Below are 55,782 nucleotides of genomic sequence, written 5' to 3'. Positions count from 1 at the left end.
GCCCGGGATTGTGCGCTAAATGACCCCACTGCGCAATCACCCCACGGGACATCTGTTCGACGGCAAAGTTGAAACGTCCCAATTTGCGTTGCGCGACGAGACTTGTCCACACCTCTTTCGATCGATTCACCACAAACGGGGACGATTCCGCCGCATTTGGGGTCGTGAAACGCCCCAGACGGGGACGTATAGGTGGAAATAGCACCCCAACCAGGGTCGGTTAACGCCCCAAACGGGGACGTTTACGTCTGGAAAGCCTTACTGGATAAGGGTCCTAGGTGTGTAAACGAAGTAAACGTTGTTAACCAAACGGTATACAAACCTCAATACACCCCATCCGGGGACAATTTCAGCGGATTTGGTTGCTGTTTTCCATCGAGAAATTCGAATACAACCCAAACATTCGACGCACCGGGAGATCTAAGGAAGCTCGAAGCGTTAACAAAAACCAGAGCTAACTCTCTGACTGCAAAACGCAATTTTCTCAGCCTCGCAAACTTCGGACTTTACGGCCCACGTATTTATCGTAAATAAGTGCCAGCCAGTTCGTCGTCAGTCAGGTTCTTGCGCCCCAGTTGGGGACAATAGGGGACGTGGATCAGGACGACGACGTACGCCACCCGGAATGGGGACATTGACGCCATTTTTGCTTCGACAGCGCCGCAAAAAGGCTTCTGAGCGCCCCTGTCAGCCTTGTGTGCCCCTGCCGACGCCCCGCTGCTAAAAGATCTCTCGTAGTAGTCACCCTAGATGGGGACATTCGCGCCGAATCATCATAGACGCGCGCGCATCGCGGCCACGCTCACCCCAAGCGGGGACATTACGCCGATTAACCTATTATTTACGGTAAATAGTGGCGTGCCGTACGTGTTTATCAACGAAGAGGCGATCAGATTCTCTGGTCGAAAAAGCCAGAAAGACTTATTTCGACCCGCTCGGCGACCGTCGCGTGCACGGCGCCGTTCGATGAACCATCAGGATCACCAGGTAATTCAACGGGAAGAAAGCCGCTGCAGGCAGTCCCCCGAACCATCTGCTGTCCGCGCTACGACATCCCCTCGAAGCGCGAACCCTAGGGCAGAAGCCCGCTAAAACTGATAGTTGATCGACACGTCGCAGACGCCGTTCGTCTTTGTCTGCGTGATAGGGCTGTTGGCCGCGCTGCCCAGCATCCGTTTGAGCGCGCCATCCGCCGTTACGAACCAATGCTTGTTGACGAACCAGATCATCGTGACGCCGAACCCAGCGGATTTCAGCCCTGCGCTGGCATCGTATTGCGAGTAGCGTGAATTCGCCGCCTGCGTCGCATTCACGCCGAACCAGCTATTCATATACTTCGAGTCAGCGAAGGTCACCGACGGTCCGGCGAACCAGAAGAAACTCTCGGAACTGCCCGGCAACGGCATATACGCGCCGAGGTCCGCAACCCACCCGTTGGACCCGCCGAAGCTACGCGTCACCGCCCCACGAAACACCAGCGGAAATTCCTTCGAGATCACGTATTCCCCGGCCAGCTTCACCTCGGGCGCCGGATTGATATTGCCCATGCCATCTAGACGTGAAGGATCGTCGTGCGCGCGCCGGCCCAGATCGTAGACGGCTGCGACGCTCACGCGCCAGTTCGGGCCCTGCAGCACATTGACGCCCAGCCCTTCACCTGTCGAAAGAAAAGCGAGGTCTTTGTAGCGGATGTCGGTGCTTGGCCCGACCAGCGTGTGATAGCGGTCGGACCCGTCATAGCGCGGCTCGAAGGTTGAACCGATGCCGATCCGCACCTCCCAATCAGGCCGGTTGTCCGGCTTGAACAGCTTTTCGAGCGGGATGCCCGCGGAATATTGCCATTCGCCAAGGGGCGACGGCGTTTGCGCCAAGGCGGCTGGCGCGCTGCAAATGAGATAGGCGAGGCTGGCGTAGACCGGTAGCTTTGTCATGTCGACGGACGTCTTGGGTTATGGGTCGCGGACGCGGTCCGTTGCGGCCACACGTAACGTGTTCAGTTGATGTGAGGAAACCCGGCGGGAGCAGCAAACGCCATACCTGACCCTCAATCAATGGCAGGTTCGCGTGTGTATCCATGCAAGGCGTTTGAACGCGCTCGCGTCCGTATCAATCGCTATGACCATCTGAGCGGCTGGCCGCACAGCGAAACGGCCGGATTCCGGCAATCCGCACAGTCCACGGCGCAAGAAAGTTCGCGCTCCCACGAAATCAAATAAAAACAAAGGGTTAGCAGGAGCGCGTGACATGTCCAACCTGGCATCGGAGTTGCGAATACGGGCGCGCCGCGTCGTGCGGCATCCGATAAAACCCAAGGAGACACTATGGACCCGAGCTACACGGAAGCAGCCGCGCCCGCCCGTCAGCCGCAATCCCACTCAAACGCACCCGCCGCATCCAGCGACCGCCTTCGACGCCTCAAGTCGATCTTCTCCGGCTCCGCCGGCAACCTGATCGAGTGGTACGACTGGTATGTGTACTCCGCGTTTGCCTTGTACTTCGCGCGGTCGTTCTTTCCTGCCGGGAACCAGACGGCACAGTTGCTGAACACGGCGGCTGTGTTTGCAGTCGGCTTTCTTGCGCGGCCGATAGGCGGCTGGCTGATGGGGATCTACGCGGATCGCCACGGGCGCCGTTCGGCGCTGCTGGTTTCCGTGGTGCTGATGTGTTTCGGTTCGCTCATCATTGCGCTGTGTCCGAGCTATGAGGTGATCGGCGTGGCCGCGCCCGCGCTGCTGGTCCTCGCGCGCCTGCTGCAGGGCTTGAGCGTGGGCGGTGAGTACGGCACATCCGCGACTTATCTGAGCGAGGTCGCCACCGCGAAAGATCGCGGCTTCTATTCGAGCTTCCAGTATGTGACGCTGATCGCCGGGCAGCTGCTCGCGCTCGGGCTGCTCGTGATCCTGCAACAGTTCCTTCTGACGACGCAGCAACTCGAAAGCTGGGGCTGGCGCATTCCGTTTTTCATCGGCGCGGCTGCCGCGCTTGCCGCCATGCGCCTACGCTCGACGATGGAGGAAACAGGCGAATTCGAGAAGGCGAAACACAAGAAGGACCGGCGCGGCTCGCTTGCGGAACTGCGCAAGCACCCGCGCGCGGTATTGACCGTCGTCGGACTGACGATGGGCGGCACGATCGCGTTCTATACGTACTCGATCTACATGCAGAAATTCCTCGTGAACACGGTCGGCATGAGCAAGCACGACGCGACGCTGGTGTCCGCAGCGTCGCTTTTCCTGTTCGCGATTTTGCAGCCGATCGTCGGATCGATATCCGACCGCATTGGCCGCCGGCCTGTTCTAATCGCTTTCGGTGTACTTGGCACCCTGTTCACCGTGCCGATCATGACGGCCATCAGCCAGACGCATGATGCGTGGGTCGCCTTCTTCCTGATCATGGCCGCGTTGGTGATCGTCTCGGGCTACACGTCGATCAACGCCGTCGTCAAGGCGGAACTGTTCCCGGCGGAAATCCGTGCGTTGGGCGTTGGACTTCCTTATGCTTTGACCGTATCCGTCTTTGGCGGCACCGCTGAATATCTGGCGCTATGGCTCAAACAGGCAGGACATGAACCGCTCTTCTACTGGTATGTCACGGCTGCGATTTTTTGCTCGCTGGTGGTGTACCTCTGCATGCGCGACACCGGCAAGCACTCGCTCATCAAGGACTGACGTCCCGCTGAAGATCGCCAATGGTGTCCGTCTTCACGAGGACACGGCATCGTGAGAACGCATCCTGTGAGACGGATACGGCATGCGGCAACGGCGCTCGCGGTGCTCGCGTGTTGCATCGCGACCGCGGGACTCGCGTACGTCGCCGCGCTGCATTACTACGCGCGCGCTCACGCAGCCGAAGTCGCGCAACGCGCGTCTCTCTACGCATTGACGCTCGAGTCGCAACTGGCCCGCTATGAGTCGCTGCCGCGCGTTGCCGCGCTCGATCCCGTGCTTGCGCGGCTGCTCGCGAAGCCCGGCGATCCCGCGCTGCAGCAGGCGGCGAACGCCTATCTGAAAGCAGTCCAGACGAATGCCGACCTGTCGGCTGCGTACGTGATGGACATGAGCGGCAAAACCCTGGCTGCGAGCAATTGGGACGAAGAGGGTAGCTTCGTGGGCTTCGACTATGCATTTCGCCCCTATTTCATCGATGCGATGAAACGTGGCACGGGACGTTTCTACGGAGTGGGCAACACGACGAAGAAGGCGGGATATTTTCTGGCCGTGCCTGTCAGCGAAGGCTCGGGCGCGGCGCGACGGGTGGTGGGCGTCGTTGCGATCAAGGCGGCGCTGGATGGCTACGAGAGCGCATTGGCGAAGAGCGGCGACATCGTGCTGTTCGTCGATCGGGACAATGTCGCGTTTCTCTCGTCCGTGCCGGCATGGCGTTACCGGGCGCTGGCGCCGCTCTCGGACGCGACGCGGCGCGCGTTCCAGCAGACGCAGCAATACGGCGATGCCGCGCTCGCCGCGCTTTCCGTGCGGTCTGCAACAGCCGGGCGCGCCGATGCCGCGCCAAGCCAGTCCGAACAAGCGCCCGGTCCCGGCAAGCTATTCGTCGCGCCACCGGGGCAAGGCTCAAAGTGGTTTCACGTGCATTACCGCCCCGTTGGGCCGCTCGGATGGAAGGTCGCGATCCTGATCGACGACGCCGACGACGAGCGCAGCGCGATGTTCGCCGCCATCAGCGCCGGCGCGGCAACGGCTCTCGTGTTTGCGCTGATTTGGGCCGCGCGCCTGCGCAACAGCCGGAATGAGGAGCGGCAGCGCGCGCGGGCAGCATTGCAACAGGCGCAGCGAGATCTCGAACAACGGATTGCGGAACGCACCGCCGAATTGACGCGCGCCAACACCGCGCTCGAAGAAAAGGTCGACGCACTCGACGACGCGCGCCGCATTCTGCGCGATACGCGCGACACGGCGATTCAGGCCGGCAAGCTCGCGGCGCTTGGCCAGATGGCGGCGGGCATTACTCACGAGTTGAATCAGCCGCTCGCGGCCGTGATGACACTGGCCAGCAACGCGATCCGCATGACCGAACTCGACCGTCCGGAGGATCTGAAGAAAAACCTGACGCTCATCAACGAACTGGCCGCGCGGATGGGCAAGATCATTTCGCATGTCAAAGCGTTTGCCAGAAACGACGCGACCAGCAGGGAGCCTGTCGCGATCGCCGAATCGTTACAACAGGCTCTCGCGCTGATCGAATCGCATCGCAAGGCTGCCGGCGTGTCGGTGCGCGTGGCGTCGGTGCCGGGTGACGTCGTCGTGCTTGCCAGTCCGATACGGATCGAGCAGGTCTTCGTGAACTTGCTGACCAACGCAATCGACGCAAGCGCGGCCGCCGCAGCGAAGCGCGAAGTGCTCGTCACCACCGAGGTCGTCGATACGCGCGTGCGTATCAGTATTGCCGACAGCGGTCCCGGCATCGCACCGCATACGATGTCGCGGCTGTTCGAGCCGTTCTATACGACCAAGCCGTCGGGCAAAGGATTGGGGCTGGGTCTCGTCATCTCGCAGGCCATCGTCGACGAGTTCGGCGGTCGCCTGGAAGCAAAAAACAGCCGCGATACGGATTCAGGCTCGAGCGGCGCGGTCTTCGTCGTCGAATTGCAGCGCGTCACGGAAAAGGTCACAACCAGGCTATGAACTCGCCCGATAACTTCGCCAGCATGCTGGTCTACGTGGTCGAAGACGATCCTGTCGTGCGGCTCGGCTGCACGCAGGCGTTGTCGCTGGAAGGCATCGCCGTGCGTGAATTCGCCGACGCCGAAAGCGCGCTTGCCGCGCTCAGGCAGGCGCCGCCAGCGGTGATCGTAAGCGACGTCCGCTTGCCGGGCATCGACGGACTTGCATTGCTGGACAGCATCAAGGCGCGTCCCGACGGCGCCGACGTTCCCGTCATCCTGACAACCGGTCACGGCGACGTCGCGATGGCGGTCGGCGCGATGCGCTCAGGTGCCTATGATTTCATCGAAAAGCCGTTTCACTCGGAGCGCCTCCTCGATACCGTGCGCCGGGCGCTGGAGCATCGCAAGCTCGTCGTCGAGAATCGCAGTTTGCGCGCGCAACTGAGCAGCGAACGGACCTTGCTCGGCAGGTCTGCGCCGATGCAGCGTATCCACGGTCTGATCGATGCAATCGGACCGACGGGCGCCGATGTGTTGATCGTCGGCGAGACGGGCACGGGCAAGGAAGTGCTGGCACGAACGCTGCACACGGCGAGCCGCCGCAGCGGTCCGTTCGTGGCGCTGAACTGCGCGGCGTTGCCGGAAGCGGTGTTCGAAAGCGAGATCTTCGGTCACGAGCCGGGCGCGTTCACAGGCGCGCAGCAACGAAGAATCGGCAAGTTCGAATATGCGAATGGCGGGACGCTTTTCCTCGACGAACTCGAAACGATGCCGCTCGCGTTGCAGGCCAAACTGTTGCGCGCGCTTCAGGAGCGCTGTATTGAAAGGCTGGGCAGCAACACGTCCGTGGCGATCGATGTGCGCGTGATCGCGGCCGTCAAGCAGGACCTCAAACAGCTCTCCGATCAGGGCCATTTTCGCGCAGACCTGTACTACCGGCTCAACGTCGTGTCGATCGAACTGCCGCCATTGCGCCAACGCGCCGACGATATCCCCGAACTGTTCGCCCACTTCGTGCGGGCGGCATGCGCACGCTACGGCAAGGCAGAACCCGCATGGACGTCGGAAGACATGATGCGCTGGCAACTGCACGACTGGCCGGGCAATGTCCGCGAACTGAAGAACGTGGCGGAGCGTTTTACGCTCGGCCTCGATGATGGCTTGCCGCAACCGCCTGCAGGCGCCGATTCGCTTGCGTCGCGGATGGTGCGCGCGGAGCGCGGCTATATCGAGGAAGCACTGCGCAGCGCAGGTGGACAGGTGATCAGGGCTGCCGAACAGCTGGGCCTGCCGCGCAAAACGCTATACGACAAGATTACCCGCCATGGCATCGACCCTAACGCGTTCCGCCAGACGTCACATCCGTGAGGTGCGACATCGTCATTCGGAAAGCGGGCATATAGCACGTTCGCTGCTCGCGCCGAACGTGCATCGCCATCAAAACAGCGTGCCTTCATGATCTACATCATGGAAGCCGCGCGTTGATCAGTCGAGTATCGCCACAACGAAAGGAATCCCCGGATAACCGCGAATGTGTCATCGCGCGCGGCGTGCACGCCGTGCCGCGTCGAACCGGCATCCGGAGAACGACACAAGGGAGACAGCGATGGCGACGATGACGGCGGCAGTGATCCGGGCACCGGGCGGACCGGAAGTGTTGAGACTCGAAGAACGCCGGGTCCCCGTGCCTCAGGTCGGCGAGGTTCTCATACGCGTCAAGGCATTCGGGCTGAACCGTTCCGAACTTTTCACGCGCCGTGGGCTTTCACCGGACGTGAGCTTTCCACGCATTCTGGGAATCGAAGCGGTGGGTGTCGTCGAAGCAGCGCCCGGCGGCGAATTTCAACAGGACGATGTCGTGGCCACGGCGATGGGCGGCATGGGGCGTCAGTTCGACGGCGGGTACGCGGAATACACGTGCGTGCCGGCAAGCCAGATCAAGAAGTTCGACGCGAACCTGCCGTGGGAAACACTCGGCGCGTTGCCCGAGATGCTGCAAACGGCTTGGGGATCGCTGTCGAGAGCGCTCGCGCTGCAACACGGAGACCGCTTGCTGATCCGTGGCGGGACGACGTCCATTGGCCTTGCAGCCGCCGCGCTGGCGAAGCATGCGGGCGCGTACGTGATCTCGACCACGCGCAACGTGTCCAAAGTCGCGTTTCTGCTGGAAAACGGCGCCGACGAAGTCGTGATCGATTCCGGAAGCATCGCCGACGAAGTCAGGGCGCTGCCTGGCGGGGGCGTCGACAAGGCAATCGACCTCGTCGGGGCGACGACCCTGAAGGACTCGCTGCGTTGCGTGCGACCGAACGGAACCGTCTGCATGACGGGCATCGTCGGCAATGCCTGGACGTTCGACGATTTCGATCCGCTGGCAGCCATTCCGAGCACGGTGAAGCTGACCGTCTACGGCGGCGGTTCACAGGAATTCGTCACTACGCCTTTTGCACGCCTGATTCGCATGATCGAGCGAGGCCAGTTGCGCATCAATATCGGCAAGGTGTTCCGTCTGCATGAGATTGTCGAGGCGCATCGCTGTATGGAGCGAAACGAAGCGAATGGCAAGATCGTCGTGTTGACCTGACGTGAGCGCCTTGCACGGGCTAAGGCCGCGAAGCAACCGGCAAGACGCTTTCCGCCGGCGCGGCACCCGTGCCGCTCGTCCACACGCTGACGCCGCGCGGATCGATGGCAAAGCGCGCGGGTCCGCGCTGCGGAACGTGCGCCTGTTCGCCGTCGCAAGCGATATCGAAGCGCATGCCGCCGATATCCGCGACCGCGAACAGATCGCCGTGCCGTAGCTCGACGGAATCGATGGTCCCGGCGTACGCGCCGTCTACCGCGATCGCAATCGAAGACGGCGCGACACGCCACATCACCCGCTGGCCGGCAGGAATGGCGCGGTCCGCCGTGCCGATGGCCAGCCCCGACGCGGTTTCGATCGAACCCGGCACGCGTATCGCGCCTTCGCCGACGTTATGCAAGCCAAGCAGCGCCGCGACCTGCAATGACGCGGGCCGGCGGAATACGTGATCGACTGCGCCTGCCTGCAGCACGCGCCCGCGTTCGATGACGAGCACTTCATCCGCCAGCAGCGCGGCTTCGTCGGGATCGTGTGTGACGAGCACGGTGACGGCCGAAATTTCGCGCTGCAACGCACGCAGTGCCTGTTGCAGCCGGCGACGGCGTGGCGTGTCGAGCGCGGAGAACGGCTCATCGAACAACAGAAGCTGGCTGTGCCGCGAAAGCGCGCGCGCCAGCGCGACGCGCTGCCGCTGACCGAACGACAACTGGCGCGGCAAGCGCTCCATCAGCGCCGACAGCCCAAGGTGCCCGGCCCAGTAACGCGCACTCGCGGCGTCCGAATCGACGGGAAACGACAGCTGCCGCGCCAGCGTCATGTGCGGAAACAGCCCATAGTCCTGCGGCACATAACCGACGTGGCGCTGCTCGGGCGGCAGAGCATCCAGTTGCGTTTCGCCAAGGCGCACGAATCCCGCTTGATTGCCTTCGAGTCCCGCGATCAGCTTCAACGCGAGCGATTTACCCGAACCCGAGGGGCCGATGATCGCAAGCCGCCGCGTCGAAGGCGTCCATTCGATGTCGAGATCGAACGCGCCGAGATGGCGCTTGAGCGCGAACGCAAGACGCGGATTCGGCAGAGCAGGGCGCGCGTCATCCTGCGCGGCCTGGTCCGGCGCATCGCCGTTTTCGGCAATCTCGAACAGGCTCGAACGACCGTCGCGCCACGCCACGGAAAGGGCCGCGCACAACACGGCGATGACGAGCGTCGGCAGCAACAACGGCATCATCGCGGGCAAGCCCTGGCCCCCGAACACGACGTATGTGTACACAGGCAGCGAATACGGATGATAGGCAACCATCACCGTCGCGCCGAATTCGCCGAACGCGCGCAGCCACGCGAGCACCAGACCGGCGCGGATCGACGGCCAGGCGAGGGGCAGCATGACGCGGAAGAATCGGCTCCCCGCGCGGTGTCCCAGCGTCGCCGCGACGTCTTCGTAGACGGGATCGATCGCGGCGAACGCCGAGCGCGCCGCGACGATCAGAAAGGGCGCGGCCACGAACGTCTCGGCGAGCACGATGCCCGCGAACGAATCGGTGAGGGCGCCGTTCGTCAGCCGGCCGAGCCAGCTATACGGCCCGAGCAGAAACAGCAGCAAAATGCCGCTCGTGAGCGGCGGCAGCGCGAGCGGCAACTGCACGACAAAGCCGAGCAACGCCATACCGCGCGACGTCGAGCGCGACAGCCAGTAGCCGAGCGGCACCCCGCCGATCAGGATCACGAGCGCCGCGATGCTCGCGCTGCCCGCCGAGACGGCGACAGCCGACCACGTGCCGCGCCAGTCGACGCCCGTCCAGTCCGCGTGGCCCAACTGCGGAATGCTCGCGATGAACGGCGCGCACAGATAGACGGCGAGCAGGCAGGCGAGCCACAGCAGCGGCCGCGCGGTCTTGCGTGTCATTGCGCGGCGTCGAGCACGGCTTGCACGGACGACGGCACGGCCCGCGCGTTGCCCGTTACGACCGGCTTGACGATATCGACGCCATGCTGCTTCAGCAACGCACGGCCCGACGCGCTCAGCAGAAAGTCGACGAAGCGCGCGGCGCCCGCCTGATTCGGCGCGTCATTGAGGATAGTCAGCGTGTAGCTGGCCTTCGCCTGCAACTCGGGCGCGGGGCGCAGCGCGGGAATCTTGAGATCGGAGGTTTCCGTCGAATAGAAGAACCCTGCGTCGAGCTGACCCGATTGCAGCCGCCCAACCAGCGTCTCTTCGGGCAACACCTGCGCCGGGTTCTCCGGATCGCCGAGCGTCTTCTGGACGAGGTCCGGCTGTTGATAGAGCACAGCCGCCTTCGTCATCATCTGAACCGTGAAAGCGCCCTTCGGATCGAGCCTGGGATCGGTGCGCCCGATGCGGATACCCGGCTCCTGCAACACTGCATCCCAGCGCTTTTTCCTGAAGTCGGCGGCGAAGCGGCTTTGCGGGTTGTAGCCGATCATCAGCGGCGACTCGGCAAAATTCACGTACCACGACAGATGATCGCCGTTCTCCGCCCCCATCAGGCCGTTGTTGACCGTCGGGCTCGCGCTGATGAACACGTCGCCGCGTCGCAGCTTGCCCTTGATCTGATTGGCGATCAGGTTCGAGCCTGCCGCATAGCCCTGAAAATGCAGACCGGTTTCCTTTTCGAAAGCGGGACCGACGCTGCGTTCCATCAGATTCACCAGCGAACCCGCGTACAGCACCTCGACCTTGCCTTCATCGGCGCAAGCGCCGCCCGCGAAAAGAAGACCCGTCAAAACGATTCCCGGCAACAACAGCTTGCGCATCACGATTTCCCCGCTGCGTTATGAACGGTCATATATTACGACGACCGTCATCCACGCTGCAGTTGGGGACAACACGCGACAGCGCATTTGCACGGCACGTGTGCGCAAGCGGCTGTCAATCCGTTGCGCGCGCATCCGTCAACGAGGCACGGTCCCAGCCGCCGCCAAGCGCTTTCAGCAACTGAACGCTCGCGTCGATACGCCGCGCGTCGATCTGCTCGGCCGTGCGCTCGTTGGACAACGCGATGGTCTGCGCCGTGACGACATCGAGGTAATTGACCGCGCCTGCCTGAAAGCGGTTGGTCGTCAGCTTCAGCGAGAGGTCCGCCGCTGTCGTGGCGCGCTGCTGGCTGTCGGCTTCGTTCGCGAGCGTATCGAGCGACGACAGGTTGTCTTCGACCTGCTGGAATGCGACCAGCACCGTTTGGCGGTAATCGGCGACAGCGCCGTCATACTGCGCGTTCGCGCCTTTCAGTGCGGCCGTGCGCCGTCCGCCGTCGAACAGCGTGCCCGCGATCTGCGAGCCGAGCGACCAGAACAGACTCGGCGCGGTGAGCCACGGCGCGAAGAACGTGCTTTCGAGTCCCGCCGTCGCCGACAAGGTCAGATTCGGATAAAAGGCCGCATGCGCTTCGCCGATCTGCGCATTCGCCGCGGCCACGCGGCGCTCGGCGGCGGCGATGTCGGGGCGGCGTTCCAGCAACTGCGAAGGCACGCCTGCCGGAATCTGCGGCAGCGCGATGGTCTCGACCCTCGGCGGCAGCGAGAACGACGAAGCGGGCTGGCCGATCAGCGTCGCGATGGCATGCTGAAGCTGCGTGCGCTGCACGTCGATATCGCTGTCCTGGGTGCGCGTGCTTTCAAGCTGCGTTTGCGCCTGCGCGACGGCCGATGCATCGATTGCGCCGTCGTTCAACTGCTGTTGCAGGATGCGCAGCGCGGCCGCGTAGGCGGTGACGGTATCGTCGAGCAGCTTCTTTTGCCGGTCGAGCGAGCGCAGATCTAAATAGTCGGTGGCGAGATCGGCGGCGACGGCAAGGCGCACCGATTGCAGATCCGCTTCGCTGGCCTGCGCGTTGTCGCGCGCATTGACGGTGGCGTCCTTCACGCGGCCGAACAGATCCGGTTCCCAGCTCGCCGCGAGTCCGACGGAAAAGTCGGGCTGCGTCTTGCCCGCCAGCGATTTATGCTGCACGTTCTGTGACGTGCGATAGCGCTGCGCCGATGCGCCCGCCGTCACGACGGGCGCATAACCGGCGCGCTGATAGTCGACCATCGCGCGCGCCGCTTCCAGTTGCGCGACGGCTTTGCGCACGGTCTGGTTCGACACGTCGACCTGCGCTTCGAGATGGTTTAGCTCGTCGTCGCCATAGAGCGTCCACCATGGGCCGCGCGACTGCGCGTCGGCGGGTGCGGCGAGCGTCCATCCCGCCGACGCCTGCGGCACGCTCGCGAAATGATCGGGCACAGCCGTTTGCGGCGGCGAATAGTGCGGCAGCGTCGAACACGCCGTCAACGCGCTTGCGACGGCGATGACGACCGACTTGCGAACCAGCGACGCACGGAATTTGAACATGATGAGCCTCTTATCGTGCTTAACCGCGCTTCGCCGACGTCGCCGACGCCGCTGGCGCGATGCGCACCGTTTCGCCGTTGCTGATCGCGTCGCCGGGATTGTTGATCACGCGGTCGGTCGAATCGAGCCCCGTTGCAACCTCGACATACGTGCCGAAATCGCGACCGATGGTCACCGTCCTCAGTTGCACCTTGTCGTCCTTGCCGATCACGGCGACGGTCACGCCGTCGGGCCGGAACAGCAGGGCGCTGACGGGCACTTCGAGTGCGGGATGCGCCGCGACCAGCGCGAGATGAACCTGCGCATACGCGCCCGGCAGCAACGCGCCGTCGCGGTTATCGACATCGACTTCGACGCGCAGCGTGCGGCTCACGGGGTCGATCGAATCGGCGCTGCGTGCGACGCTCGCGTCGAACTGACGCCCGGGATATTGCTGCGTCGTCAGATAGACCTTCGTGCCGGGCGCGATGCTCTGCGCGTCGTTCTGCGGCACGTCGACATACACGCGCAAGCGGTCGGTCTGTTCGATATGAAACAGCTCGCCGCCGTTGGCCGCGATGCCGGGCGAGCCGCCCGCCGTCACCAGCGCGCCGACGTCGACCTTGCGCGCGGTAATCACGCCGTTGAACGGCGCCGTCACTTTTTCATACGACACCAGTTCGGAGAGCCGCGCCACGTTCGCTTGCGCCGCTTGCCATGCGGCGAGCTTCGCCGCGCTGTCGCTCGTCTTCGCGTTGGCGTCCTGTTGCGACACCGACTGCGTTTGCAGCATCGTTTGCCAGCGCTGCGCGGTGCTGTCCGCGAAGCTGTAGTTGGCCTTCGCGTTTGCCTCGTCGGCGCGCGCCTGACGCAACTGCGCGTCGAGTTCCGGCGTCTGGATATCGGCGAGTGTCTGGCCCGCCTGGACCTTCGTGCCGATATCCGCATACCAGTGCTGGATGTAGCCGCTCGTGCGCGCGTAGATCGATGCGTCGGCGTACGGCATCACGTTGCCCGGCAACAGCAGTTCCTGCGATGCAGGCGCGCGCGTCGGCGTCAACGCGTCGACGCTCAGATAGCGCTGCGCATCGACCTGCTTTGTCAGCTCGCTGCTGGCATGAAGCCGCGGCACGATGCCGATCGCGAGCAGCGCGGCAGCGATGGCTGCGAGCGCGACAGGCAGCACGAAGCGGCGCTTGTGGGGCAAAGGCGCGCCGTTGGACAGCGCGAGGTCGGTGCGGGCCGATGGCTCGTGACCGGTCGGCAGATTGGGCGTGGTCATGAAAAGTCCTTACTGGGCGTGTGTGGTCACTTCGGCGGAACCGGCTGAATCGGCGGCACGCTGGGCGCGGCGCTTCGCGAGCCACGCATGCACCATGCCGAACACGACGGGCACGAACAACAGCGTCGACACCGTGCCGATCGCGAGACCGCCGATCACCGCGCGGCCGAGCGGGGCGTTCTGCTCGCCGCCGTCACCGAGTCCGAGTGCCATCGGCAGCATGCCGATCAGCATCGCGAGGGCCGTCATCAGCACGGGGCGGAAGCGGTTGAAGCCTGCATCGAGCGCGGCGGCCAGCGGCGCCATGCCGTTGGCGAGCGATTCGCGCGCGGTGTTGATGACGAGAATGCTGTTGGCCGTGGCAATGCCGATGCACAGAATCGTGCCCGTCAACGCGGGGACGCTGAGCGTGGTATGTGTGGCGAACAGCATCCACGCGATGCCCGCCAGCGACCCCGGCAAGCCGCTGATGATGATCAGCGGATCGAGCCACGACTGGAAGTTCACGACCATCAGCAGATAGACGAGCGCGATCGCGAATACGAGACCGGCGCCGAGACCCGCGAACGACTCGTTCATCGACTGCACCTGTCCGCGAATCACGATCGACGAGCCGGGCGGCAACTGCGCACGCGCGGCGTCGACGAGTTTCGTCACGTCGGTTGCGACGCCGCCGAGATCGCGCCCCTGCGTCGACGCGAAAATGTCGAGCACGGGCTGCACGTTGTAGTGCGACACGACGGCCTGCTGCATGGTGCGCGACATCGTGCCGAGCGTGCCGAGCTGATTCTGCGGGTTGACGCTCACCTGGTTCGTCGTCAACGGAATGTTGGCCAGCGTTTGCAGCGAGTGAATGTCGTACTGCGGCACTTCCGCCAGCAACGGATAGCTGACGCCGTTCTTCGGATCGAGCCAGAAATTCGGCGTGGTCTGCGAACTGCCCGACAGCGCGATCAGCATGTTCTGCGCGACATCTTTCTGCGTGAGGCCCGCCTGCATCGCCTTGGTGCGATCGACATTGACGTCGATGGTCGGCTCGTCGCCGGGTTGCTGGATGCGTGCATCGACGAGACCGCGCACGCCGCGCATCTGCGCGAGCAGCTTGTCGGCGACGACGCGGTTCTGATCGAGCTTGTTGCCGACGATCTGCACGTCGATAGGCGCGGGCAGGCCGAAGTTGAGAATCTGGCTGACGATATCGGCGGGCAGGAACGCGAACGTCACGCCCGGAAACGATTGTGCGAGCACGTTGCGCAACTGCGCGACGTATTGTGCAGTCGGCTTGTGATCGGGCTTCAGCGTGATCATGATGTCGGCGTCTTCGGGACCGACCGGGTCCGACGAGTCGTACGTCAGATTGATGCCGCTCACGGGCACGCCGATGTTGTCGAGCACGGCTGCCTGTTCGGTCTTCGGAATCACGCTGCGAATTTTTGCTTCGACTTCATCGGTGATACGTGCGGTCTGCTCGATACGCGTTCCCGTTGGCGCGCGCAGATGCAGGCGGATTTCGCCCGTATCGACGGCGGGGAAGAAGTCGCGTCCCGCGAACGGAATCAGCGCGAGCGACCCGAAGCACAGCGCGAGATACACCGGTATGAAACGGCGGCGATTCGCGATCGCGCCTTGCAGCACGTTGTGATAGCCGTGGCGCAGTGCTTCGAAGCGCTGCTCGAAACGGGCCTGAAAGCGCGCAAAGATCGCGAACGGGCCTTTCGCTGCGTGACCGTTCTTCGAAGGCGCGCGCATCAGATACATCGCGAGCGTCGGAATCAGCGTGCGCGAGAAGAAGTACGACGCGCACATCGCGAACACGACGGCTTCCGCCAGCGGCACGAACAGATAGCGCGCGACGCCCGAAAGCAGAAACATCGGCACGAACACGATGCAAATCGACAGCGTCGAGACGAAAGTCGGCACGGCAATCTCGCCCGAGCCGTTCAGGATAGCGTCGTGCAGCGGCTCGCCGTTTTCGAGGTGATGCGTGATGTTTTCGATCGCCACGGTCGCGTCGTCGACGAGTATGCCGACGGCGAGCGCAAGGCCGCCCAGCGTCATGATGTTGATGGTCTGCCCGAGGGCGGCCAGCGCAACGAGCGAGGTGAGCACGGCGAGCGGAATCGACACTGCGATGATCAGCGTCGCGCGCCAGCTGCCGAGAAACAGCAGGATCATCGCGGCCGTCAGACATGCGGCGATCAGCGCTTCGCGCACCACGCCCGAAATCGCGGACTTCACGAACACCGACTGATCGGAAAGCGGCGTGATCTTCAGCGCGCTCGGCAAGCCGGCGGCGATCTTCGGCAACATCGCCTTCACCTGCTGGATGATGGTGAGCGTCGATGCGCTGCCCGTCTTTTCGATTTGCAGGAGCGCCGCGCGCTTGCCGTCGCTGCGCACGATGTTGGTCTGCGGCGCGTAGCCGTCGATCACATGCGCGACGTCGCGCACATAGACCACGCTGCCGTTGACCGTCTTGATGGGCAGATCGTTGAGCGCGGCGACCGAGTTGGTGCTGCCGTTCATCTCGACGTTGTATTCGCGCGCGCCGATCTTCGCGGTGCCGCCGGGCAGAATCAGGTTTTGCGCGTTGACGGCGTTGACCACGTCGATGGGCGCGAGGCCCTTGGCCTGCAGCGCTTTCGGATCGAGCTGGACCATGATCTGGCGGATCTTGCCGCCGTATGGCAGCGGCACGGCCGCGCCTTGAATGGTCGCGAGCTGTGTGCGGATGAAGCTGTTGCCGAGATCGTAGAGCGTCTGTTCAGGCAGCGTGTTGCTCGACAGGCCCAGTTGCAGCACCGGCACCGTCGATGCGTTGTACGAGATGATGTTCGGCGGCAGTGTGCCTGGCGGCAGCACGCGCAGAATCGACGCGGAATTCGACGCGGCCTCGGCGATCGCGCGGTTGATGTCGGCGCCCGGATGAAAGAACACCTTCACCACCGACACACCGTTCAAAGATTGCGATTCGATATGTTCGATATCGTCGACGTCGGTCGTGAGGGCACGCTCGTAGTTCGAGGTGATCCGGTGCGCCATGTCTTCGGCGGAAAAGCCGTTATACGACCAGACGATGCTGACGACAGGAATATTGATGTTCGGAAAGATATCCGTCGGCGTGCGCAGGATCGCGAGCGGCCCGATGATGAAGAGCAGTACAGCCAGCACGATAAATGTGTAAGGCCGCCGCAGGGCCAGTTTGACGATCCACATGACGTTTCCTTGGACGATGATCTGTCGGTACGCCCGCACGCGGATCACGCGCGGGCAATGCACAAGGTCGCAGTGTGGCGGCGGGGCACTTACTGATCAGTGACTGTGACATTACGAATCCGACATCTAACGCAGAGGATAAATGGCGGCGAAGCATCGCGATTTCGTAAATGACCGATTTGTCATCTGAGAGACAGGGTTAGGTCAGCGGCGCGTGCACACAATGGCATTAACCCTTTGCAACCCGCCTTTGCGCATTCCGCAACGGGCAAAGGGCATTGGGGCCATACCCGCGAGGATGTGGCGCTGGTCGAGGACTCTCTTGCAGGTGAACCATCATGAAAGCACTGATTCAGGCCGTAGTCGTTGCGTGTGCGCTAGCTGCGCCGGCACTTTCCTTCGCTCAGGCCGACCAGGGCCAGGTCACGCGTGCCCAGGTGCGTGAAGACCTGCAACGCGTCGAACAGGCGGGCTACCGCCCGGTGGCCGACGACGCCACTTATCCCGCCGACATCCAGGCAGCCGAAGCGAAAGCCTCGACAGGCGATCAGCCGATGGAACACACGGCCGTGGGCGGCGTCGCGCCGAGCGGCACGATGCAGATGGGCTCGCCTAGAGCGGCGACAACGGACGGGAATCCGCAGCCGGTATTTTTCGGAAATTGAAGTGGAGGCAGCGGGCGCATTGCCCGCTGCCTGCCGCGACGGTCAACGCATCGCGTAGCCGCCTGCCGGAGGCGGCTCGCGATCGTTTGCTTCAAGCAAGGTTTTCCGTCGAGAACGGCATCGCATAGACCCGTTTGCCCGTCGCCGCGAAAATGGCGTTCGCGACAGCGGGGCCCACGGGCGCGACACCCGGTTCGCCGATACCCGTCGGCGCCTGCGTCGATGCGACGATGTGAACTTCGACCTTCGGCATCGCGTCGATGCGCAGCACGCGGTAGCCGTCGAAATTATTCTGCTCGACGCGGCCGTCCTTCAACGTGATCGCGCCATACAGCGCTGCGCCCAGCCCGAAGCCGATACCGCCTTCGATCTGCGCCGCGATCACGTCCGGGTTGATCGCCGTGCCGCAGTCGACCGCACACACCACACGGTCGACCTTGACCTTGCCGTCTTTATCCACGGACACCTCGGCGACCTGCGCGACCAAGGTCTTGAACGCTTCCGCGACGGCAATGCCGCGTCCCTTGCCGGGCGGCAGCGGCGCGCTGCTCCAGCCCGCTTTCTGCGCCGCGAGGTCGAGCACGGCCCGCATGCGCGGCTCGTGTTCGAGCAGATCGCGCCGGAACGTGTAAGGGTCTTTGCCCGCCGCGTGCGCCGCTTCGTCGATGAACGCTTCGACCGCGAACGCCGTGTGCGAGCTGCCGACCACCCGCCACCACAGCACGGGCACGCCCGTCTGCATCGTCGACAGTTGGACCGAGATGTTCGGGATGGCGTACGCAATGTTCGCGGCGCCTTCCACCGAGGTCCCGTCGATCCCGTTCTTGATCAGCCCGGCGAACGGCGTGCCCGCGACGATCGACTGCCCGACGATCCGATGCTGCCAGCCGACCAGCTTGCCGTCGCGCGTCAGTCCCGCTTCGAGCTTGTGGAAATACATCGGGCGGTAGAGGCCGCCGTGGATGTCGTCCTCGCGCGTCCATTGCAGCTTGACGGGCGTGCCGTTCGCGCCGAGCGCCTTCGCGATCGACACGGCTTCGACGATATAGTCCGAGCCGGGATTCGCGCGCCGGCCGAAGCTGCCGCCCGCATACAGCGTGTGGATGCTGACCTGCTGCGGCTGCAGGCCCGCGACGCGCGCGGCATTGGCCTGATCGATGGTCTGGAACTGATCGCCCGCCCAGATTTCGCAACTGTTGGCCGTCAGCTTGATGACGGCGTCGAGCGGCTCCATCGGCGCATGTGCGAGGTACGGAAACTCGTAGCTCGCGGACAGCTTGCGCGCCGCGCCCTGGATCGCCTTCGACGCATCGCCTTCGGTGCGCGCGGGCAGGCCGGGCTGCTCGGCGGCCTTGCGGTACTCGGCCATGATGTCCGCCGAGCTGCGCTTTTCCGCGTGCGTCTCGTCCCATTCCACTTTCAGCGCGTCGCGGCCCTGCTTCGCGGCCCAGAAGCTCTTTGCCACGACAGCGACGCCGCGCGGCACCTGCACTACGTTGACGACGCCCGGCACGGCCTTCGCCGCCGATGCGTCGAACGAGCGCACCGTCGCGCCGAACAGCGGCGGACGCTGCATCACGGCGACGAGCATGCCGGGCAGCGTCACGTCGAGCGTGAACTGAGCGGTGCCGTCGGTTTTGGGCGGCACGTCGACACGCGGTGCCTGGCTGCCGATCAGCCTGAAGTTCTTCGGGTCCTTCAGCGCCACGTTTTCCGGCACGGGCAATGCGGCAGCCGCCGATGACAGCGAACCGTACGTCGCATGCTTGCCGCTCGCGTCGTGATAAACGACGCCGCGCTCCGTGCGTAGTTCCGATGCGGGCACTTTCCACTGCTGCGCGGCCGCCGTGACCAGCATCACGCGCGCGGTCGCGCCCGCTTCGCGCAACTGCGTCCACGAGTTGGCCATCGCCGAGCTGCCGCCCGTGCCCTGGATCGTGCCGAACGCGAGATTCGCGTAGCGCTTCGCATCGGCGGGTGCGCTTTCGACGCGCACGCGCGACCAGTCCGCGTCGAGCTCTTCCGCGACGATCGTCGCGATGCCCGTGTACGCGCCCTGGCCCATTTCGACATGCTTCGCGATTACGGTCACGCTGTCGTCGGCGCCGACGCGCAGGAACGCGTTCGGCGCGAAGGCGGCGCCAGGCGGCTGGGCGGCGATGGCGCGCCGCGACGTGCCCGCCCATTCGAAGCCGATGGTGAGCGCGAGGGCCGCCGCCGTCCCCGCGCCTTTCAGGAAGGTGCGCCGCGACGGGCGCTGAACGTCAACGATATCGGTCGTCATCGATTACGCTCCCATCGAATCGGCGGCGTCGTGAATCGCCGCGCGAATGCGCGTGTAGGTCGCACAGCGGCAGATGTTGCCGCTCATCGCCGCGTCGATATCGGCGTCGGACGGCTTGGCGTTTTGCGCGAGCAGCGCGGCGGCCGACATGATCTGCCCGGACTGACAGTAGCCGCACTGCGGCACTTGCAGCTTTACCCAGGCGGCCTGCACGGCCTTGGCCGGCTTGCCCTGCAAGCCTTCGATCGTCGTGATGTGACGGCCTTCGACAGCCGCGAGGGGCGTGATGCAGGAGCGGATGGGCTGGCCTTCGAGATGAACGGTGCACGCGCCGCATTGCGCCATGCCGCAGCCGAACTTCGTTCCATGCAGACCGGCGACCTCGCGGATGGCCCAGAGCAGCGGCATGTTGGGATCGGCATCCAGCGTCGTGGACTTGCCGTTGAGAATCAAAGTGGTGGACATCGATGACTCCGAGTAGGTTCGGGTTCTGGTTTTACACGGTTGCCCGCGTTCGCGCTTGCGGCATGCGCAGCGATGACGAAGTAATGCGAACGTGTCGGAGTGTGGCTCAAAGCGGCCGTTTCTGCTGTTCGAAAACTCCGGAAGTCTTGCCTAATCCTGTGGGCATCGCCGGGTCGTCGAAGCGCCCGTGTCGGCCGCCCGGAGGCGGGCGGCGTATATTCGTCTCTGGCGCAAACAGTTTCCGCACGACGGCCGCGATCAGGAGACAGCGATGAACAATCGATGGTGGAAATGCCCGGCTGCAGCGTTCTGGCCTGGCGTGTTCGCGTCTGCGTTTGCGTTTGCGTTCGTGTTCGCGTTCGCGTCCGTCGCGCTCGCGCAGCAAGGCGGCGCGCCGGGCGCCCCGGCGCCCGTCGTCTACGTGTCGGACTTCGAACTCGATGCCGCCGACATCACACCCGACCAGAGCCGCCTGAGCCGCGCGCGACGCCTCGCGGGCAGCCTGTCGCCGCTGCATCTGTCGGAGCAGGACCCGCAGAAGAAAGCGCAGGAACTGGTCGCGAAGATGTCGGAAACGCTCGTCGCCGATTTGCAGCGCGACGGCATCGACGCACGCCGTCTTCCCGGCGACGCGCCGCTTCCCGCGCAGGGTTGGCTGGTGCGCGGCGTATTCGTGAGCGTGGACGAAGGCAATCGCGTGCGGCGCGCCGTCGTGGGCTTCGGCGCGGGACAGGGCAAGATCGAACTGGCGGTCGCCATCGATCCCTTGCCCAATGAATCGCCCGCGCCGCTCTATCAAACAGTCGAAGGGCAGGCGGACGGGCACGTTCCCGGCGCGATCGTCAAGCTCAATCCGTATGCAGCGGCCGCACGCTACGTGATGGCGGGCCACGACCAGCAGGCCGATATCAAACAGGTTGCCGGGCAGGTAGCGGATGCCGTGCAGGCGCGCATGAAGCCGCGCGCCGCAGCCGCGCCGCAGCAATGAGGCGCGCCCCGGCGGCGCGCCTCAGCTGCTTGCCGGGCTGACTTCGACGCGCGGCCAGACGAGCGCTTCGAACTGATCGGGCGGAACCGGCGGCGAGTACAGGAAGCCTTGCGCGAAATCGCAGCCGACGGTCATCAGGAAATCGCGCTGCTCGACGGTTTCCACGCCTTCGGCAATGACCTTCAGCCCGAGCTTGTGCGCCAGCACGACCATCGCCTCGCAGAGCGCCTGATTGTCCGCGTCGAAGCCGAGGTTCTGCACGAAGGACCGGTCGATCTTCAGAAAGTCGATCTCGAAGCGCTTCAGATACGCCAGCGATGAATAACCCGTGCCGAAGTCGTCGATCGAAATGCGGATGCCTGCATTGCGGAACGTCATCAGCCTTTCGTCGATTTTCAGGTCGGCGTGCATCAGCAGCCCTTCGGTGATCTCGACGGCAACGCTCTGTCCCGGCATGCCTTCGCGATGCAGATACTCGGACCATTGCGAGCACACCAGGTTGTCCTGGCGAATCTGCACCGGCGACACGTTGACGCTGATCTGAAACGGCGAATGGAAGCGGTTGCGCCAATGCTTGGCCTGCTGCACGGCCTGCCTGAACACCCAATCGCCGATCGGCACGATGAGGCCCGTGTCTTCGGCCAATGGAATGAAGTCCAGCGGGCTGATCATGCCGCGCTCGGGATGCAGCCAGCGGACCAGCGCTTCGGCCTTGTAGATGTCGCCTGTGGTCAGATCGACGATCGGCTGGTAGTAGAGCCGGAACTGATCGCCCGGCAATGCGGCGCGCAGATCGCTGGTCAGCCGCAGGCGTCTCTCCGCTGCGATCTGCAAATCCTGCGTGAAATAGCTGAGGCAGTTGCGGCCCGCGTTCTTGGCCGCGTACATCGCCTGATCGGCGTTCTTGAAGAGGACGTCGAGTTCGCTCGCGTCGTCCGGATACAGCGTGACGCCGATGCTCGCCGAAATGAACGCCTCGTCCGGGCCGAGCGTGAACGGTTCGGACAGTGTGTCGATGATGGTCCGCGCGATCCGCTCGATGCTGCCGACGTGATCGAGATTCGGCAGGATCACGGTGAACTCGTCGCCGCCCAGACGCGCGACGGTATCCGCTTCGCGCACGCACGACCTGATTCGACGCGCGGCTTCGATCAGCAGCGTGTCGCCCGTATCGTGTCCCAGAGAATCGTTGACTTCCTTGAACCGGTCCAGATCGATCAGCATCAAGGCCATCCGGTGCCCCGAGCGCTGCGCGATCTTCGCTTCCTGCTCCAGACGGTTCTGGAACATCTGGCGGTTCGGCAGTTGCGTCAGCGTGTCGAAGTTGGCCTGCTTCCAGATGGCGGCTTCGAACGCCATCCGGTCCGACAGGTCGCGGCCCACGGCGAGCACCGAATTGACCTTGCCCGACGGATCGATCTCCGGCGTGAGGCGAATGTGCGAGCACTGTTGCTGTCCGTCCTTGCTGACCCAGCGCAGCTCGAATTGCCCGCTTTTTCCCGTCGAAATCGCTTCGCTGATCTTTCGCTCGTAGATCAGCGCGTTCGATCCGCCGGGTATTTCCGAAGGCCGCTTGCCGAGCGCTTCGTCAAGCGTGCGTCCCGCCGACGTGCAAAAAGCGGGGTTCGCATAGGTGCGGCGCAGATCGCGGTCGTAGCGCGTGATCGTGTCTGGCGAATTCTCGATCAGCGTGCGCGACTCCAGCTCCCGGCTGACCAGCTCCGCCGTGCGTGCGACCACGGTCTGCTCCAGCGACGCGTTGATCTCGTTGATCTTCTGGATCTTCTGCCGGATCGCCCCGCGCATTCGTTCGAAGCGCTGCGCGAGCCGGCCCAGTTCGTCCTGTCCGCCGGCATCGACGTGATCTTCGGCAAGCGCCTGCTCTTCGGCGCCCGCATCGCTGCCCGTGTCGTGCATTTTCCGCACGAGATCCTTCAGCGGCGACGATATGCTGTGCGAGATGAACCAGGCGAAGAAGATCGACAGCAGAAAGCCCGAAATGCCGACCAGCACGATCTGGTTGCGCACGGATTGCGCCTCGGCCGTCAGCTTCTTCTCCGGAATCGTGCTGACGACGAACCATGTCGTGCCGGGAATGCGCGTGTAGGCCGCGAAATAGCCCGCGTGATTCTTGCCTTCGAAACTGACGAAGCCGTTCGGCTGGCCGAGCATCTCGGTGTTATGCGCGATTCCGTCGATCAGGCCGGGTTCGGCCGTCGCGTCCGCGCTGGCGGGCATGTCGTCGGCGCGCACGATCAGCTTGTTGTTGCTGCTGTCGAGCACGTAGATTTGCGTTCCCGTGCCTAACGCGACATCGTTGAAGATCGTCGAGAAATGCTCGGGGCGAATCACCAGCACCAGATAGCCGAGACGCCGGTTGTTGCTCTTGCCGATAACGGCGCGCACCATCCCGAGGTTCAGCTGTCCGACGCCGTTGTCGTAACTGCCCCAGTACGGGCGTCCGTTGCGATCGGGTGCCTGCTTGACGAAACGCATCACGCCGCGCGTCAGCTGGGCGAATGCCTGCGTGTCCATCACCCGGTGGTGCGTGTCGAGCAGATACTTCTCGTTGATGAAATCGACGGAGCCGTAGTGATCGAGCAATAGACGCGTCATGTCGAGGCGCGCCTCGTTCTGTTCCTTCGCGTTGCCGTTCGCGACCTTCATCAGCGCGGACTGAACCTGATCGGAAAGCACGAGGAGGCTGCTTTCCGTTTCGATCTGCTCCATGCGCAGCACGACGTTCCGCGAGACCTGCTTGACGACCTCTTTCGAGAATATCTCGGCCTTCTCCTTGATGGCCGCCGTCGACTCCGCATACGATATGTAGCCCGAAATGAGCACGGGCAACAGCGATAGCAGGATAAACGCGGTGATCAGCCGGTAACGTATTTCGACACGGCGCAGCAGATCCTGCGACAGGTATTCAAGCACGCGCTGCAGTGACCCGATGATCGTGCTCATTTGTAATGCATCTTGGCTTCATTCTTGACGGACGCGTCCAGCAGCTGGGCTGCCTGCCTGGGCGTGATTCTGTTCAGCAGGACATCCTGCATCAAGCGGTGCAAGCGCTCGATGGAGTTGGACGGAAGCACCGAGTAGTACGGACTTGCGGTGACGGGATAGCGGCTGACTTCGTTCGTGTACTCGACTATCGTCGGATCTCCCGCCATCGCGCCCGCGCTCTGTTTGAACGGCGAGATGTTCTGGCGCTTCGCCTGGACAATGGCGAAACCCTTTGCGGCGATGAACTCGAGAAAGCGCATGGCGGCAACCTTGTTCGGCGTTTCGCACACGGCAAAGCCTGTTTCGCTGCCGACAATCGGCACGACCCGCTTGCCGGGCGCATTCCATGGCGGAATGAAGACGCCTGTCGGGAAGGGATTGCCGTGCAGCAACAGGCCGGCTGCCCAGCTGCCGTGAATCGCCATCGCGACCTTGCCTTCCTTGAACAGGCGGATGCCGCCGTCGTAGTCCGTCGCCATGAATCCGTCCTGCACGTAGCCGCGTTCCGGCAGCAGCGCCATTTTGGCAAAGATATCGGCGACGGCAGGCGTGTTCAGATTCAGCGTGCCATCGTCGATTTTCTTCTTCCACGCGGGGTCGCGCGCCACCACGTTGTTCGCGAAGCCGGAGCTGAAGGGACCATTGCCCAGCATGTTGGGAAAGCCGCCGTTCCACATGACAGGCGTGAAACCCGCGCGCTTGAGCTGCTCGCAAACCGCGAGGAACTCGCGAAAGTTGGTCGGCAGTGTCCTGATTCCCGCCTTCGCGAACATCTCTTCGTTGTAGTACATCAGCACCGTTGCGACACCGCCGGAAATGCCGAATGCTTTCGACTGGCGGCTCGTCCAGTCGCCCTTCAACGGGGCCATCATGTTGCTCCACGCTGCCGTCTGGCTGACGTCGGCGAGGATGTGCTGGTCTGCCAGTTCAGCCGAGTACGCATTCGGGTTCACACTGACGAGATCCGGCAGATTGCCCGACGCGATTCGCGGCTTGATGTTCGCCTCGACCGAATTGCCGACCATGAACTGCACGTTCACGCCGATGTCCGGATTTTCCTTGCTGAACTCGGCGGCGATCTGGAGCATCTGTTCCGGCCAGTCAGGCGCCCAGATCAGCGCGGTAATGATCGTCTTCGCCGGCGCGGACGCGCCCGGCGAAGCAGAATCCTTCTGGTGACAACCGTACAACGACAAAAAAATCAGAGTCACCAGGCCAGATAGCAGGGAGGCAAGCGCAAGTCGTCGCACGTGAGAATCGCTTTCAGTTTCGGAGTGGATCGGCGGCACCTAGTCGCGAGCGGTCGCTTGTCGGAGGCAACGCCGTCGCAACCTGCTTCGCGAGAAAACCGGCCGCGTCGCCATGAACGCTTGCGCGTGCGCTTCGCAGCGAACGCCAGCGCGAGCGCGAGCGGCCCTTCGGATCGAAGAGCAGGGCTGTTTGAGCGAGGGAATGAACGAGGCGGCGAACGGCAAACGATTGCCGTGAATCAAGGGCCCGTTTTCATGACGTGACGTTGCGGTCGAAACCTGTAAAGAGACGCTTGCGGCGAGTGCGACACGCATATCGGGCCCTGACGGCGGCTAGGAAATCGGGCGAGGCGGTACCTCAATTGCATATCGGCAAGTCAGGTCATTACTTGAGCCGACCGCGCGCCGGTGCCGCATGCGCGTGCCGCGTCTAGCCTCGGGCGTGGCGGGATGAGATTTCCTGCAGGTCGAGATCGTGTTCGATCGCGTGCAGCAGATCGTCGTGAATCAGACCGCTCCGATGCAGGCGCAACAGTTCAGCGCGGCCTGCGGCGATCGCGGCGAGGATGACGTCGTAGTGCGCTCTGCGCGCCTCCAGCGGAAAGCTCGGCGCGTGCTGGAACTCCTCGGTCAAACGCGCGCGATAGCTGTACTGTTCGAGCAGTCGCGGATGCAGCACGCTGCCGTCCGGCGCGTAGACGAGCGGCTTGATCGCATCCAGTTGCGCCGCCTCCAGCCGCGCCCAGGCCTGCATCTCGTTCAGATGGGCCGATGTGTGTGCATCGCTGGCGGGATTGACGAGCCGGATCAGGAGTCCGATCGTCGTGCCTTGCAGCAGCACCGTAAACAGGATGACGACGAACGCGGAGAACAGAATCAGATCGCGGCCCGGCATTGTTTCAGGCAGCGAAAGAGCGATCGCCAGCGTTACGACGCCGCGCATGCCCGCCCAGCTCACCACGGCAGCGGAGCGCCAGTCGGCAGGCGGTGCCGCGCGGCGCGACAGGCGGTGCAGTATTGCGTTGACCAATTCGAGCGCGAAGGTCCACACGCAGCGCGAAACGACGACCGTGATCACGGCTGCCATCGCGGCGGGGCCGAGCGCCGCGAGCGCATTGTCGATGCCGCCGAGCCGCTGCATCACCCCGCGCAGCGACAGTCCGATCAGCACGAACACGAGCGCCTCGAACACGAACACGACGACTTGCCAGAACGCCGTGCCGCGCGTTCGCACGGTGGCGGAAAAGACTTCGTGCTGATGCCAGCCGAGCAGCATGCCGCAGGTCACAGTCGAAATGACGCTCGATACACCGAGTAATTCGCCCGCGATGTAGCTGATCCACGCGGAGATCACCGAGGTCGTGATGACCAGATAGTCGTCGTCGAGCAGACGCAGCAGACACACGACGCCATAGCCGACCACGCATCCGACCACCACGCCGCCCACCGCCAGCCCCGCGAAGCTCAGCACGGCATGCGACGCGCTGAATGCGCCCGTCAGCGCGGCGGCGACGGCGAAGCGGAACAGCACGAGGCCGGCGGCGTCGTTGAGCAGGCTCTCGCCTTCGAGCAGCACCATCAGGCGGCGCGGCAGCGAGAGCCGTTCGAGCACCGCTTTCGCCGCGACCGCGTCGGGCGGCGAGACGACGGCGCCGAGCGCGAAACAGGCCGCCCACGGTAGCGTTGGCACGACGATGTGCACGACGACGCCGACTATCCACGTCGTGAACGCGACCGCGCCGATCGCGAACAGCAGAATCGGCTTCAGATGCCGCTTGAAGTCGGTCCAGACGAAGAAGTACGCGCCATTCATCAGCAAGGGCGGGAGGAACACGATCAGCACGAGGTCGGGGTCGAGCACGACGGGCGGCAGGCCGGGCATGAACGCCATCGCGGCGCCGCCGACCAGCAACGCGGCTGCGGGCGGCAGCCGCAGACGCTTCGCGAGCAGTTCGAGCGCGATGATCGCAATCAGCGAGAGCAGAACCAGCTTGAATGCCGACACAGCCGACATGACTTCTCCTGTTGAGCGTTTGTGGCGGGACGTTAGAGTGGTTAAAGCGCGAACATCCGGTAGTCGAGCGGCGACATATCGAATGCGCGGCGGAACGCGCGATTGAAATCGGACGCGCTGTTGAACCCGAGTCCATACGCGATTTCGACGACCGCCTTGTTCGGATAGCGGCGCAGTTCGTCCGCTGCCTGGCTCAGCCGCCGGTTGCGAATATACGTTGCGAGCCCGCCCTCGCTCTCGAACAGACGGTAGAGCGTCGGGCGCGATAGCTGCGACGCGAGCAGCACGCTTTCGGGTGAGAGATCGGGTTCGTGCAGATTCGCTTCGATGTAGCGCCGGAGGGTGCCGAACACGGCGGCGCGCGCGGCCGCGCGTGCACCGCCCGTGCGGCCCGACCGCTTGCCGAAGGCGGCCGCGATCAACATCGTGCAGGTTTTCAGTGCATCGTGGAAACCGGCAGGATCCGCCGATTGGGCGGTTTGGGACAGCGCGGCGAGATAGCCCGGAATCAGGCGCGCGAGCGGCGAGTCGTACTCGACCACATTGCCGTGAATCGACTCAGGTTCGGGTAGCACCGATTCGAGCATGTCGCGCGGCAGGAAGATCGCCAGCAAGCGGCAGTCGGTGCGTTCCATGCGCATGGGTTGGCCCATGTCCAGCGCGAGAATGCCGGGCCTGAGCTGCGTGGCAACGTGCTTCGGATACAAGCCCGTCTTCGTCTCGATCTGGCCGTCGACGAGCACATGGAATACGAACTGGCGCACGTTGTCCGTGGAGATTCGCGCGGCCGTGCGGGTTTGCAGGACGGCGTCGGTGCGGCAGTCCATGAAGGCGAGATCCGCGACGCGATAACTGTCGATGCTCCCTTGAAAGCCGCTTTCCCGCTGACTCCTTGCAACGGGCACATCCAGGATATGACCGATGCGATGCCGCCACGCGAGCAATTGCTGCTGCGGCGACTCGCTGGCGGTGCTGAAGTAGTCGTGAGCCCACGGGAGCCGGGGCGGGCCGTCGGTCGGATGCTCGATCTTCAAGGCTGTGGATGAACCTGAATGAGGTGATTCCGATTGCAGGAAGACTGCCTGGACCGCACTCGATCATAGTGTCGATGCCGGACGAAATTCTACCTGAGGCCGAAGCTACATTACGATCTTGTAATGAGACACAAGTCTCACTAAAATGAATTGACGAGCGGTGCGAACGTAATCGCGAGGAGCCAATCATGACGCTGACGCCTGTGCAGATGGACGGGAAGATCGAAGAGCATTTCGGTTTCGAGAGACGCGACGACGTCGAAGGCGTGCTCGCCACGCTCGCGCCGGACGTCGAGCATGACGTGGTCGGATGGCCTGCGGGACCGGTGCGTGGGCGCGACGAAGTGCGGCCGTTCTACGAGGCGCTATTCGCGGATCTGTCGGAGAGCCGGGTGGAGTGTTTGCGGCGTCTGCACGGAGACGGTTTTGTCGTCGATGAATCGCTGTGGCGCGGCAAGGCGCCGGGGCGGCCATTCGGACTCGAAGGGCGCGGGCGTCCGCTGGAATTCCGCATGCTGCATGTGCTCGAGTTCGCGGAAAGCGGGCAGATCGCGCGCGAGAACGTATGGGTCGATCTCGCGGCGATCATCCGGCAGTTGCCGCAATCCTGATATGGCCGACATCACGGTCAACGGGCGCGAGAACCAGAAGCGGCGCACGCGCAAGGACTTGTTGCAGGCGGCTTCTCGTTTGATGAAGCAGGGGCGCAAGCCGGGTCTCGAAGAGATCGCCGAAGAAGCGATGGTGTCGCGCGCCACCGCATATCGCCATTTTCCGAGCATGGATGCGCTGCTGCTGGAAGCGTCGCTCGACGTCGCGACGCCGGATGCGTCGGCGCTGTTCGGCCCGCGCGCGTCGGATGATCCCGTGGCGCGGCTCACGCGCGTCGATACGGCGCTTCACGACATGATCCTCGCCAACGAAGCGCCGCTGCGCATGATGCTCGCGCATTCGCTGGAGCGCGTGGCGAAGGGCGATACCGACAGTGAAATTCCGCTGCGGCAGAATCGGCGGACTGCATTGATCGAGGCGGCGCTGGAGCCGGTGCAGAATCAGTTCAAGCCCGCCGCGTTCGAAACCCTGACGCAAGCGCTCGCACTGGTGATCGGCACCGAGGCGATGGTGGTGTTCAAAGACGTGCTGCAACTCGACGACGCGCGGGCCCGCAAAGTGAAGCGCTGGGCGATCCGCGCGCTGGTCGAGGGGGCGAGGCGGAGTCGCGCAGAGGGGGAGTGACGGCTCCCCCGCCCAGCACGCTATCCGCGCAACGGCCTCAAGCCCGCCCGCACTTCCTCGGCAAACAATTGCGGCTGTTCCCATGCCGCGAAATGCCCGCCCTTGTCGAGCCGGTTGTAGTAAATGAGGTTGTGATACGCGCGCTCGGTCCAGCTACGCGGCGCCTGATAGTTCTCGCGAGGAAAGACGCTGACGGCGGCGGGAACGGACACATCGGCGGCGGCGAGGAAGTTGAAATGCGACTCCCAATAAAAGCGCGCCGCTGAGATACCCGTGTTCGTGAGCCAGTAAAGCGTGATGTCGTCGAGCACGTCGTCGAGCGTGAGCGCGCCTGACGACTCGCCATTGACGGCCCGCCCGAATACGGCAGAAGTGAGCGCCGCTGCCGGCTGCTCGTAGCCGTCGCCGTGATCGAGCAGCCAGCTGGCCAAGCCGATCGGCGAGTCCGAGATGCCATAAAGCGTTTGCGGGCGCGTTCCCATCTCCAGCGCGTAGGCGCGCCGCTTTTTGGCCGCGCTGCTCAACTGGTCGTATGCATGCTTTTCATCTTCCGACAGGCCGGACGGAGGCGGGTCGCCCGCCTGAAGCGCCTTGGCGATCTCGGGCGGAATGGTCGCCGGAAAGTTGACGTGGATGCCCAGCAACCCGGGCGGCGCCTGCTTGCCCATCACGTTCGCGACGACACCGCCGAGATCACCGCCTTGCGCCGCGAATTTGTCGTATCCGAGACGCTTCATCAGCACGACCCACGCACGCGCCGTGCGCTCCGGCCCCCAGCCCGTCGTGGTGGGCTTGCCGGACAAGCCATAGCCCGGCAACGACGGAATGACCAGATGAAACGCATCCGACGCGCTCGCGCCATAGGCGGTCGGGTTGGTCAGCGGATCGATGATCTTGAACTGCTCGATTACCGAGCCGGGCCAGCCGTGCGTGACGATCAGCGGCATCGCGTTGTCGTGCTTCGAGCGCACGTGGATGAAATGAATATCCAGTCCGTCGATCTCGGTCACGAAGTTCGGCAGCGCATTCAGCTTGGCTTCGCACTTGCGCCAGTCGTAGCCGCTGGCCCAATGGCGCGCGAGTTCCTGCATCATCGCGAGCTGAACACCTTGCGTGTTGTCGGCAACCGTTTCGCGCTCGGGCCATCGCGTCGCCTTGATACGTCGACGCAAATCGATCAGTTGCGCGTCGGGCACGTGCACACGAAGCGGACGAATCGCCGTCTTGTCGCCGCCATTCGGCTGCGCGACTGAAGTGATGGCCTGATTCGTTTGTGCGAATGCAAGCTGGCTCAACGAACCTGCTGCAAGCGTGGCCGCGGCGGCACCGACGAAGCGTCGGCGCGACGGCGATTGAGGAGGAAAGTGGTCTGACATAAGAACTCCGACTGGCTTTGCGCCAATGATTCCAGGTAATGGCCGCGCGATTGCACGAGCCATTGGCCGCACGATGCGGACACAGCGCGCGTGTCTTCCCAAACGATGCCTTTGCCAGCGCAAATACCTGCTGGCACATAGCGGATACTGTGCGCTACGCGGACCGAACGTGCTGCGTGTTGCACATACAACATCAACGAGCAAAAAATCAGCTGATTCGATCCGGCAATTCGCCTGCGATGTCTATCAGCGCGTTTGCGCCCGCCTCGCCGAGCAGCGACTGAGCCTTCGATTGCGCGGCCGACCACGCGGACGCGGCGTCGTGCAACAAGGCCTTGCCTCGCTTCGTCAGCGAAAGAGGGCGGCTGCGGCCGTCGTCGCCAGGCATGCCTTCGACGACCCATCCCTGCGCGACCAACGGCTGAAGATTGCGCGTGAGTGTCGAGCGGTCGTGATGGTTCTTGCGCCCGAGGGCGGCGCGGCTAAGCGGCCCGAATTCCATGATCTGCACCAGCAGCGAGAATTGCGACGCGTTGACGCCAAACGGCCTCAATGCTTCATCGTAGATCGCGGTCAGCACTCTTGAAATCTGCCGCGTGCGGGTGAGCAGGCAGCTTTGCGCGATCTTCCGGGTGACTCTGGCACAGGGATCGTGTCGACGCTCTTGTTGCATATGCAATACCGCGACAAGGGCAGTGTTCGCACTGCCCTTCTTCATACGGCTTAAACGAGCGTGATCGTGACGCCGATATTGCCGCGCGTCGCCTTCGAGTACGGGCAGGTCTGATGCGCACGGTCGACCACTTCCAGGGCCACATCGCGCGGCAGGCCAGGCAGGCTCACGTTCAGACGTGCCTGAATGAAATAAGCGTTGTCGGTGGTGCCGAGATCGATCTCGGCACCGACGCTGGTGTCGGCCGGCAGCGAGATCTTCAGCGCACGCGCAGCGCCGCCCATCGCGCCAATGAAACATGCCGACCAGCCTGCGCCGAGCAGTTGCTCGGGGTTGGTGCCCGCGCCATTGCCGCCCGGCGTCGACAGTTTGATGTCGAGACGGCCATCCGAACTGCGCGCGGCACCTTCGCGGCCGCCCGTCGTGTGAACCTTGCCTGTGTACAGTACGTTGTCGATACGCGTCATGGTGCGTGCTCCGTTGAGTAGGTGAGGGGGCAAACAATCGATGACCGTATTGAAGCGTGCGGATGTATCTCGCTTGTGTCGTGGAAACGGGCGTGTGTATGCGTATGTATCCGCTGCCGCCGCGGATACATTGCGCTACAAAGGGGCGTGCCTGGCCGGCGTCGCGCCGCGTCCGGCCTTGCGCGCTTCGTCGAGCATGAATTCGATGAACTGCGACGTCGCGCGCGTATGGTGAAGATTCGGCATATACAGCATGTACATGTTCGTGCCGAAGATGCTGAGCCGCCACGGGTCGAGCGCCGTGACGACGTCGCCGCGCCCGATGTCGTCGTGTACGACGTAGTCGGGCACGAGTCCGACGCCGAGGCCGGCGAGAATCGCGTCGCGCAAAAACAGAAAGTTCTCGGAGATGAGGCCGGGCTCCAGCAACACCTCATGCCGTTCGTCGCGCAGATACGCCGCGACGCGCAGTTGCCGGCCCACCACGGCGGACGTAATGATCGGCGCGGTGCGAAGCTCGTCGAGCTGCACGGGCATGCCATGCTGCGCGGCATACGCGGACGACGCGCACGCCACCCATCTCACCGGCCCCATGTCGCGCGCGACGAGATTTTGCGGCGGCTCCGACATCACGCGCACGGCAATGTCCACTTCGTCGCGCAACAGGTCTTCGACGCGGTTCTCGAACATCACGTCGAGCACGATGCCGGGATATTCGCGCCTGAAGGCGATCAGCCATGCCGACATCACCAGCTGCCCGTAGCCGCTCGGCACCGACAGGCGCACGCGGCCTTGCAGGCTCTCGCCGAGCGTCGATATCGATTCCTTCGCGGCCAGCAGCGAATTGCGGATCGCGCGGCCATGTTCGTAGAGCTTCAGCCCGATCTCGGTCGGCTCGACGCGGCGGGTCGTGCGCCGGACCAGTTGCAGACCGATCGATTTTTCGAACTGGTTGAGGTGGTAGCTGACATTGGCGCGGGTCATCTTGAGCCGCCGCGCAGCCTCGCTGAGATTGCCGGCATCGATGATCTCGACCAGCAGCGTTAGCGCGTTGACGTCCACGGTGGTCCTACTGTCAAAAATTCTTTGACACTCTGTCAATTGAGCATGCGATTGTCAATTCCGGTTGTCCCCAAGACAATCGATGGCCATGTCGTTTGAACGCTGCACGAGGAGACAAACCGTATGACGCTGAGCGCCGCTGTGCCCGAATCGCCCGTTAGCCATGAGTTACGCGGCAACGTCCTGCTCGTCACCGTCGATAACCCGCCCGTCAACGCACTCGGCGTAGACGTCCGGCGCGGCCTCGTCGCGGCGATCGAAGCCGCCGAGGCGAATCCGGCCGTGCGCGCGGTGCTGATCGTCGGCGCGGGCCGCAATTTCATCGCGGGCGCCGACATCCGCGAATTCGGCAAGCCGCCGCAAATGCCGACGCTGCCCGACGTGTGCAACCGCATCGAGACATGCGGCAAGCCCGTTGCGGTCGCGATTCATGGCGCCGCGCTCGGCGGCGGGCTCGAGATCGCGCTGGCATCGCACTATCGGATCGCGGTCGCGGGCGCGAAGCTGGGCTTGCCCGAGGTGCTGCTCGGGCTGCTGCCCGGCGCGGGCGGCACGCAGCGCGCGCCGCGCCTGATCGGCGCCGAGGCGGCTTTGTCGTTGATGCTGAGCGGCAAGCATATCGGCGAGCAGGAGGCGCTGAAGATCGGGCTTGTCGATCGCGTTGGCCTGAGCGACGACGTGCTCGCCGAAGGGCTCGCATATGTGCAGCAACTGCTCGTCGAACAGGCTCCCGTGCGGCGCACGCGCGATGCGCAAGCGCTATCGGACAAGGAGGCGGCTACGGCCGCCGTCGCCGCCGCGCGTGCCGAGACGGCGAAGAAATCACGCGGCCTGTTGTCGCCGCTGAAGATCGTCGATTGCGTCGAGGCCGCGTTGAATTTGCCCTTCGACGAAGGCTTGCGCTTCGAGCGCAAGCAATTCCTCGAATGCCTCGATAGCCCGCAACGCGCGGCGCTCGTGCACGCGTTCCATGCCGAACGCGAAGTGCAGAAGGCGCCCGAAACGCGCAGCGCGCAGCCGAGGCCGATCGGGTCGGCAGGTGTGGTCGGCGGCGGCACGATGGGCGCGGGCATCGCCGTCGCGCTGCTCGACGCGGGCTTGCCCGTGACGATGATCGAGCGCGATGACGAATCGCTGGCTCGCGGCCGCGCGCACGTCGACAAGGTCTACGACGGCCTGATCGCGAAAGGACGCCTCACCAGCGATGCGAAAGCGAAGAAGCTGGCGCGCTTTGTCGGCAGCACGTCATACGACGCGCTTGCCGATGTCGATATCGTGATCGAAGCCGTGTTCGAAGACATGGCCGTGAAGCAGGCGGTGTTCGCGGAACTCGACCGCGTGTGCAAGCAAGGCGCGGTGCTCGCGACCAACACCTCGTATCTCGACATCGACGCGATTGCCGCCAGCATGTCGCGGCCGCAGGATGTGATCGGGCTGCATTTCTTTTCGCCCGCGCACATCATGAAGCTGCTGGAAGTCGTCGTGCCCGCGCGCGTGAGCGCCGACGTCGTCGCAACCGCATTCGATCTGGCGAAGAAGCTGCGCAAGGTGCCCGTGCGCGCGGGCGTGTGCGATGGCTTCATCGGCAACCGGATGCTCGCGGTGTATCGCGCGGCGGCGGACCATCTGATGGAGGACGGCGCGTCGCCGTATCAGATCGACAAGGCCGTGCGCGAGTTTGGCTTTCCGATGGGACCGTATCAGGTGATCGATCTTGCCGGCGGCGACATCGGCTGGGCGACGCGCAAGCGCCGCGCGTCGACGCGCGATCCCGACGCGCGCTATGTGCAGATTCCCGATCGCCTTTGCGAGCGCGGCTGGTTCGGCCAGAAGACGGGGCGCGGCTTCTACCGCTATGACGAAGGCAAGCGTGCCGGCACGCCCGATCCGGAAGTGGAAGCGATCGTCGTCGCGGAGCGCGAGCGCGCGGGTGTCGCCCCGCGCGCGTTCAGCGACGAGCAGATCGTGCGTCGCTACATGGCCGCGATGATCAACGAGGGCGCGAACGTGATTCACGAGCGCATCGCGTTGCGGCCGCTGGATGTCGATGTGACGTTGATCAACGGCTTCGGCTTTCCGGCGTATCGCGGCGGTCCGATGCACTACGCGGATACGATCGGTTTGCCCGCATTGCTCGCCGATATCCGTGAGTTCGAGAAGCAGGACCCGCTGTTCTGGAAACCTTCGCCGTTGCTGGTGGAACGGGTCGAGCGCGGGGAGGCGTTGGCGAGCCTGAATCGGTCTGCGTAAGTCGAAAGCCGAATCGGGCGACCCTTGTTAAAGATAGTCAAATCCACCCATTCAATGTTGATGCGTTCAGCGTAAAGTCAGAGAATGAAATTGCGGTGACCGTACCGCGAGTAGCGTGTTAAAGCCGCAGCAATAGCGCTGCGGCTTTTTTTTCGTGCGCCGCGATCACATGCGTCTCGCTGCTATTGCGCGGCAGTGAGTCTCGGGCCTGGCCGCGATGGCTGCGTCAATTCCTGCTGGCCTTTACGCTGATCAGAAACCGCTTCAATGCCCTGTCGTGTGACATCTTCGAGAAAGAGCAGCCGCGCGCGGAAATATTCAGCGCGCAACTGTGCGTCCATGACCTGTTGTTCCGCGCGGAACAATTCCATGCGCAATTCATGAAGCGCGCGTTCGGCCTGTTTTTCGGGAGTCGGAGCGTGGCGTGCTGCCCAGTTTGCAATCCACATCAGCATGATGAACCCCTCGCAATTCAGCTGGCATTGCTCAAGCTGCGATTAGTTGCAGCGCCTTTTCACATACCACCTTGCACGGCTGGCACATCGGCAAATCGGCGCGAGCCAGTTTGCCAAATAATGTTAGTGAAGTTTTGACCGCAAGAAGCGCATTTTTAAAGTCTTTGCTGTCAAGCGCTTTCATGACTTGACAATTGCTAAAAGTCTTCAAGCAATGAATCTCATATAGTACGGACACGGATTTGAAACGACGCCGGTCAGAATTCAAAAGGCAGAAATCAGGGAGAATCGGCGCTTCACATTCCTTTCCGGAATAGTGAATGAGAGGCTTACAAAGCCTTGCATGCCAATTTACAAATCGAACGGGGTGAAGTACGGCAGCAGCAGGACAGCGGGAGGAGACCAACCAACACCTCCTGAGCGGGCGCGCACCACGATCTGACAATCTTTAAATGATTTTATTGCGCCCTCTTTTTATACTGTCGCTCTCAATTGTTGAAAAACGTTGATGCCGGGATGGCGATTCGCGGGCAAACGGGGTAAGTCGGCGCAGTGGATCTGAATCGTCGTTGCATATCGAGGGACCGGATGTTTTTCAGGCCAGGCACCACACGGATTCCTTTCAAGACGGGCAAGCACAGGCGCAGACGCAGCGGTTATCCGCAGCGAGTCGAACTCGATCCCGCGACCGATTCGCACGCTCGCGCGGCGACTGAGGCGTATGCGGATTCGTGTGCGTCCGAAATGCCGTGGCTGGCCGAGTGGCTGCGCGATTCCGCCGCTGGCGGCAATGCGGGGCTGACGCATTGTGCGTCGACGGTTCGCCGCGTGTTCGGCCTCGCTCAGGAATGGGCGGCGCGCGAGCCGGACTACGCGCATGGCGCTTGGGAACATGTGCGGCTTCATCTGGAGGCAGCGCTGACTGCGCACCTGCGGTCGAAAAAAAGCAGTGACGATGACGTGGTGAGCTTGAACGGCGCGCAAGCCTAGACGCCACAGACGGGTCGCCCGTCGCATCCACGTCTGTCGCGGCGCGAGCCCTGCGCTCACGCCGTTGGCCCGATGAACGATTTCGCGTGCGGGGATCTATGAGAATTGCAGTCCTGGACGATGACGTGGCGCAAGCCGATCTGGTCTGCCAGTCGCTGGCGGTCGATGGGCACGATTGCCATGCGTTCGCCGAAGGCCGCGCGCTCGTCAAGCACCTGCGCCGTCAGACGTTCGACCTGCTGGTGCTCGACTGGAACGTGCCCGACATGTCGGGCGAAGAGGTGCTGCACTGGGTGCGTCAGAGCCTGTCCGACCGTCTGCCCGTGCTGTTCATGACGAGCCGCAGCCGCGAAACGGACATCGCGTCGATGCTGAACAAAGGCGCCGACGACTACGTCGTCAAGCCCGTCGCATCGGGCGTGCTGCTCGCGCGCGTGCGATCGCTGCTGCGCCGCGCGTATCAACTCAACCAGATGGCGACCAAAGAAAGCTTCGGGGAATTCGAGTTCGAGCTGGGATCGAAACAGGTCATCGCGCGCGGCACGCCCGTCACGCTGACGCAAAAGGAGTTCGAGCTCGCTTTGCTGCTGTTCCGGCATCTGAGCCAGCCGCTGTCGCGCGCGCATATTCTCGAAGCGATCTGGCGGCAGGACGTCGACATTCCATCGCGCACCATGGACACCCACGTTTCGATGCTGCGCGCCAAGCTCGGCCTGCGCCCCGAACACGGCTACCGGTTGACTCCCATTTACGGCTACGGCTACCGGCTGGAACGGATCGAAAAGGGGGATGCGTGACGGTGGCTGTATCGGGCAAACCGCCGCGTGCGCTTTGGCGGGCGGTGCGGCGCGCACCCGGCATCATCGCGGTTCTGGTCGCGGCGGCGGCCTTGCTGCCGGCCAGTTCGAACGCGCAGACATCCGCTGCGCATGAAACCGTGGCGACGGCGATCTACGTGACGGGGCCCGGCGACACGCTGTACGACGTGGCCGGTCGCTATCTGCGCGAACCACGCGACTGGACCGTGCTGCGCAAGCTGAATCACGTCGCCGATCCGCTGCATCTTCAGCCCGGCGTGCAGTTGCGTTTGCCTGTTGCATTGCTGAAGCAGGAGTCGCGCCCCGCGCGGGTCGTCGCCGTCAGCGGCCCCGCCGGACATGCGTTCAGACAGAATCCGTTCACGCCCATCACGGTCGGCATGGTGCTGGTCGAAGGCGACCGCGTGCAGACGGGGCACAACGGCTTCGTCACGCTGGAACTCGACGACGGCTCGCATGTGTCCGTGCCTCAGGACAGCACCATCGAAATCGGCGCGCTGCGGCAGACCGTGCTGACGGGCGCGAAAGATCGCGTGATCGACCTGAAGCGGGGCGAGGTCGACAGCGAGGTCAACCACGCGACCAAAAAAGACGACCGCTTCCAGATCCGCTCGCCGTCGGTGGTGGCGGGCGTGCGCGGCACGCGCTTTCGCGTGAGCTACGACGGCGACGAACAGTCGACAGCCGTCGCCGTGCTCGACGGCGCGGTCGGTGTCGATGCGGCGCGCATGGCGGCGCGTGCGCCGGGCGTGCCGTTACGGGCATCGACGCAACTCATCGGCGCGCAATTCGGCAGCGTCACGCGCTCGACGGGCGGCGTCGGCGGGCCGGTGGCCTTGCTGCCCGCGCCCGCACTGTTGGACCCGGGCAAGGTGCAAGACGAACAGGACGTCGCGTTCGACCTCGCGCCCGACGCTAAGGCACGCGCGTACCGCGTGCAGATCGCGCGCGACGCCGACCTGTTCGACCTGATCCGCGACCAGCGCGTGAACATGCCGCACGCAACGTTCGGCGATTTGCCCGACGGCAACTACTTCGTGCGCATTTCGTCGATCGACGGCATGGGCCTCGAAGGTCTGCCGCATATCTATGCGTTCGAGCGCCGCCAGTTTGGACTCGATGTTTCAGCCGGGCCGCGTGGCGGCAGCCGCGACTTCGAGTTCCGCTGGCTCGCCAGCCGCACGGGTGTCGAAACGCGCTTCCGCTTCGTTCTGGCAACGACAGCCGATCTGCGCGAGCCGCTCGTCGATCGCACGGATCTCGCGACGGGGCAGATCGCCGTCTCCGATCTGCCGCCCGGCATCTACTACTGGACCGTGATCGCGGAGCAGTTCGACAACGGCCGGCTATATCAGAAGGGCAGCGCGATCCGCTCATTTACACTGGCACGGTGATGACCACCAGCGGCCCGCGCATGAGTTTCGACCCGCGCATACGTCTTGGGCGGCCAGTCGGGCGCCGCTTTCTTTTCGAATGGCTGTGCATTGGCTGCCTCGGCGTCCTGGTGATTCTGGCCGGCTCGCCCGGCAGGCTGACGGCGAGCGTCGACCATCTCGTCTACGACGGCTTCCTGCGGTTGCACGCGCAACCGGTGCTGCCCGATATCGCCGTCGTCGAAATCGACAACGCGAGCATTGCACGGCTCGGCCGCTGGCCCTGGCCGCGCGCCGTGCATGCGCAACTGCTCGACGAAATCGCGAAGGCCGGGCCGGCTGCCGTGGTCTACGACGTGCTCTTCACCGAGCCCGCGCCGGACGACGTGCAACTGGCGCGCGCGCTCGCCGCGACGCCGACGTATCTGCCGATTCTCCTGTCTCCTGAAGATACCAACGGCGAGCGCGTTGCCGTCAAGCCGGTCGAGCCGCTCGCGAGCGCGGCTGCGGGACTTGGCCATATCAATCTGGAAGTGGATGCCGACGGCATCGTGCGCAGTGTCGCGCTGTTCGAAGGCGACGCGCATCTGCGCTGGCCGCAGTTGATGGTGCCCGTCTGGCGCGCGATCAAGGCCGGCACGGTGAAGCTGGCGCACGGCGCCGGCGCCGCCGCCGATGTGCCCGAGCGTACCCCGATCGCGGGTAATGACGAGGCACGCGTCCTGATCCCGTTCGGCCCGCTCGCGCAGACCTATCCGAAGGTGTCGTTCGCCAGCGTGCTCGCGGGCGACGTGCCGCGCGACATGCTGCGCGGCAAGATCGTGCTGATCGGCGTGACGGCATCGGGCCTCTACGACCGGTTCTCGACGCCGGTGTCGGGCCGGCTCGGGCCACTGCCCGGCGTCTACATTCACGCGAACGTGCTCGATACGCTCGTGACGGGCCGTGCGATCGATCCCGTCAACGGCCTGTGGGTGTTCGTCGTGTCGCTGGTGCCGCTCGGTGTGCTGCTGGCGGGCCTGCTCGTGTTGTCGCCGCTGCGTTCGCTGCTGATGACGATCGTGCTCAGCGCGACGATGCTGGGTCTCAGCGCGGCGCTGTTGTACGGCATGCGGCTATGGATGTCGCCCGTGCCCGCGATCGTCGGACTCGCTGCCGTCTATCCGATCTGGAACTGGCGGCGGCTCGAAATGACGATGTCGTATCTGCGCAAGGAACTGCAGCGTCTCGCCGACGAGCCGCATCTGTTGCCCGAAGCGCCGCAACGCAGCCGCGAATTTCGCGGCGACGCGCTCGCGCAGCAGATGGCGCTGATGGCGCAGGCGGCGCGCCGCGTGCAGGATATGAAGCGCTTCGTGTGGAGCAGCCTCGATAGCGTGCCGGAGCCGATTCTCGTCAGTGACGTGCAAGGCGTCGTGCTGATTGCGAACCACGCGGCGAAGGCGTATTGCGAGCGGCTCGGCGCGGCAGCGCCCGAAGGCGAGCAACTGCGCCACGTGCTCGGCGAACTCGCGTTCGTGAAGGCGATCGGTTCGCGCGCGGAGGACGATGCGCTCGGACGCTCGCATTGGCCCGCGCTGCTCGATCCCGGCCGCATCGCCTTCGTGGAGATGATGGAGCGGGGCATCGAGGTCCGCGATCGCAGCCAGCGCGATCATCTGTTGCGTTACGCGAAGTGCACCGATGCGCAAGGCGCGGTGATCGGATGGATCGCGGGGCTGGTCGACGTGACGGCTGTGCACGCGGCCGAACGGCTGCGTGAAGACGCGCTGCGTCTGCTGTCGCACGACATGCGTTCGCCGCAGGCGTCGATTCTTGCGCTCGTCGAACTCGAACGCGCGCGCACGCCCGACTCCGAACGCTTGCGCGAATTGTTGAACCGTGTCGAGCGATACGCGCAGCGGGCCTTGATGCTCGCCGACGATTTCGTGCAACTCGCGCGCGCCGAATCCCAGGCTTACGCACTCGAACCCGTGAGTCTCGTCGAACTGGTGATCGACGCGAGCGATGAAGTGTGGCCGCAGGCACAGGCCAGGCACATTCGCCTCGAGGCCGCCTACGACGAACAGGGCGACGGCCACTGGATCAACGCGGACCGCTCGCTGATGACGCGCGCGCTCGTCAACATCCTGAACAACGCGGTGAAATATAGTCCGCCCGACACGCGCATTACCTGCACGGTCGCGCCGGAGAAGCCCGCGTTGGGCGAATGGCCGGCACGCGTGCGCTGCACGGTTCGCGACGAAGGCTACGGGATGTCGGCGGAAAACCAGGCGCATCTGTTCGAGCGGTTTCAACGCTTTCACGAAGTCGAACGGCCGGAAGCGACGGGTACGGGGCTTGGCATGGCGTTCGTGAAAGCCGTCGTGATGCGGCATGGCGGCGATGTGCATGTGGAAAGCGCGCCCGGTCGGGGCACGGCATTCACGATCACGCTGCCCGCGCTCGACGAGACGAATGCGTGAACAACTCGAACGCTCAGGGCGCACATGAATCTGTATTCGATCGAAGCGAGAAGAACGTGAAGAAGACGCTATGTTGTGCTGCCATCGTTGTTGCGGGCGTGGCGGGTCTGGCGGGATGCGCGGGCGTGACGACGGACGTTCAGGTGTCGGGAACGCCCGTCGTGCTGCAGGGCGAGCGCACCTATGCGATCGTGCAGACGCCGTCGCAGGAAACGGGCGCCGCCCGCGAGCAGTACGAAGCGCTGATTCACAGCGAGCTCGGCAATTACGGGCTCGTCGATCGATCGGCGGAGCGCGCGAGTTACATGCTCTCGCTCGCCTACGATACGCGGCCGGCCGCTGTCGGCGTGATCCAGGGCGACTGCGCGGACTCCGCCTGCAATGGCGTGGCGAAGCCAGGCTTTCCGTTTTTCGGGCGCGAGTATCAGCATTCGATGACCTTGCGCCTCTTCGACGCCGCGACGGGCAAGGAAGTCTACAAGGTCACGGCGACGAGCCGCGACCGCAATGCCGACGCGCTGCATCCCATTCCGTGGCTCGTCAAAAGCGCGTTCGCGCAGTTTCCGTTTGCCGGATACGGAAGCTGGCGCGTGAAACTGCGCACTGGCGAAGCGGCGGGTCGGCCCGAAGTGGTCACGGTGAAGCAGATCGACAAATGACGTGCCGGGGCGTTCACGGCTCGGGCTTGTTCCTGAACGCCGCCTCGCCCGCATCCGATACCTCGACCCACTTCCTGTCCGGCGGCGCGTCGTCGACATAGCTGTCGTGCCAGTTCCACCATTTGTAGGTCGGCGTCTGCGGGTAGCCTTCGGGCGAATCTTCCCAGACCTCTTGCCGGCCGAGCGGCGTGATGTCGAGATAGCTCCATGTGCCGCCCATCTGCTCGTCGCCGCGATTGTTGATGAAGTAGGTGCGGAATATCCCATTGCCGTCGCGATAGAACACGTTCGTGCCGTGCCATTCGCCAACGCCGAAGTCGGTGTCGAAACTATCCGTGATCGTGAACCACGGTATCTGCCAGCCCATGCGCGCCTTCAATCGGGCGATGTCCGCCTGAGGCGCGCGCGAGACGAAAACGAGCGTCGTGTCGCGGGCGTTCAGGTGAGCGAGATGAGCGACCTGGTCCGCGACCATCGAGCAGCCGCGGCACGCATGCTCGGGCCAGCCGAATACGCCCGGTTCATAAAACGCGCGATACACGATCAGTTGACGCCTGCCGTCGAACAGATCGCGCAGACTGAGCGTGCCCGCTGGCCCTTCGAATGCGTAGGTTTTGTCGACGGCCATCCACGGCATGCGGCGGCGCTCGGCGGCGAGCGCGTCGCGGGCGCGCGTGTGGGCCTTTTCCTTCACGAGCAGTTGCTCGCGTGCTGTTTCCCATTGCTGGGGCGATACGACGGGTGGTGTGCGCATCGCACGTTGTCCACCGTTGGTTCCGTTTTTGTCCGATGTACCCATGGCGCTTGCGACCTCCTGATTTGAACAAGTTGCCGCGCCTCGGGGATGAGACGCGGCTTCGTTGCTTGTTCATCGTGCGTTGCTTGCAGTGAGACAGTCTGGACCTCGAAAGCGAATGCCGGGAGTAACAAGTTTGGCGATATTTCTTTTGAGTCGCGGATGCTACGGAGGTGCGCGGGTCCCTCTCACGCGCCCTGCGAAAAGGCCTGAACGATGCGGCGTGCGCTCATGGCTCGCCAGTACGTCAGGAAGCGGCCCGCGAACATGCCTGCGACGGCGCCCGATACGGCTGCGCTGATCAACATATACGTGCCGAGCGACGCCAGACTGGTTGCCGTCGCCAGTTCGACGCCGAGCCAGAACTTGGCGGCGAAGGTGATGACGATCAGCGCCAGCGGCAGCATGGAACCGGGCAGCATCACCGTGTTCGCGACGGGATCGACGATGAAGCGCGTGCGGCTCGCGATGAACACGCCCGCCGCGACACCCGCCAGCGCGGCAACCACCCAGACGCTCGCGTCGGCCCAACCCGTCAGCGGGTCTGTCACGAGATGCGCAATGCCCCAGACCGCGAACACGAGCGGCACGGTGGCAAGTCTGGGAAGCGGCGCGGTGCCGCTGTTCATGGCCTTGAACCCGCGCGAGAGCAGGAATGCGAGCAGCACCCAGACCCAGATGGGCGTGCCGTGAAGAATGGCTGCGAGCGACATGATGATCTCCTTCAGACGAATGCGTCAGACGAAAAAAGAAATGTTTTCGGATCGGTGATGACGGACTGCACTAGCGAACGATCTGCATCGTAGCGGCGGGGAATTAGCGAAGAATGAGGGTGTTTGCGTTGGCCGGAATCAGGCTGAGTTCGAGCTGGTTCCGCGGCAATGCGAATTCGGGCACGTCGATTCCGGCATCGAAAATCTCTTCGGATGCGGGCGTGCCGATGATCGCCTTATCCCGACAGTTGTTCGAGCGACCAGAGGACGCGTGATGCGTGATTGCACTAACGACAACCGCCGGATCGGGAGAACCGGCACCGTGAATGTCCGCTTCCTGCTGAGCTTTCGGTTCGCTAACATGCCAATTTCCTCCTACGATACGCACTGTTAGCGATCAAAGAGACATATCGGGGCCATAGCACCGGTCGATCAAGGAAGGGACAAGGACGTGGAAAGTTTTCAAATACTCGATCACATCACGGACGGCGTCATGACGATCGACCGGGAGTGGAGGTTTCGGAACATCAACCGGACCGCTGGGCGGCTGCTGAAGCGTCGGTCCGAGGACCTGCTGGGTCGCGAGATCTGGGCCGAATACCCAGATCTCATCGGGTCGAGCTACGAAGCAGCCTATCGGCAGACGGCCGAGACGCGTAAGCCCAGCACCGCGACGGACTTCTACGCGCCGCTCGGTGCCTGGTTTGAAGTGCGGGCGTTCCCAAGCGACGACGGTATCGTCGTGCTGGTCCGCGATGTCACCGAAGCGCGCGCTATCTCCGAACGCTTGTCGCGCCAGGCGACGTATGACGAGCTGACCGGTCTCATGAACCGGCGGGAACTGCTACTGCGCCTGAACATTCTCGTCGACAAAGGCGCGGCCGCTTCCGTCGATCTGCTCTTCGTCGACCTTGACCGCTTCAAGGATATCAACGACTCGTTTGGCCACGCGGCGGGCGATGAAGTGCTGCGTGCCATCGGCGAGCGTCTTTCCGCCATGTGTGCCGAAGGCGCCAGTGTTTCGCGCATCGGTGGTGACGAATTCGTCATTTTCCTCGTCGACGCTCCCGAGGGCGAGGCCGCGCGAGTCGCGCGCGACGTCACAATACGCATGCGCGAGCCAATTCAGACGCCGTGCGTGCGGGCCTCGGTGGGCGCGAGCATCGGCGTGGCGCGCTATCCCATTTCGGCATCGAATGCAGCCGAGCTGCTGCGCAACGCGGACATCGCGATGTATCACGCGAAGCGTGCGGGTGGGTCGCATGTGTGGTCGTTTGGCAAGGAGGATGCGCAGCGCCTCTCGCATCGCCGGCGGCTACGCGCGGATCTGGAGAGTGCGAGCGCCGGGCGCCAGTTCGAACTGCACTACCAGCCACAACTGGACCTGCATACTGGCCGCGTCTATGGAGCCGAGGCGCTTCTGCGATGGAACCATCCGCAACTGGGGCTGCTCACGCCGGCCGACTTTCTCGACGTGTTGCATGAATCGCCGGCCTACGAGGCAACGGGCGACTGGCTCATTCGCCTTGCGTTCCGCCAGGCGGCGAAATGGCAGGCGGCGAACTGCATGCCGTTCAAGGTCGCCGTCAATCTCTCGGCCACGACGATCCAGAACTGCGATCTCGCCGCACTGGTTTCGGAGGCGGCCGAGACGGCCGGAGTATGCGCTTCCGCACTCGACATCGAGGTGACGGAGACGGTCGTCATGAGCGACTTCGCGGCCGCGTCGCGCGCGCTTTCAGCTGTAAGAAGGCTCGGCGTGACCGTCTCGCTCGACGATTTCGGCACCGGCTATTCCAGCCTCGCATACCTCACACGGCTGCCTGTCGATCGCATCAAGATCGACAAGTCGTTCGTGCAGGAGCTCACTGTCAAGGAGACCTGTCGCCAGGCACGCGCGATGGTCGAAGCAATGGTGGCGCTCGCGCGCGCGCTGAGCATGAGAACGGTCGCGGAAGGCATCGAGACCGAAACGCAATTCGCCCTCGTCAAAGAACTCGGTTGCGACGCGGCGCAAGGTTATTTCATTGGCAAACCGGTAACGGCAGCGCGAATCGAACCTTACGCCGAGACACGGTTCGGGGCGGCTGGAGCTTCGTCGTTGCACGACGCAGGAAGCGGATCGCGCTAGTGGTCAACAGGCGGCCCCTCGGAGTCCGCACTGCCGACTGGCCGCTTTCCAGCGATGAGTTCGATGAGCGGACAGACGCGGCCCGACCCACTCCGGTCAGATGACCTTCTCCAACCCGGTCAGTCAGCTGAATCCAGCTTTTGCGAGCCGGTGTGTCCATAATCGGCCGTTGGCCACTTCACCCAATCGGCCAACTCCAGCCGTTCGTCGGTGCACATTGACGGACCGTCAAATGTCAGTTCTGCGCACCTCAGCGGGCGTTCGCAGTCGCACGATCCCGTGACACATCGGTCGTTGGTCCGTAGTCGGAGATCGTTGGTCAAAAGCTTATCAATTCGCAGTGCTCAACTACGATTTCTACTTCATAACCTGCAAAAGACGGTCCTGACCAGGCTCGAAGGCAGGCATCAATTGTTTCAGGGTTCCGTTTGCGGCACCGAGATTTTCGCCGGCCTTTGCATCAGGGGCGCAACGAGCGCTTACTGGAGTTCCGCCAACATCTCTTAATACCATGACAGCGTTTCACGACCGGTCCGGGCGCGGGTCACACTGCAGATTTTTGATACATCTCGGCAGAAAAGAGAAAGAATCGCGCTCTTGGCGGGCTTACGCTTGACTTCATGGGCAATCAGATCGGCGCAAAATCTGATGCCGTGGATGAAGTTACCCTTGGTTGAGATCGGAGCACCAGCGACGCTGACGGGCCGCGACGGTCGTTACAGGGCTTCGCCATGGTTCGAGCCGAAGAGACGGGTGGATTCCATTGCCGCTCGGCCTATGCAGACCCTGATCACTCAAGTGCTGCTGGTAGCACTCAGCAACAGTGGCGGCGCAGGGTGCCCCATTTACTAGTGCGCATCGGGAGTACATCATGAATGCAAAAATCGAAAAGGCTACAAGAATCCTCTCAGTTTTGTTCGCCGTGACGACAACCATGTTCCCGGCCGGCCTCGCGATCGGGCAGCAGTCCGAGGCACCGATCGCGGGCGCGGTACCTCTCGGCGTGAGCGTCACACAAACGCAACTCGTAGCGAAGGGGTGGCGTGCATCGAAGCTAGTCCACACCGACGTGTACAACGAGAAAAACGAAAAGATAGGACGGGTCGACGACATGATTGTCGCGCCCGATGGGTCACTTTCCGTGGCCATTATTGATGTTGGCGGATTTCTCGGCATCGCCGCGCACCGCGTCGCTATCCCGGTGCAGCGGTTCAAGCAGATCTCACCGAAAATGATACTGGATGGTGCCAGCAAGGATGCGCTGAGCAAGCTCCCTGAATTCGAATACGCCAAGGGTTAAGGTCGGCCGCCGACAATCCGATATTCAATCTTTCATCTGCAAACAAGGGGCTAGCCATACTTCTCGATCTAGAGAAGTGGAGCCCCTTCTGATTTTGTCGCCCTGGCCCTGAGCGAGCCCGACCCGACAATCCGGATTCACAAACCGAGGCGCCGCGTCATTTCAAGATTTTGATTCAAACGCGAGCGCGGACGGGTCAAAATGCCATTCAGACAGAACGCGCGGATGGCGACGCAGGAATTCGGGCAGTGCTCGACCGATTACGCAGACAGGAGAGTCGGCGCAAATTCGGACGAGAGACATTCTTCGACGAAAGCGGCGAACTGACGGGCCTTGCTGCTGGCCATACGCCCGGTCGGATAAAGCGCGGAAAGTGCGATGCTCGGCAGGTTCCAGTCATCCATGACAGCAACGACAACCCCGGACTTCAGTTCCGGGGCGAACGCCCACTCGGATGCAACCGCAAGCCCTATATCAGAGAAAACCGCGGCGCGGAGTCCCTCCGTTGCGGATATCTTGACGCGACTCTGGAGTTTGATCGACTGTTCTACAGTATCCCTTCGGAAGGTCCAGTCCTCGCCACTATTGATGTCGCGCGTATAGACTACCGCGTGATGCTTCAGCAGGTCTGCGGGCATCGATGGCACACCGCATCGTTCAAAGTAGGCGGGCGTAGCGAGCACTCGCCGTCGTGCCTCCCCAATGCGACGTGCGGTCATATTGGAGTCGGCCAGATCGCCCATCCGTAACGCCAGATCGACGCCTTCTTCAACCAGGTCGATGTTTCGATCGTCAAGTACGAGTTCGACGTCCAGGTCGGGATTCCGGTTCAGAAAATTGGGCAACTTTGGAACGATGTGAAGCCTCGCGAAGCAGACTGCTGCCGACACGCGGAGTTTGCCTGTCAGACCAGCAGCCGTACCTCGCGCAGCAAGCACAGCAGCGCCCGATTCCTCAACCGCGCGCTTTGCCCGCGCATAGAAATTCTGGCCTGCCTCGGTCGGCGTCAACGAGCGCGTCGAACGCAGCAGCAATTTGACCCCAAGCCACTCCTCCAGCTGCGCCACGGCCTTCGACACAGCCGGTTGACCCACGTCGAAATGTCTTGCCGCCGCTGAAAACGAGCCTGTGTCGACGACGCGGATATAGATTTCGAATGCTGCAAGGCGGTCCATCGGGATTCTCCTGAACGACGCAAGGCTAACGGCGCACGGCCTGTGTGGGCTTCAGCCACACACTGTCTGGTGTGTTGTCGGATGTGCCGATAGCGTACCTCACCTGTCCGCCGGCGTCCGGCCGGGAAATATCAGCTTGTATCAGGTCGTGCCAAGGCGCACGGAAACAACGAAGGATAGTGCGTAAATGGTCACCTGACATGGTGGTCTGTCAAGGGCGGTGCTTCGGGACGCCAGCTTTTCGAGGTCGTGGCGCCTGACACTGACATTCACCCCTGCGATTTATCCCGCTACGGAATAGGCCCTATGCAAATACGGCCTCTTATCTATCCGCATAGAAATAACTACAGTCCGAAACACCGAAGCAGCGTTCACATCTCACCCTTCATCACGTCGCTGGGGGAAACGCCATGGCTCACCTGTTCACTCCAAAGCAAGTCGGCGCTTTTGTGCTTTCACATCGAATCGTGCTTGCGCCTATGACGCGGCTGCGCACCATTTTGCCGGACGAAATCCCGAGCCCGATGATGGCCGACTTTTACGGGCAGCGCGCGTCCGAAGGTGGTCTCGTGCTGATTGAAGGTGTGAGCATTTCGAAGGTGGCACGCTCGTATCTCGGTGCGGCGAGTTTCTTTCATGATGGCCAGATCGAAGGCTGGAAAGCGATCGCCGACGCGGTGCATGCGAAGGGCGGATATGCCTTCATGCAATTGATTCACGGCGGACGTCAGAGTCATGTCGAGATGACGGGCGGCGTCGATCCTGTGGCGCCTTCCGTTGTTCCGTTCGAGGGCGTGGCGCTCACGAAGGATGGCTTCGTGCCCGTGTCGCCTCATCGCGCGCTCGGCCTGGAAGAGATACCCGGCATCATCGAGGAATTTCGCGTGGCTGCGCAGCGGGCCAAAGACGCGGGATTCGATGGTGTTGAGCTTCACGGCGCGAACGGTTACCTGGTTGATCAGTTCATCCAGGACGGGGACCAACACGCGCACGGATGCCTATGGCGGTCCGATCGAAAACCGCGTGCGCTTTCTGCGCGAAGCAGTCGAAGCGCTGATCTCGGTCTTCGGTGCGGATCGTGTTGGCGTACGCATTTCGCCCTCGGGCGAATGGGGTGGCATTTCCGACAGCGATCCCGAGGCGACGTTCAGTCACGTCGCACAGGTGCTGGACTCTTACAGGATCGCCTATATGCACGTGATTGAACCACGCATCAAAGGCGACGATACGCTGCATGAAGGTCACCCTCCCGTTGCGGTGAAGTACCTGCGCCGATATTTCTCAGGTCCGATCATTGCTGCAGGCGGCTTCGACGGCGACAGCGCTGAGGCTGTCGTTGCTTCGGGCGATGCCGACCTCGTTGCGTTTGGTCGGTACTTCAGTTCGAACCCCGATCTGCCTTACCGGCTCAAACACAAGCTTCCGCTGACTCCGTATGTGCGGGCAGCCTTCTGGGGTGGCACCGAACGGCACTACTCGGACTTCCCGGCCTACGACGCCACTCCGAAAGAATAGCCCGCACACCACTTTTTTCTTCACTCAAGAGATAGCCATGCCTCGCATTATTCAGTTTTCCTCCGCAGGTGGCCCCGACGTTCTTGAATTCGTCGATGTCCCCGTACGCGAACCACTCGCCAACGAAGTTCGCATGAAGGTGAAGGCGATCGGCATCAACCGCGCAGAGTCGATGTGGCGGCGTGATGACTACATCGAACCCGTTACGTTTCCAGCAGGACTAGGGTACGAAGCGGCCGGTATCGTCGATGCTGTCGGACCGGGCGTCGAGGGCATCGCACCTGGTGACGAGGTCAACGTCATTCCATCGTTTTCGTTTAACCAGTACGGAACATACGGGGAAGTCATCATTGTTCCCGAGCACGCCGTTGTCGCACATCCGAAGTCGCTGTCATACACGGAGGCCGCGTCCGTCTGGATGATGTTCATCACGGCATATAGCGCGCTGATCGAAGACGCCAGGGTGACGACGGGCGATTTCGTCGTGGTGCCTGCTGCTTCGAGCAGCGTGGGTCTGGCCGCGATCCAGATCGCCAACTATGCGGGCGCGACGCCCATCGCATTGACGCGTACGGCTGAAAAACGTCAGGCTTTGCTGGATGCCGGCGCAGCTCACGTTATCGTCACGAACGAAACGGACTTTGTTGCGGAAATCATGCGCATCACCGATGGTAACGGTGCTCGCGTCGTCTTCGATCCAGTAGGCGGCCCGAACTTCGCTAAACTGATCTCGGTGCTTGCGTTCCAGGGCATCGCGTTTATTTATGGCGCGCTTGCACAAGGTCCGACGGAGATACCCGTTCTGCCGATGATTGCCAAACTGCAAACCATCCGGGCGCACAACCTGTGGGTAACCACCGGCAACCCAGCGCGGCAAAAAGCTGCCGTCGAGTTTATCCTCAAAGGAATCGAGCAGGGCAAGCTCAAACCGGTCATCGATCGCGAGTTCAAATTCGACGACATGGTCGAGGTACATCGCTATCTCGAACAGAATGGCCAGTTCGGCAAGATCGTGGTGAGCGTCTGATACGCCTCACTGCCACGCGCCACTGAGTTGGTGCGTGCTGTACTTCATGACGGCGGCGAAGCGGAGAGATGCCTTTGGGTAGCCTCGCATCGCTTCGCTTGCCCGCAGAGCGCGCGCAGCGTTCGTTCCCGCCAGGCGGTGACCTGTCGGCGATGTCGTACACATCCCCCCTTGTAAGCCCGTCAACCCGATCCGTATCGCTGACAAAAGCAATGCGCCTGCCGGTGCGTTTGCATTAGCGCCACGTGCGCCATCCGCACATCCTGTCGTGTCACTTCCCTCCGATCTGGAATGAAGCCTATCCGCGCCTGCGTCTAGTTCGAGCGGGTACGCGCAGATACATTCGACTCGAAACCGGGTGCACGACATTTCGTCTGGCACTCGCGCATTTATCGAGGATTCCGATCATGTCTACCCAACTTCCTGTCTGTGAGATTGACGCGGGTGTGCGGACTACGCCCGCTGACTCGTTACCTGTTGCTGGTCTGCTCGCACTGGCGATGACCGGCTTTATCGCCATTCTTACCGAGACACTGCCAGCGGGACTGCTGCCTGAAATCAGTCGTGGGCTCAACGTGCCGGAGTCATGGGCCGGTCAGATGGTCACCCTCTATGCGCTAGGCTCCGTCGCGGCCGCGATACCGGTGACGGCAGCGACGCGCGCATGGTCGAGACGAACCGTATTGTTACTCGCCATCGCACTGTTCTTCGTCTTCAACACGGTCACGGCATTGTCGTCGTGGTATTGGCTCACGCTTGCGGCGCGATTCATGGCGGGTGCGGCAGCGGGCGTGACGTGGGGTCTCGTACCGGGCTACGCGCGCCGCATGGTTGCCGCGCATCTGCAGGGCCGCGCGATGGCCATTGCGCTCGTCGGCACGCCCATCGCCCTTGCGCTCGGCGTGCCCGCCGGGACATGGCTGGGAGAGTTGCTCGGCTGGCGTACAGCATTTGGTGTGATGTCGGCATTGACGATCGTGCTGGTGTTCTGGGTCATGTGGAAGGCGCCCAAGCTTGCCGGACAACGTGACGGAGCGGGGCGGAGTGTCGTCGACGTGTTCCGGACACCGGGCGTTCGGCCCGTGCTGTTCGTCATCCTCGCGTGGATGTTGGCCCACAACATCCTTTACACCTATATCGCGCCGTTTCTCGTGCGGGCTCATATGACCGAGAGCGTCGAAGCCGTGCTGCTGGTTTTCGGCCTGGCCGCCATCGCAGGAATCTGGGTCACGGGCGCTCTGATCGACCGATGGCTTCGCGCACTCGTGCTCGCAAGTCTCGCGGTGTTCGCGCTTGCGTCGGCCGCGCTCGCACTAGATGGAACATTGCCGTGGGTGGTGTACTCCGCAGTTGCGGCGTGGGGCTCGACCTTTGGCGGCGCAGCGACGCTTCTCCAGACGGCATCGGCCGATGCGGCGGGCGAAGGCGCCGACACGGCGCAATCGATGATCGTGACCGTCTGGAATGGCGCCATCGCAGGCGGCGGTCTGATTGGCGGCATCCTGCTCGACACCAGCGGCGTGGGCGCCATGGCGTGGGTGTTACTGGCGCTCGTGATGATCGGGCTCGTCGTTGCCTGGCACTCGTCTGGGCACGCGTTCCGGCCGGGCCATCGTGCGTCGACCTGAATCCCTTACGTTCATTTTTCTCATCGTGTTGGTGTCGCGGATGCCTTCACGTCTGGAGTCGATCATGCCTCTCGCCCTGCTTGCACTGACAATCGGTGCATTCGCCATCGGAACAACCGAATTCGTTATCGTCGGGCTGATACCGACGCTCTCCGCTGATCTGTCGGTATCGTTGCCGTCGGCAGGCTTGCTGGTCACCTTCTACGCACTGGGTGTGGCAGTCGGCGCGCCGGTGCTCACCGCGTTGACAGGCCGGATGCCGCGCAAAACGTTGTTGATCTCGCTGATGGCGTTATTCACGTTCGCGAATCTGCTCGCGTGGCAGTCACCGGGCTACGCAACGCTTATCGTCGCGCGCGTGCTAAGCGGCTTTGCACACGGGGTCTTTTTCTCCGTCGGCTCGATCATCGCGACGAGCGTCGTACCTAAAGAGAAGGCGGGCAGCGCAATCGCGACGATGTTCAGCGGTCTTACCGTCGCCTTCGTGACGGGGGTTCCGCTTGGTACGCTCATAGGTCAACACTTTGGATGGCGGGCAACCTTTCTTGTGGTCGCGGCCTTTGGCCTCGTCGCCATGATGGGCACGCTGGTGTTTGTACCGCGCGATATCGCGCATGTGCCGCCCGCGTCAATCCGCCGGCAAGCTGAGTTATTTCTGAAGCCGCGCCTGTTGCTGGTGTTTGCAATGACGGCGGTCGGTTACGGCGGGTCCTTGATTGCGTTCACCTATCTCGCGCCGATTCTCGAGCAGATTTCCGGTTTCAGTCCGCCTGTCGTCGGCATGGTTCTGCTGGTTTACGGCGTGTCGGTGGCCTTCGGAAACATGGCGGGTGGAAGGCTGGCCGATTCGCTCGGACCCGTTACCGCGCTCAAGCTGATCTTTGCCCTGCTGGCAGGCGTGCTGCTGCTCCTCGACGTCACGGCGACCAGTAAAACGCTTGTCCTGATCGTCGTGCTCGGTTGGGGCGCCGTCGCCTTCGGCAACGTGCCGGCCTTGCAGATCTATGTCGTGAGACAGGCCGAGCGTTTCGCACCGCACTCGGTCCATATCGCCTCCGGGATGAATATCGCTGCGTTCAATCTGGGTGTGGCGGGTGGAGCGTGGACGGGCGGCGCCATCGTCAGCCACATGGGGCTCATGAGCACACCCTGGATCGCATCTGTCGTTGTACTCGGCGCACTCATGCTGACCTGGCACAGCGGCCGAATCGATCGTCGGGATGCGCGTGTCGTTACCGCAGACAACGGAAGGCGACATTGATGACGAACTCGGCGCTGCGCGCTGACTTATCCCGATACGGAATAGACCTCATCCTGATAGAGGCCTATTTCAGGCGCCTCGGATTCTCTACATTGGATCCCAACGCATCGCGTGACGCACCGCTCCCTGAGGTGCTCAACCCCAACTCTCAAAGGAAACATCATGACCAGGCTCTTCACTTCCAGAAAGGTCGGCGCATATGACCTCAATCATCGCGTCGTACTTGCTCCGATGACCCGACTGCGCACCATCCAGCCGGACGATATTCCGAGCCCGATGATGGCGGACTTCTACGGTCAGCGTGCATCGGAAGGCGGCCTTGTCATCATCGAAGCGGCGAGTGTCTCCCGGCAGGCCCGTTCGTATCTTGGCGCAGCAAGCATCTTCCACGATGGTCAGGACGCGGGCTGGAAGGCTATCGCCGACGCAGTGCACGCGAAGGGCGGTCGCGCGTTCCTGCAGCTGATTCACGGCGGCCGCCAGAGCCACGTCGAAGTCAACGACGGCGGCGACCCGGTCGCGCCTTCAGTCGTACCGTTCGAGGGCGTTGCGCTGACCACCGACGGCTTCGTTCCTGTGTCGCCGCACCGTGCGCTGGAGACCGACGAGATTGCAGGCATCGTTGAAGACTTTCGTCAGGCTGCCGAGCGTGCAAAGAAGGCGGGCTTTGACGGCGTCGAGTTGCACGGCGCCAACGGTTATCTTGTCGATCAGTTCATTCAGGACGGCACGAACCGGCGCACGGATGAATATGGCGGTCCGATCGAAAACCGCGTGCGGTTTCTGCGCGAAGCACTTGAAGCGTTGATTTCCGTGTTCGGCGCGGATCGCGTCGGCGTGCGCATTTCGCCATCGGGCGAATGGGGCGGTGTGTCGGATAGCAACCCCGAAGCGACGTTCAGCCATGTCGCAAAGGCGCTGGATGCGTACGGAATTGCCTACCTCCACGTGATCGAACCGCGCATCAAAGGCGACGACACGTTGCACCACGGCCATCCTGTCGTTGCGGCTGCGTATCTGCGCCCACACTTCTCAGGCCCCATCATCGCAGCAGGCGGGTTTGACCGCGAAAGCGCAATCGAGATCGTCAATTCGGGCGTGGCGGATCTGGTCGCGTTCGGACGCCACTTCTCGTCGAATCCTGACCTTCCCTATCGCCTTGCACACGATCTGCCGCTCACGCCGTATGTGCGTGCCGCGTTCTGGGGTGGAAGCGAGGAGAACTACTCGGACTTTCCGACATACGAAGCCGAGCAAGCGGCGAACGGCGCTGTGCAAGACGAGGAAAGTGCAGAGGCAGTTTAACCGCGTGCACCTGCGCGGGCGGGATCGAGTCCGACAGAAAAAAGCCGGCCGCACGCATCACGTTTGTGATGTGTCCGGTCGGTTTCCAGGAGATAGATCGATCATGAGAAAAGGGCTGGTGATATCGGACATGGATACGGATGCGTCGGCCGAGATCGCGATGGCCCGTGCGTCGGCCACCATAACCAATGCGTTGCGCGCGGGTGCTCGGGCGCCGATGTTTGCATTGCACGACAAGCTTGGCAACAAGGTCATGCTGGAGCAGCTTCTGCGCTCGGGTCCCGTTGTGCTCAACTTTCTGCGCGGTTCGTGGTGCTCGTTCGGTGAAGAGAATCTCGCGCGATTCTCCGCGATACACGGCCGTATTGT

General features: G+C 63.1%; 43 protein-coding genes and 1 pseudogene (1 of these 44 cut by a window edge). 22 read left to right on the top strand and 22 right to left on the bottom strand.

Going from position 1 to position 55,782, the window contains the following annotated elements; all coding sequences use genetic code 11:
• Positions 1 to 1,088: 1,088 nt before the first annotated feature.
• Positions 1,089 to 1,931 carry a MipA/OmpV family protein gene (locus C2L66_RS38630; RefSeq protein ID WP_054931358.1) on the bottom strand — a complete coding sequence of 281 codons (843 nt, stop codon included), beginning with the start codon at positions 1,929 to 1,931 and terminating at the stop codon, positions 1,089 to 1,091.
• A 390-nt stretch (positions 1,932 to 2,321) separates the two neighbouring features.
• On the opposite strand from C2L66_RS38630, the gene C2L66_RS38625 reads away from it, so the two are divergent.
• From C2L66_RS38625 to C2L66_RS38610, 4 genes are all read left to right on the top strand, one after another.
• Positions 2,322 to 3,668: an MFS transporter gene (locus C2L66_RS38625; RefSeq protein WP_054931357.1), complete on the top strand. Its 1,347-nt coding sequence runs from the start codon at positions 2,322 to 2,324 to the stop codon at positions 3,666 to 3,668.
• 51 nt (positions 3,669 to 3,719) lie between these two features.
• A complete protein-coding gene (locus C2L66_RS38620; RefSeq protein ID WP_060609555.1) occupies positions 3,720 to 5,642 on the top strand; it encodes a sensor histidine kinase in 1,923 nt (640 codons plus the stop codon).
• Positions 5,639 to 6,991: a sigma-54-dependent transcriptional regulator gene (locus tag C2L66_RS38615; RefSeq protein ID WP_060609553.1), complete on the top strand. Its 1,353-nt coding sequence runs from the start codon at positions 5,639 to 5,641 to the stop codon at positions 6,989 to 6,991. The genes C2L66_RS38620 and C2L66_RS38615 overlap by 4 nt, the downstream gene beginning before the upstream one ends.
• Before the next feature lie 238 nt (positions 6,992 to 7,229).
• The gene (locus C2L66_RS38610) at positions 7,230 to 8,207 is read left to right on the top strand and encodes a zinc-binding alcohol dehydrogenase family protein (protein ID WP_082670571.1); all 978 of its coding nucleotides are present in this window, start codon (positions 7,230 to 7,232) and stop codon (positions 8,205 to 8,207) included.
• A gap of 19 nt (positions 8,208 to 8,226) precedes the next feature.
• Here C2L66_RS38610 and C2L66_RS38605 read toward each other — a convergent pair whose 3' ends face one another.
• From C2L66_RS38605 to C2L66_RS38585, 5 genes are all read right to left on the bottom strand, one after another.
• Positions 8,227 to 10,110, bottom strand: a complete 1,884-nt coding sequence (locus C2L66_RS38605) for an ABC transporter ATP-binding protein/permease (protein ID WP_060609549.1) — start codon at positions 10,108 to 10,110, stop codon at positions 8,227 to 8,229.
• The gene (locus tag C2L66_RS38600) at positions 10,107 to 10,979 is read right to left on the bottom strand and encodes an extracellular solute-binding protein (RefSeq protein WP_060609546.1); all 873 of its coding nucleotides are present in this window, start codon (positions 10,977 to 10,979) and stop codon (positions 10,107 to 10,109) included. Before C2L66_RS38600 ends, C2L66_RS38605 begins: the two co-directional genes overlap by 4 nt.
• A gap of 115 nt (positions 10,980 to 11,094) precedes the next feature.
• On the bottom strand, positions 11,095 to 12,555 hold the full coding sequence (locus C2L66_RS38595) for an efflux transporter outer membrane subunit (protein ID WP_060609545.1): 1,461 nt from the start codon (positions 12,553 to 12,555) through the stop codon (positions 11,095 to 11,097).
• A gap of 19 nt (positions 12,556 to 12,574) precedes the next feature.
• A complete protein-coding gene (locus C2L66_RS38590) occupies positions 12,575 to 13,816 on the bottom strand; it encodes an efflux RND transporter periplasmic adaptor subunit (protein ID WP_060609542.1) in 1,242 nt (413 codons plus the stop codon).
• A 9-nt stretch (positions 13,817 to 13,825) separates the two neighbouring features.
• Positions 13,826 to 17,032 carry an efflux RND transporter permease subunit gene (locus tag C2L66_RS38585; protein WP_054931350.1) on the bottom strand — a complete coding sequence of 1,069 codons (3,207 nt, stop codon included), beginning with the start codon at positions 17,030 to 17,032 and terminating at the stop codon, positions 13,826 to 13,828.
• Between the two features lie 338 nt (positions 17,033 to 17,370).
• Between C2L66_RS38585 and C2L66_RS38580 the strand changes: the two genes are divergently transcribed.
• On the top strand, positions 17,371 to 17,697 hold the full coding sequence (locus tag C2L66_RS38580) for a DUF4148 domain-containing protein (protein ID WP_054931349.1): 327 nt from the start codon (positions 17,371 to 17,373) through the stop codon (positions 17,695 to 17,697).
• A 91-nt stretch (positions 17,698 to 17,788) separates the two neighbouring features.
• Here the strand turns inward: C2L66_RS38580 and C2L66_RS38575 are convergent, their stop codons facing one another.
• Positions 17,789 to 19,981 carry a xanthine dehydrogenase family protein molybdopterin-binding subunit gene (locus C2L66_RS38575; protein WP_060609539.1) on the bottom strand — a complete coding sequence of 731 codons (2,193 nt, stop codon included), beginning with the start codon at positions 19,979 to 19,981 and terminating at the stop codon, positions 17,789 to 17,791.
• Between the two features lie 3 nt (positions 19,982 to 19,984).
• Positions 19,985 to 20,446 (bottom strand): (2Fe-2S)-binding protein, encoded by a 462-nt coding sequence (locus C2L66_RS38570; protein WP_054931347.1) that lies wholly within the window; start codon positions 20,444 to 20,446, stop codon positions 19,985 to 19,987.
• 271 nt (positions 20,447 to 20,717) lie between these two features.
• Between C2L66_RS38570 and C2L66_RS38565 the strand changes: the two genes are divergently transcribed.
• Positions 20,718 to 21,434: a DUF4410 domain-containing protein gene (locus tag C2L66_RS38565; RefSeq protein WP_060610637.1), complete on the top strand. Its 717-nt coding sequence runs from the start codon at positions 20,718 to 20,720 to the stop codon at positions 21,432 to 21,434.
• Between the two features lie 21 nt (positions 21,435 to 21,455).
• Here C2L66_RS38565 and C2L66_RS38560 read toward each other — a convergent pair whose 3' ends face one another.
• From C2L66_RS38560 to C2L66_RS38540, 4 genes are all read right to left on the bottom strand, one after another.
• Entirely contained in the window at positions 21,456 to 24,398 is a 2,943-nt protein-coding gene (locus tag C2L66_RS38560) for a bifunctional diguanylate cyclase/phosphodiesterase (protein ID WP_060609537.1), read from the bottom strand.
• Entirely contained in the window at positions 24,395 to 25,651 is a 1,257-nt protein-coding gene (locus tag C2L66_RS38555) for an ABC transporter substrate-binding protein (RefSeq protein WP_082670527.1), read from the bottom strand. The genes C2L66_RS38560 and C2L66_RS38555 overlap by 4 nt, the downstream gene beginning before the upstream one ends.
• Before the next feature lie 469 nt (positions 25,652 to 26,120).
• Positions 26,121 to 27,704, bottom strand: a complete 1,584-nt coding sequence (locus C2L66_RS38545) for a Na+/H+ antiporter (protein WP_060609529.1) — start codon at positions 27,702 to 27,704, stop codon at positions 26,121 to 26,123.
• 41 nt (positions 27,705 to 27,745) lie between these two features.
• Complete coding sequence (locus C2L66_RS38540) at positions 27,746 to 28,738, bottom strand: helix-turn-helix domain-containing protein (RefSeq protein WP_060609526.1); 993 nt, start codon at positions 28,736 to 28,738, stop codon at positions 27,746 to 27,748.
• Positions 28,739 to 28,926: 188 nt separating this feature from the next.
• Between C2L66_RS38540 and C2L66_RS38535 the strand changes: the two genes are divergently transcribed.
• Both C2L66_RS38535 and C2L66_RS38530 read left to right on the top strand, forming a co-directional pair.
• A complete protein-coding gene (locus C2L66_RS38535) occupies positions 28,927 to 29,349 on the top strand; it encodes an ester cyclase (protein ID WP_054931342.1) in 423 nt (140 codons plus the stop codon).
• Position 29,350: 1 nt separating this feature from the next.
• A complete protein-coding gene (locus C2L66_RS38530) occupies positions 29,351 to 29,974 on the top strand; it encodes a TetR/AcrR family transcriptional regulator (RefSeq protein WP_060609523.1) in 624 nt (207 codons plus the stop codon).
• Positions 29,975 to 29,994: 20 nt separating this feature from the next.
• On the opposite strand, the gene C2L66_RS38525 is transcribed toward C2L66_RS38530, so the two are convergent.
• The 4 genes from C2L66_RS38525 to C2L66_RS38510 all read right to left on the bottom strand — a co-directional run bounded on the left by C2L66_RS38525 (position 29,995) and on the right by C2L66_RS38510 (position 33,552).
• The gene (locus C2L66_RS38525) at positions 29,995 to 31,350 is read right to left on the bottom strand and encodes an epoxide hydrolase family protein (RefSeq protein WP_060609520.1); all 1,356 of its coding nucleotides are present in this window, start codon (positions 31,348 to 31,350) and stop codon (positions 29,995 to 29,997) included.
• 208 nt (positions 31,351 to 31,558) lie between these two features.
• On the bottom strand, positions 31,559 to 31,930 hold the full coding sequence (locus tag C2L66_RS38520; protein ID WP_224101345.1) for a MarR family winged helix-turn-helix transcriptional regulator: 372 nt from the start codon (positions 31,928 to 31,930) through the stop codon (positions 31,559 to 31,561).
• Positions 31,931 to 32,073: 143 nt separating this feature from the next.
• On the bottom strand, positions 32,074 to 32,490 hold the full coding sequence (locus C2L66_RS38515; RefSeq protein ID WP_060609518.1) for an organic hydroperoxide resistance protein: 417 nt from the start codon (positions 32,488 to 32,490) through the stop codon (positions 32,074 to 32,076).
• A gap of 135 nt (positions 32,491 to 32,625) precedes the next feature.
• Positions 32,626 to 33,552 (bottom strand): LysR family transcriptional regulator, encoded by a 927-nt coding sequence (locus tag C2L66_RS38510; protein WP_060609515.1) that lies wholly within the window; start codon positions 33,550 to 33,552, stop codon positions 32,626 to 32,628.
• A gap of 123 nt (positions 33,553 to 33,675) precedes the next feature.
• Between C2L66_RS38510 and C2L66_RS38505 the strand changes: the two genes are divergently transcribed.
• On the top strand, positions 33,676 to 35,802 hold the full coding sequence (locus tag C2L66_RS38505; protein ID WP_060609513.1) for a 3-hydroxyacyl-CoA dehydrogenase NAD-binding domain-containing protein: 2,127 nt from the start codon (positions 33,676 to 33,678) through the stop codon (positions 35,800 to 35,802).
• Between the two features lie 182 nt (positions 35,803 to 35,984).
• On the opposite strand, the gene C2L66_RS38500 is transcribed toward C2L66_RS38505, so the two are convergent.
• Both C2L66_RS38500 and C2L66_RS41065 read right to left on the bottom strand, forming a co-directional pair.
• The gene (locus C2L66_RS38500) at positions 35,985 to 36,257 is read right to left on the bottom strand and encodes a hypothetical protein (RefSeq protein WP_035995975.1); all 273 of its coding nucleotides are present in this window, start codon (positions 36,255 to 36,257) and stop codon (positions 35,985 to 35,987) included.
• Positions 36,258 to 36,288: 31 nt separating this feature from the next.
• Positions 36,289 to 36,441: a hypothetical protein gene (locus C2L66_RS41065; protein ID WP_156516853.1), complete on the bottom strand. Its 153-nt coding sequence runs from the start codon at positions 36,439 to 36,441 to the stop codon at positions 36,289 to 36,291.
• A 404-nt stretch (positions 36,442 to 36,845) separates the two neighbouring features.
• Between C2L66_RS41065 and C2L66_RS38495 the strand changes: the two genes are divergently transcribed.
• From C2L66_RS38495 to C2L66_RS38475, 5 genes are all read left to right on the top strand, one after another.
• Positions 36,846 to 37,247: a hypothetical protein gene (locus C2L66_RS38495; protein ID WP_060609510.1), complete on the top strand. Its 402-nt coding sequence runs from the start codon at positions 36,846 to 36,848 to the stop codon at positions 37,245 to 37,247.
• A 98-nt stretch (positions 37,248 to 37,345) separates the two neighbouring features.
• A complete protein-coding gene (locus C2L66_RS38490) occupies positions 37,346 to 38,044 on the top strand; it encodes a response regulator transcription factor (protein ID WP_042305717.1) in 699 nt (232 codons plus the stop codon).
• Positions 38,041 to 39,459: a FecR family protein gene (locus tag C2L66_RS38485; RefSeq protein ID WP_060609509.1), complete on the top strand. Its 1,419-nt coding sequence runs from the start codon at positions 38,041 to 38,043 to the stop codon at positions 39,457 to 39,459. Before C2L66_RS38490 ends, C2L66_RS38485 begins: the two co-directional genes overlap by 4 nt.
• Positions 39,459 to 41,903, top strand: coding sequence for a CHASE2 domain-containing protein (locus C2L66_RS38480; protein WP_060609506.1), 2,445 nt, complete (start codon positions 39,459 to 39,461; stop codon positions 41,901 to 41,903). The genes C2L66_RS38485 and C2L66_RS38480 overlap by 1 nt, the downstream gene beginning before the upstream one ends.
• On the top strand, positions 41,900 to 42,562 hold the full coding sequence (locus C2L66_RS38475; protein ID WP_060609502.1) for a DUF4136 domain-containing protein: 663 nt from the start codon (positions 41,900 to 41,902) through the stop codon (positions 42,560 to 42,562). The genes C2L66_RS38480 and C2L66_RS38475 overlap by 4 nt, the downstream gene beginning before the upstream one ends.
• A gap of 13 nt (positions 42,563 to 42,575) precedes the next feature.
• Here the strand turns inward: C2L66_RS38475 and C2L66_RS38470 are convergent, their stop codons facing one another.
• The 3 genes from C2L66_RS38470 to C2L66_RS41060 all read right to left on the bottom strand — a co-directional run bounded on the left by C2L66_RS38470 (position 42,576) and on the right by C2L66_RS41060 (position 44,459).
• The gene (locus tag C2L66_RS38470; RefSeq protein ID WP_060609499.1) at positions 42,576 to 43,361 is read right to left on the bottom strand and encodes a DUF899 domain-containing protein; all 786 of its coding nucleotides are present in this window, start codon (positions 43,359 to 43,361) and stop codon (positions 42,576 to 42,578) included.
• A 185-nt stretch (positions 43,362 to 43,546) separates the two neighbouring features.
• A complete protein-coding gene (locus C2L66_RS38465) occupies positions 43,547 to 44,071 on the bottom strand; it encodes a DUF6622 family protein (protein WP_060609496.1) in 525 nt (174 codons plus the stop codon).
• A gap of 103 nt (positions 44,072 to 44,174) precedes the next feature.
• Positions 44,175 to 44,459 (bottom strand): hypothetical protein, encoded by a 285-nt coding sequence (locus C2L66_RS41060; protein WP_060609493.1) that lies wholly within the window; start codon positions 44,457 to 44,459, stop codon positions 44,175 to 44,177.
• 63 nt (positions 44,460 to 44,522) lie between these two features.
• On the opposite strand from C2L66_RS41060, the gene C2L66_RS38460 reads away from it, so the two are divergent.
• Together C2L66_RS38460 and C2L66_RS38455 are read left to right on the top strand one after the other, a co-directional pair.
• Positions 44,523 to 46,202 carry a putative bifunctional diguanylate cyclase/phosphodiesterase gene (locus C2L66_RS38460; RefSeq protein WP_060609490.1) on the top strand — a complete coding sequence of 560 codons (1,680 nt, stop codon included), beginning with the start codon at positions 44,523 to 44,525 and terminating at the stop codon, positions 46,200 to 46,202.
• Positions 46,203 to 47,073: 871 nt separating this feature from the next.
• On the top strand, positions 47,074 to 47,502 hold the full coding sequence (locus C2L66_RS38455; RefSeq protein WP_082670526.1) for a PRC-barrel domain-containing protein: 429 nt from the start codon (positions 47,074 to 47,076) through the stop codon (positions 47,500 to 47,502).
• Between the two features lie 260 nt (positions 47,503 to 47,762).
• Here the strand turns inward: C2L66_RS38455 and C2L66_RS38450 are convergent, their stop codons facing one another.
• On the bottom strand, positions 47,763 to 48,677 hold the full coding sequence (locus tag C2L66_RS38450; RefSeq protein WP_054931326.1) for a LysR family transcriptional regulator: 915 nt from the start codon (positions 48,675 to 48,677) through the stop codon (positions 47,763 to 47,765).
• 410 nt (positions 48,678 to 49,087) lie between these two features.
• Here C2L66_RS38450 and C2L66_RS38445 point away from each other — a divergent pair.
• The 6 genes and pseudogenes from C2L66_RS38445 to C2L66_RS38420 all read left to right on the top strand — a co-directional run.
• A pseudogene (locus C2L66_RS38445) lies at positions 49,088 to 50,192 on the top strand (alkene reductase).
• A gap of 37 nt (positions 50,193 to 50,229) precedes the next feature.
• The gene (locus C2L66_RS38440) at positions 50,230 to 51,219 is read left to right on the top strand and encodes a zinc-dependent alcohol dehydrogenase family protein (protein WP_060609487.1); all 990 of its coding nucleotides are present in this window, start codon (positions 50,230 to 50,232) and stop codon (positions 51,217 to 51,219) included.
• Between the two features lie 407 nt (positions 51,220 to 51,626).
• Entirely contained in the window at positions 51,627 to 52,847 is a 1,221-nt protein-coding gene (locus C2L66_RS38435; RefSeq protein ID WP_060609484.1) for an MFS transporter, read from the top strand.
• A 64-nt stretch (positions 52,848 to 52,911) separates the two neighbouring features.
• A complete protein-coding gene (locus C2L66_RS38430; protein WP_060610629.1) occupies positions 52,912 to 54,108 on the top strand; it encodes an MFS transporter in 1,197 nt (398 codons plus the stop codon).
• Between the two features lie 162 nt (positions 54,109 to 54,270).
• On the top strand, positions 54,271 to 55,413 hold the full coding sequence (locus C2L66_RS38425) for an alkene reductase (protein ID WP_060609482.1): 1,143 nt from the start codon (positions 54,271 to 54,273) through the stop codon (positions 55,411 to 55,413).
• A 103-nt stretch (positions 55,414 to 55,516) separates the two neighbouring features.
• Positions 55,517 to 55,782 carry the beginning of a peroxiredoxin-like family protein gene (locus C2L66_RS38420; RefSeq protein ID WP_158512195.1) on the top strand. The gene runs 400 nt beyond the window's last position, so only the first 266 of its 666 coding nucleotides appear in the window; the start codon lies at positions 55,517 to 55,519; its stop codon lies off the right edge, out of view.

Source organism: Paraburkholderia caribensis (assembly GCF_002902945.1).
GTDB classification, from domain to species: domain Bacteria; phylum Pseudomonadota; class Gammaproteobacteria; order Burkholderiales; family Burkholderiaceae; genus Paraburkholderia; species Paraburkholderia caribensis.
Note: the sequence above shows the minus strand (reverse complement) of the source record. Positions and strands in the feature narration are given on the sequence as shown.

Bases quoted from the DNA above. Each gene is read 5' to 3' on its own strand.
- C2L66_RS38495 (WP_060609510.1), top strand. From the start codon at position 36,846: ATGTTTTTCAGGCCAGGCACCACACGGATTCCTTTCAAGACGGGCAAG.
- C2L66_RS38515 (WP_060609518.1), bottom strand. From the start codon at position 32,490: ATGACGCGTATCGACAACGTACTGTACACAGGCAAGGTTCACACGACG.
- C2L66_RS38455 (WP_082670526.1), top strand. From the start codon at position 47,074: ATGAATGCAAAAATCGAAAAGGCTACAAGAATCCTCTCAGTTTTGTTC.
- C2L66_RS38430 (WP_060610629.1), top strand. From the start codon at position 52,912: ATGCCTCTCGCCCTGCTTGCACTGACAATCGGTGCATTCGCCATCGGA.
- C2L66_RS38440 (WP_060609487.1), top strand. From the start codon at position 50,230: ATGCCTCGCATTATTCAGTTTTCCTCCGCAGGTGGCCCCGACGTTCTT.
- C2L66_RS38505 (WP_060609513.1), top strand. From the start codon at position 33,676: ATGACGCTGAGCGCCGCTGTGCCCGAATCGCCCGTTAGCCATGAGTTA.
- C2L66_RS38500 (WP_035995975.1), bottom strand. From the start codon at position 36,257: ATGCTGATGTGGATTGCAAACTGGGCAGCACGCCACGCTCCGACTCCC.
- C2L66_RS38545 (WP_060609529.1), bottom strand. From the start codon at position 27,704: ATGTCGGCTGTGTCGGCATTCAAGCTGGTTCTGCTCTCGCTGATTGCG.
- C2L66_RS38600 (WP_060609546.1), bottom strand. From the start codon at position 10,979: ATGCGCAAGCTGTTGTTGCCGGGAATCGTTTTGACGGGTCTTCTTTTC.
- C2L66_RS38580 (WP_054931349.1), top strand. From the start codon at position 17,371: ATGAAAGCACTGATTCAGGCCGTAGTCGTTGCGTGTGCGCTAGCTGCG.
- C2L66_RS38595 (WP_060609545.1), bottom strand. From the start codon at position 12,555: ATGTTCAAATTCCGTGCGTCGCTGGTTCGCAAGTCGGTCGTCATCGCC.
- C2L66_RS38450 (WP_054931326.1), bottom strand. From the start codon at position 48,677: ATGGACCGCCTTGCAGCATTCGAAATCTATATCCGCGTCGTCGACACA.
- C2L66_RS38575 (WP_060609539.1), bottom strand. From the start codon at position 19,981: ATGACGACCGATATCGTTGACGTTCAGCGCCCGTCGCGGCGCACCTTC.
- C2L66_RS38530 (WP_060609523.1), top strand. From the start codon at position 29,351: ATGGCCGACATCACGGTCAACGGGCGCGAGAACCAGAAGCGGCGCACG.
- C2L66_RS38560 (WP_060609537.1), bottom strand. From the start codon at position 24,398: ATGAGCACGATCATCGGGTCACTGCAGCGCGTGCTTGAATACCTGTCG.
- C2L66_RS38610 (WP_082670571.1), top strand. From the start codon at position 7,230: ATGGCGACGATGACGGCGGCAGTGATCCGGGCACCGGGCGGACCGGAA.
- C2L66_RS38585 (WP_054931350.1), bottom strand. From the start codon at position 17,032: ATGTGGATCGTCAAACTGGCCCTGCGGCGGCCTTACACATTTATCGTG.
- C2L66_RS38625 (WP_054931357.1), top strand. From the start codon at position 2,322: ATGGACCCGAGCTACACGGAAGCAGCCGCGCCCGCCCGTCAGCCGCAA.
- C2L66_RS38605 (WP_060609549.1), bottom strand. From the start codon at position 10,110: ATGACACGCAAGACCGCGCGGCCGCTGCTGTGGCTCGCCTGCCTGCTC.
- C2L66_RS38490 (WP_042305717.1), top strand. From the start codon at position 37,346: ATGAGAATTGCAGTCCTGGACGATGACGTGGCGCAAGCCGATCTGGTC.
- C2L66_RS38565 (WP_060610637.1), top strand. From the start codon at position 20,718: ATGAACAATCGATGGTGGAAATGCCCGGCTGCAGCGTTCTGGCCTGGC.
- C2L66_RS38480 (WP_060609506.1), top strand. From the start codon at position 39,459: ATGACCACCAGCGGCCCGCGCATGAGTTTCGACCCGCGCATACGTCTT.
- C2L66_RS38590 (WP_060609542.1), bottom strand. From the start codon at position 13,816: ATGACCACGCCCAATCTGCCGACCGGTCACGAGCCATCGGCCCGCACC.
- C2L66_RS41065 (WP_156516853.1), bottom strand. From the start codon at position 36,441: ATGAAAGCGCTTGACAGCAAAGACTTTAAAAATGCGCTTCTTGCGGTC.
- C2L66_RS38470 (WP_060609499.1), bottom strand. From the start codon at position 43,361: ATGGGTACATCGGACAAAAACGGAACCAACGGTGGACAACGTGCGATG.
- C2L66_RS38630 (WP_054931358.1), bottom strand. From the start codon at position 1,931: ATGACAAAGCTACCGGTCTACGCCAGCCTCGCCTATCTCATTTGCAGC.
- C2L66_RS38535 (WP_054931342.1), top strand. From the start codon at position 28,927: ATGACGCTGACGCCTGTGCAGATGGACGGGAAGATCGAAGAGCATTTC.
- C2L66_RS38465 (WP_060609496.1), bottom strand. From the start codon at position 44,071: ATGTCGCTCGCAGCCATTCTTCACGGCACGCCCATCTGGGTCTGGGTG.
- C2L66_RS38435 (WP_060609484.1), top strand. From the start codon at position 51,627: ATGTCTACCCAACTTCCTGTCTGTGAGATTGACGCGGGTGTGCGGACT.
- C2L66_RS38525 (WP_060609520.1), bottom strand. From the start codon at position 31,350: ATGTCAGACCACTTTCCTCCTCAATCGCCGTCGCGCCGACGCTTCGTC.
- C2L66_RS38615 (WP_060609553.1), top strand. From the start codon at position 5,639: ATGAACTCGCCCGATAACTTCGCCAGCATGCTGGTCTACGTGGTCGAA.
- C2L66_RS38425 (WP_060609482.1), top strand. From the start codon at position 54,271: ATGACCAGGCTCTTCACTTCCAGAAAGGTCGGCGCATATGACCTCAAT.
- C2L66_RS38570 (WP_054931347.1), bottom strand. From the start codon at position 20,446: ATGTCCACCACTTTGATTCTCAACGGCAAGTCCACGACGCTGGATGCC.